The organism is Paenibacillus dendritiformis (assembly GCF_021654795.1).
In the GTDB taxonomy this organism is placed as follows: domain Bacteria; phylum Bacillota; class Bacilli; order Paenibacillales; family Paenibacillaceae; genus Paenibacillus_B.
Genome location: NZ_AP025344.1, coordinates 2,073,871 through 2,131,541, shown reverse-complemented (window position 1 = coordinate 2,131,541; position 57,671 = coordinate 2,073,871). Strand labels below are relative to the sequence as shown.

Annotated in this window: 52 protein-coding genes (2 of these 52 only partly in view); 6 read left to right on the top strand and 46 right to left on the bottom strand. The window is 57.1% G+C overall.

Features of this window, described 5'->3' with window-relative positions; genetic code table 11:
- From L6439_RS09395 to L6439_RS09335, 13 genes are all read right to left on the bottom strand, one after another.
- Nucleotides 1-897, bottom strand: the 5' end (the start) of a protein-coding gene (locus L6439_RS09395; protein ID WP_213470212.1) for an SDR family NAD(P)-dependent oxidoreductase. 8,361 nt of this gene lie to the left of the window's left edge; only the first 897 of its 9,258 coding nucleotides appear in the window; the start codon lies at nt 895-897; its stop codon lies off the left edge, out of view.
- Between the two features lie 99 nt (nt 898-996).
- A complete protein-coding gene (locus tag L6439_RS09390; protein ID WP_213470210.1) occupies nt 997-2,250 on the bottom strand; it encodes an ACP S-malonyltransferase in 1,254 nt (417 codons plus the stop codon).
- Between the two features lie 18 nt (nt 2,251-2,268).
- Nucleotides 2,269-3,342, bottom strand: coding sequence for an HAD-IIIC family phosphatase (locus tag L6439_RS09385; protein ID WP_168180861.1), 1,074 nt, complete (start codon nt 3,340-3,342; stop codon nt 2,269-2,271).
- Between the two features lie 26 nt (nt 3,343-3,368).
- Complete coding sequence (locus L6439_RS09380) at nt 3,369-4,508, bottom strand: acyl-CoA dehydrogenase family protein (RefSeq protein WP_213470208.1); 1,140 nt, start codon at nt 4,506-4,508, stop codon at nt 3,369-3,371.
- A gap of 71 nt (nt 4,509-4,579) precedes the next feature.
- On the bottom strand, nt 4,580-4,831 hold the full coding sequence (locus L6439_RS09375) for an acyl carrier protein (protein WP_168180863.1): 252 nt from the start codon (nt 4,829-4,831) through the stop codon (nt 4,580-4,582).
- 54 nt (nt 4,832-4,885) lie between these two features.
- A complete protein-coding gene (locus L6439_RS09370) occupies nt 4,886-5,734 on the bottom strand; it encodes a 3-hydroxyacyl-CoA dehydrogenase family protein (protein ID WP_213470207.1) in 849 nt (282 codons plus the stop codon).
- 54 nt (nt 5,735-5,788) lie between these two features.
- The gene (locus tag L6439_RS09365) at nt 5,789-6,043 is read right to left on the bottom strand and encodes a hypothetical protein (RefSeq protein WP_168180865.1); all 255 of its coding nucleotides are present in this window, start codon (nt 6,041-6,043) and stop codon (nt 5,789-5,791) included.
- A 337-nt stretch (nt 6,044-6,380) separates the two neighbouring features.
- Nucleotides 6,381-7,295, bottom strand: coding sequence for a BtrH N-terminal domain-containing protein (locus L6439_RS09360; RefSeq protein ID WP_213470205.1), 915 nt, complete (start codon nt 7,293-7,295; stop codon nt 6,381-6,383).
- Nucleotides 7,296-7,799: 504 nt separating this feature from the next.
- Complete coding sequence (locus L6439_RS09355) at nt 7,800-8,087, bottom strand: stage VI sporulation protein F (RefSeq protein ID WP_213470203.1); 288 nt, start codon at nt 8,085-8,087, stop codon at nt 7,800-7,802.
- Nucleotides 8,088-8,233: 146 nt separating this feature from the next.
- Nucleotides 8,234-10,282 carry an ATP-dependent DNA helicase RecG gene (gene recG / locus L6439_RS09350; protein ID WP_420540578.1) on the bottom strand — a complete coding sequence of 683 codons (2,049 nt, stop codon included), beginning with the start codon at nt 10,280-10,282 and terminating at the stop codon, nt 8,234-8,236.
- Between the two features lie 22 nt (nt 10,283-10,304).
- Complete coding sequence (locus L6439_RS09345) at nt 10,305-11,171, bottom strand: DegV family protein (protein WP_213470202.1); 867 nt, start codon at nt 11,169-11,171, stop codon at nt 10,305-10,307.
- A 16-nt stretch (nt 11,172-11,187) separates the two neighbouring features.
- Nucleotides 11,188-12,882 carry a DAK2 domain-containing protein gene (locus L6439_RS09340; RefSeq protein WP_168180878.1) on the bottom strand — a complete coding sequence of 565 codons (1,695 nt, stop codon included), beginning with the start codon at nt 12,880-12,882 and terminating at the stop codon, nt 11,188-11,190.
- Nucleotides 12,883-12,936: 54 nt separating this feature from the next.
- A complete protein-coding gene (locus L6439_RS09335) occupies nt 12,937-13,296 on the bottom strand; it encodes an Asp23/Gls24 family envelope stress response protein (protein ID WP_168180870.1) in 360 nt (119 codons plus the stop codon).
- 170 nt (nt 13,297-13,466) lie between these two features.
- Between L6439_RS09335 and rpmB the strand changes: the two genes are divergently transcribed.
- Nucleotides 13,467-13,655, top strand: coding sequence for a 50S ribosomal protein L28 (gene rpmB, locus L6439_RS09330; protein ID WP_168180871.1), 189 nt, complete (start codon nt 13,467-13,469; stop codon nt 13,653-13,655).
- 405 nt (nt 13,656-14,060) lie between these two features.
- On the opposite strand, the gene spoVM is transcribed toward rpmB, so the two are convergent.
- From spoVM to L6439_RS09240, 18 genes are all read right to left on the bottom strand, one after another.
- Entirely contained in the window at nt 14,061-14,141 is an 81-nt protein-coding gene (gene spoVM / locus L6439_RS09325) for a stage V sporulation protein SpoVM (protein ID WP_006675261.1), read from the bottom strand.
- A gap of 145 nt (nt 14,142-14,286) precedes the next feature.
- On the bottom strand, nt 14,287-14,547 hold the full coding sequence (locus L6439_RS09320) for a hypothetical protein (protein WP_213427081.1): 261 nt from the start codon (nt 14,545-14,547) through the stop codon (nt 14,287-14,289).
- Between the two features lie 35 nt (nt 14,548-14,582).
- Nucleotides 14,583-15,266 carry a ribulose-phosphate 3-epimerase gene (gene rpe / locus L6439_RS09315; RefSeq protein WP_213470200.1) on the bottom strand — a complete coding sequence of 228 codons (684 nt, stop codon included), beginning with the start codon at nt 15,264-15,266 and terminating at the stop codon, nt 14,583-14,585.
- Between the two features lies 1 nt (nt 15,267).
- Nucleotides 15,268-16,185: a ribosome small subunit-dependent GTPase A gene (gene rsgA / locus L6439_RS09310; protein WP_168180873.1), complete on the bottom strand. Its 918-nt coding sequence runs from the start codon at nt 16,183-16,185 to the stop codon at nt 15,268-15,270.
- Between the two features lie 134 nt (nt 16,186-16,319).
- Nucleotides 16,320-18,449 carry a Stk1 family PASTA domain-containing Ser/Thr kinase gene (pknB, locus tag L6439_RS09305; RefSeq protein ID WP_213470198.1) on the bottom strand — a complete coding sequence of 710 codons (2,130 nt, stop codon included), beginning with the start codon at nt 18,447-18,449 and terminating at the stop codon, nt 16,320-16,322.
- A 4-nt stretch (nt 18,450-18,453) separates the two neighbouring features.
- Entirely contained in the window at nt 18,454-19,212 is a 759-nt protein-coding gene (locus tag L6439_RS09300; protein WP_168180875.1) for a Stp1/IreP family PP2C-type Ser/Thr phosphatase, read from the bottom strand.
- Between the two features lie 6 nt (nt 19,213-19,218).
- A complete protein-coding gene (gene rlmN / locus L6439_RS09295; RefSeq protein WP_237096798.1) occupies nt 19,219-20,271 on the bottom strand; it encodes a dual-specificity RNA methyltransferase RlmN in 1,053 nt (350 codons plus the stop codon).
- A gap of 1,174 nt (nt 20,272-21,445) precedes the next feature.
- Nucleotides 21,446-22,822 (bottom strand): 16S rRNA (cytosine(967)-C(5))-methyltransferase RsmB, encoded by a 1,377-nt coding sequence (rsmB, locus tag L6439_RS09290; protein WP_213470343.1) that lies wholly within the window; start codon nt 22,820-22,822, stop codon nt 21,446-21,448.
- A gap of 32 nt (nt 22,823-22,854) precedes the next feature.
- A complete protein-coding gene (fmt, locus tag L6439_RS09285; protein WP_168182745.1) occupies nt 22,855-23,796 on the bottom strand; it encodes a methionyl-tRNA formyltransferase in 942 nt (313 codons plus the stop codon).
- The gene (def, locus tag L6439_RS09280) at nt 23,793-24,275 is read right to left on the bottom strand and encodes a peptide deformylase (protein ID WP_168182746.1); all 483 of its coding nucleotides are present in this window, start codon (nt 24,273-24,275) and stop codon (nt 23,793-23,795) included. Before def ends, fmt begins: the two co-directional genes overlap by 4 nt.
- Before the next feature lie 295 nt (nt 24,276-24,570).
- Nucleotides 24,571-27,183 (bottom strand): primosomal protein N', encoded by a 2,613-nt coding sequence (gene priA / locus L6439_RS09275; protein WP_237096797.1) that lies wholly within the window; start codon nt 27,181-27,183, stop codon nt 24,571-24,573.
- Nucleotides 27,173-28,474 (bottom strand): bifunctional phosphopantothenoylcysteine decarboxylase/phosphopantothenate--cysteine ligase CoaBC, encoded by a 1,302-nt coding sequence (coaBC, locus tag L6439_RS09270; protein WP_168182748.1) that lies wholly within the window; start codon nt 28,472-28,474, stop codon nt 27,173-27,175. The genes priA and coaBC overlap by 11 nt, the downstream gene beginning before the upstream one ends.
- Nucleotides 28,475-28,682: 208 nt before the next feature.
- Entirely contained in the window at nt 28,683-28,886 is a 204-nt protein-coding gene (rpoZ, locus tag L6439_RS09265; RefSeq protein WP_168182749.1) for a DNA-directed RNA polymerase subunit omega, read from the bottom strand.
- Between the two features lie 391 nt (nt 28,887-29,277).
- Nucleotides 29,278-29,856 carry a guanylate kinase gene (gene gmk / locus L6439_RS09260; RefSeq protein ID WP_168182750.1) on the bottom strand — a complete coding sequence of 193 codons (579 nt, stop codon included), beginning with the start codon at nt 29,854-29,856 and terminating at the stop codon, nt 29,278-29,280.
- 13 nt (nt 29,857-29,869) lie between these two features.
- A complete protein-coding gene (remA, locus tag L6439_RS09255; RefSeq protein ID WP_005548256.1) occupies nt 29,870-30,130 on the bottom strand; it encodes an extracellular matrix/biofilm regulator RemA in 261 nt (86 codons plus the stop codon).
- A gap of 37 nt (nt 30,131-30,167) precedes the next feature.
- Nucleotides 30,168-31,052, bottom strand: coding sequence for a YicC/YloC family endoribonuclease (locus L6439_RS09250; protein WP_168182754.1), 885 nt, complete (start codon nt 31,050-31,052; stop codon nt 30,168-30,170).
- Between the two features lie 32 nt (nt 31,053-31,084).
- Nucleotides 31,085-32,986, bottom strand: a complete 1,902-nt coding sequence (locus L6439_RS09245) for a bifunctional homocysteine S-methyltransferase/methylenetetrahydrofolate reductase (RefSeq protein ID WP_213470194.1) — start codon at nt 32,984-32,986, stop codon at nt 31,085-31,087.
- A gap of 222 nt (nt 32,987-33,208) precedes the next feature.
- Nucleotides 33,209-36,019 carry a calcium-translocating P-type ATPase, SERCA-type gene (locus tag L6439_RS09240; RefSeq protein ID WP_168182752.1) on the bottom strand — a complete coding sequence of 937 codons (2,811 nt, stop codon included), beginning with the start codon at nt 36,017-36,019 and terminating at the stop codon, nt 33,209-33,211.
- Nucleotides 36,020-36,239: 220 nt separating this feature from the next.
- Between L6439_RS09240 and L6439_RS09235 the strand changes: the two genes are divergently transcribed.
- Nucleotides 36,240-38,084, top strand: coding sequence for an Rqc2 family fibronectin-binding protein (locus tag L6439_RS09235; protein ID WP_213470192.1), 1,845 nt, complete (start codon nt 36,240-36,242; stop codon nt 38,082-38,084).
- Nucleotides 38,085-38,934: 850 nt separating this feature from the next.
- On the opposite strand, the gene L6439_RS09230 is transcribed toward L6439_RS09235, so the two are convergent.
- From L6439_RS09230 to L6439_RS09190, 9 genes are all read right to left on the bottom strand, one after another.
- Nucleotides 38,935-39,876 carry a PHP domain-containing protein gene (locus L6439_RS09230; protein ID WP_168182874.1) on the bottom strand — a complete coding sequence of 314 codons (942 nt, stop codon included), beginning with the start codon at nt 39,874-39,876 and terminating at the stop codon, nt 38,935-38,937.
- Nucleotides 39,873-40,787, bottom strand: a complete 915-nt coding sequence (locus L6439_RS09225) for a selenium metabolism-associated LysR family transcriptional regulator (protein WP_213470190.1) — start codon at nt 40,785-40,787, stop codon at nt 39,873-39,875. The genes L6439_RS09230 and L6439_RS09225 overlap by 4 nt, the downstream gene beginning before the upstream one ends.
- 321 nt (nt 40,788-41,108) lie before the next feature.
- A complete protein-coding gene (locus L6439_RS09220) occupies nt 41,109-41,546 on the bottom strand; it encodes a hypothetical protein (RefSeq protein WP_040734542.1) in 438 nt (145 codons plus the stop codon).
- A gap of 456 nt (nt 41,547-42,002) precedes the next feature.
- Nucleotides 42,003-42,266 carry a YlbG family protein gene (locus L6439_RS09215; RefSeq protein WP_168182947.1) on the bottom strand — a complete coding sequence of 88 codons (264 nt, stop codon included), beginning with the start codon at nt 42,264-42,266 and terminating at the stop codon, nt 42,003-42,005.
- Between the two features lie 33 nt (nt 42,267-42,299).
- A complete protein-coding gene (locus L6439_RS09210; protein ID WP_168182948.1) occupies nt 42,300-42,752 on the bottom strand; it encodes a YlbF/YmcA family competence regulator in 453 nt (150 codons plus the stop codon).
- A gap of 26 nt (nt 42,753-42,778) precedes the next feature.
- The gene (locus L6439_RS09205; RefSeq protein WP_213470188.1) at nt 42,779-44,758 is read right to left on the bottom strand and encodes a helicase-associated domain-containing protein; all 1,980 of its coding nucleotides are present in this window, start codon (nt 44,756-44,758) and stop codon (nt 42,779-42,781) included.
- Complete coding sequence (locus L6439_RS09200) at nt 44,718-46,403, bottom strand: DNA repair helicase XPB (RefSeq protein ID WP_168182862.1); 1,686 nt, start codon at nt 46,401-46,403, stop codon at nt 44,718-44,720. Before L6439_RS09200 ends, L6439_RS09205 begins: the two co-directional genes overlap by 41 nt.
- A gap of 105 nt (nt 46,404-46,508) precedes the next feature.
- A complete protein-coding gene (locus tag L6439_RS09195; RefSeq protein WP_168182863.1) occupies nt 46,509-46,937 on the bottom strand; it encodes a CBS domain-containing protein in 429 nt (142 codons plus the stop codon).
- Between the two features lie 56 nt (nt 46,938-46,993).
- Nucleotides 46,994-48,178 carry a M20 metallopeptidase family protein gene (locus tag L6439_RS09190; protein ID WP_172879202.1) on the bottom strand — a complete coding sequence of 395 codons (1,185 nt, stop codon included), beginning with the start codon at nt 48,176-48,178 and terminating at the stop codon, nt 46,994-46,996.
- A 280-nt stretch (nt 48,179-48,458) separates the two neighbouring features.
- Here L6439_RS09190 and L6439_RS09185 point away from each other — a divergent pair, with 280 nt between their 5' ends.
- Nucleotides 48,459-48,809, top strand: a complete 351-nt coding sequence (locus L6439_RS09185; RefSeq protein WP_168182825.1) for a YugN family protein — start codon at nt 48,459-48,461, stop codon at nt 48,807-48,809.
- Between the two features lie 12 nt (nt 48,810-48,821).
- Complete coding sequence (gene ftsW, locus L6439_RS09180) at nt 48,822-50,072, top strand: putative lipid II flippase FtsW (protein WP_168182824.1); 1,251 nt, start codon at nt 48,822-48,824, stop codon at nt 50,070-50,072.
- Between the two features lie 43 nt (nt 50,073-50,115).
- Here the strand turns inward: ftsW and L6439_RS09175 are convergent, their stop codons facing one another.
- Nucleotides 50,116-50,502, bottom strand: coding sequence for an Asp23/Gls24 family envelope stress response protein (locus L6439_RS09175; RefSeq protein WP_168182823.1), 387 nt, complete (start codon nt 50,500-50,502; stop codon nt 50,116-50,118).
- A gap of 166 nt (nt 50,503-50,668) precedes the next feature.
- On the opposite strand from L6439_RS09175, the gene cax reads away from it, so the two are divergent.
- Complete coding sequence (gene cax / locus L6439_RS09170) at nt 50,669-51,733, top strand: calcium/proton exchanger (protein WP_168182822.1); 1,065 nt, start codon at nt 50,669-50,671, stop codon at nt 51,731-51,733.
- A gap of 90 nt (nt 51,734-51,823) precedes the next feature.
- Here the strand turns inward: cax and L6439_RS09165 are convergent, their stop codons facing one another.
- The 5 genes from L6439_RS09165 to L6439_RS09145 all read right to left on the bottom strand — a co-directional run bounded on the left by L6439_RS09165 (nt 51,824) and on the right by L6439_RS09145 (nt 56,805).
- A complete protein-coding gene (locus L6439_RS09165; protein ID WP_087442899.1) occupies nt 51,824-52,114 on the bottom strand; it encodes an Fpa/YlaN family protein in 291 nt (96 codons plus the stop codon).
- Nucleotides 52,115-52,292: 178 nt separating this feature from the next.
- Nucleotides 52,293-52,535, bottom strand: coding sequence for an HPr family phosphocarrier protein (locus L6439_RS09160; protein ID WP_006680016.1), 243 nt, complete (start codon nt 52,533-52,535; stop codon nt 52,293-52,295).
- 119 nt (nt 52,536-52,654) lie between these two features.
- Nucleotides 52,655-53,770 carry an aminopeptidase gene (locus L6439_RS09155; protein WP_213470186.1) on the bottom strand — a complete coding sequence of 372 codons (1,116 nt, stop codon included), beginning with the start codon at nt 53,768-53,770 and terminating at the stop codon, nt 52,655-52,657.
- 131 nt (nt 53,771-53,901) lie between these two features.
- On the bottom strand, nt 53,902-54,693 hold the full coding sequence (locus tag L6439_RS09150; protein WP_213470185.1) for a hypothetical protein: 792 nt from the start codon (nt 54,691-54,693) through the stop codon (nt 53,902-53,904).
- A 153-nt stretch (nt 54,694-54,846) separates the two neighbouring features.
- On the bottom strand, nt 54,847-56,805 hold the full coding sequence (locus L6439_RS09145; RefSeq protein WP_168182819.1) for a sensor domain-containing diguanylate cyclase: 1,959 nt from the start codon (nt 56,803-56,805) through the stop codon (nt 54,847-54,849).
- A 417-nt stretch (nt 56,806-57,222) separates the two neighbouring features.
- On the opposite strand from L6439_RS09145, the gene rpsD reads away from it, so the two are divergent.
- Nucleotides 57,223-57,671 carry the 5' portion of a 30S ribosomal protein S4 gene (gene rpsD, locus L6439_RS09140; RefSeq protein WP_168182818.1) on the top strand. Its footprint extends 154 nt past the window's final position, so the window shows 449 of its 603 coding nt (coding positions 1-449); it begins with the start codon at nt 57,223-57,225; its stop codon lies beyond the right edge, outside the window.

Here is a 57,671-nt window from a genome sequence, read left to right as displayed (position 1 = left end):
GGCAGGATTGGGTGCCGTAATACTGGCGGAAGCCCCATCATTATTTATGGCCGACCCCTTGATGACCGCATAAATATGATCCTTGTCTTGCTCTGCCGCCTTCAACGGTTTTAACAAGACCACGGCCGATCCTTCTCCGATGGCCGCTCCGCTGGCGGCGTTATCGAAGGTCCTCGTTTTATTGTCATCCGTCTCGAATCCCACATTCATATCATCATATGCGATAGGAAATGAGTGGAGCCGAATGCCGCCGGCAACCGCCATCGTACAAGTTCCGTTTTTAAGGCTCACGCACGCATCATGAATGGCCACAAGCGAGGAGGAGCATGCCGAATCGATAATCATCGTCGGCCCTTTCAAGTTCAATATGTACGAAGCGCGCGAGGGCACCATGCAAGGCATATTGCCGACATTGGAGTATTTAATCAACTCCGGATTGTTATGAAAAATATTCGTGGAATAATTATCTTTCGTCGAGCCTGGCGTATAGCCAATGAAAATGCCGGTTTTTGTCCCATTCAGCATGTCCGGAGTGTATCCCGCGTCATCGAAGGCATGAAAAATCGTCTGCAGCAGAATCCGCTGAATCGGATCCATCACCTGCGCCTCGATCGGCGAGATTTTGAAAAACTCGTAATCGAATTCGTCGATCCGATCCAAATATCCGGCCTTGTTGTACGAAATGCGGCCCGTCGGGTTCGGCATCATCAGCGAATAGAGTTGAGCAAGGTCTTCCATGTCGTCCTGGCGGCCTTGAGGCAGATCCCTGATACAGTCGATATTATGTTCGAATATTCCCCAAAACTCCTCCAGGTTGTTCGTGCCGGCAATTTGGAGCCCTATGCCGATAACGGCTATATCATCGTCTTTATAAGGCGGACGATCGAGATGATTCATCGCGTGATCCCACTTTCCTCAAAGATATCGTGAACCTGAACTCGCATGCTTCCATGTACATTCTTAACGCCTCCTTGCCGTCTTCATGAACTTCGTTGTCTAGAGGGCGTTATATACATTGGCAAACCGGTAGAACGAATTGGTTTCATCCAACAAGGTTTTTACGCAATTTTTCAATTGGCTCGGTTCAAGCCTCTTTATTCGAAGCGCGGCAATTAACATTTCGAGCAGTTCCGCATGCGGGTCGCTTGTCGTTCCCGCCCGGTTCCGCTGCTGATCATTGTATTGTTCTTTAATCTTTTCATAGATTCGAATCACTTCTTTGTAATCGTTTTGGTTCTGGTTTTTATTCTCAGTCGACACGAGTATGCTCAGGCATCTTCCCGCAAAATTGGGCATATCCTTGGCGAAATTCGGATCGGCCTGAAATAACTCATCCAGCTGCTGCTTGTCATTGATTAGGCCATAGCAGTACGTTTTGATGTTCGGCTGATTTTCCTTAATAAATTCCGACAATAACAGCTTGGGACTCATTTCAATCGTCGCCGTAACGCCATATCTATGAAAGAGGGCCATGGCAGAGGTAAATAATACGGGGCTGATTAAATGGTAGGTTAATGTTTGGGCTATTTTTGCCGGATCGGAGACAGGAGCCCCCGTATAATTCGAGATCACCGGAAACCGGAATGGATAAAATTCAAAACCGTTCATAAACTCCAAATATTCCATGCAAATCTCATTCATAAGGGGAGAGTGAATGGGCGGGCTGTGAAATAGCGGCGAGACGAGGGCCCCCTTCTCCAGCAGCTGCTGCTCCACCGCTTCCAGCTTGTCGTTCCATCCGCTGATGGCATATTGAGTCTCCGAATTAAAGCATGAAATATAAACGCTATCCTGCGCCTGGGAGGCCTGGATGCAATCTTCTATCATTTGCGCGCCGGCTTGTTCAATGATTGCCATATGGCCCGTATTTTTATCGATAATCCGGCTTACCAGCTCTCCCCGCTTCATCATGATGGCTACCGCATCCGCGAAGGTCACCGCTCCCGCGCTCACCAATGCGGCATATTCTCCAATACTGTGGCCAACCGCAAATTGAGGGTACACGCCATAATCGTCCATATACGCCCTGAATATCGCAATCTCGGCCGTCAAAACGGCAAGCTGCATATTCGAAAATTCATTGATGCCGCTTACGCTTCCATGGAAGCAGAGGTTAGCCATATCCAGGCCGGAGACCTCGCTTGCTTCCTCAAAGGTCTGCCTGGCTATCGGATATTGATCATAAAATGCTTTTCCCATCTGTAAAAACTGCGTGCCCTGCCCCGGAAAAAGAAAAGCGAATTTCTCCATTTTCGCTCATGCCTCCTTCTAATATAAGGAATGTGCTTCATCCTGTACGACTAGCTGGATATAGTCCGGCAGCGGCTGTATCGCGGACAGATTATTTTCGAAGATAATGAAATCTCCTTCTTCATGAACCTCCTGAAAGCCGGCAAATTTATACGTCACATACATGGCGCGATTTTTGTCCGTGGATACAAAATCGGCGCGGAGCGTCACATTGGCTTTTTGGGCCAGGTTCATAATGTGATTCAGCATCACGGTTCCTACTCCGCGGGACATGACGCGGCAAGACATCAGGAGGAGCTTGATTGTCCACACTTCCTGCCCCAGTTCGACAAGGGCGAGCCCGATCTTTCCATAGGTTCCGTATTTATCTTCCAAATCTGAAATTAAGAGCAGCGAGGTCTCCGATTTTCTGAGCTGATCGATTTCCTCATAGGAGTAGGTGTAACCGGTGGTGTTCAATTGGTGGGTTCTTACCGTCAACTCCTCCGCGCGCTGCAGATCCCCTTCCCCTACCCTGGATATCGTGAACTTCATATTGAGCGACGCCAGGAACTCTTCATGCGTGCCTGTGAAGCTTTCCTCGGCGCGATTGCGTTTCATGTCGCATAAATACATTTTTCTTCGATTTCTGGAGTCTTCCGTAATAAAGTTCGGATTCATTTCAGGCATGCTTGGGAGTAAAGGCAAAGCGGCGGCATCGATACAGAGGACTTCAGGATGAACAAACTGGACTTCTTCCCTTTCGAAGGGTTGATCGTCAATAAATGCGATCGTGTCTAGCCCGATATTAATCGCTCTGGCAATCGCCGCGATGGAAGAGGACTTCGCGTTCCAGTTGATTTGAGGATATATGAAATATTCGGCAAGCCCGAACTCTTCCAGTTGGTCCATGGCCGCTTGATGCTCGTTTTTGCTTGCCACAGACTGCAGTATTCCCCGGCTGTCCGCCGTTTTGATGATATCAACGACTCCATCCCGAAGCGAGACCTTGCTGTCTTCGAGAAGTATCCCGTCCCATAACGTATTGTCCAGATCCCATACGATACATTTGATTTTTTGTTTTTCTTTCTGTGCGGTGATATGATGATTCATCCCTAATTCCTCCAACCCGGCTTTTCTCATGGCTGCATCTGTCTGATCGTGTGAAGCGCGATCAGCATTTCATGCATTTGCGAGGTTCCTTCAATAATCTCATTAATTCGGGCATCCCGCATATACCTCTCCACCGGATAGTCATGGCTGCATCCGTTCGCTCCATGGATTTGCACCGCATCGCTTGCGGCCTGGTTCACCATTTTGGACGCAAAATATTTGGCCGTCCAAGTCTCCATGATGGAATCCGGATCCATGACATCCTTCAAATAGCCCGCGTGGTAGCACAACAGCCTTGCTGCCTTCACATTGACCGCCATTTCCGTGATCATTTTCTGGATCAGCTGGTTCTCCCTTAACGCCTTGCCGAATTGCTTTCTTTGTCTGGAGTAGCGTACGGACTGCTCCAGGCAAGCCTGCCCCAAGCCTACGCATCCGCAGGCTACCGTATATCTGCCATAATCGAGGCAATGCAGCGCCACATGGGATAATCCCGTCCCGACGCTGCCCACCATATTTTCCTGCCGAATGATACAATCGGCCAGATGCAGTTCCGCCAGCATCGAAGCTCTGGCGCCCAGCATGCCGGTGATAGGATCTGCGGAAAAACCCGGAGTTCCCCGTTCGACCAGAAAAGCCGTTGGTTTGCCTTCGCACTTCGCAAAAATCAAATAGAGATCCGCAATCTGTCCCATCGTGATCCATTTTTTCCGCCCATTGATTACATAATTATCGTCTGAGGCGGCCGCCACGGACTGCACATTTTTGGCATCGCTGCCCACCTCCGGCTCGGTCAGCGCAAAGGCCCCAATCACTTCGCCGGCGGCCATCTTCGGCAGCCACCGGCTTCTCTGTTCCTCGCTTCCCCAGCGGAGGAGAGCCAGCGCCACCATGCCATGCACGGTCAACAAGCTTCTCAAGGAAGAGCATCCGCGTCCGATTTCTTCATTCAGGAGCCCGATCGTAACCCAATCCCAACCCATTCCGCCATACTCCTGCGGCAGCATGGAGCCAAGATATCCCCGCTCCTTCACTCGCTCGATTAATTCGGGATCGAGACGCTCTTCCCGGTCGTTCTGTGCAGCATAGGGCACGACGGCATCATCTGCGAATTCCCTGAACTCCTTTTGCCGGTTAAGTTGTTCCTTTGTCAATTCAATTTTCATAATTATACCTACTTATCTATTTTTATTCATTCATGGCCAGACCTTGGCTCCGTGAACGATGATTCGGCGGTTTATGGATGATGAACGACGCCGGCTTTTCTCTCCACAAGTTCATATATTTTTTGGATCGACCTGAAATTGTCGAGGTCCAGATCTTTATTCTCAACCCGGATATGAAACTCTTTTTCGAGGAACATGACCAATTGCATCGCGAACAAAGAGTTGACATATCCCAATGCAAATATATCATCCTCATCCTGCACTTCATGCTTTCTGAAAAACCTGCTCAGAAATTGCTTGATCTTCGCCTTTGCCTCTTCCATAACAATCTCCTTTCTTCTCCAACATCGAATTTGGCCATTCGCCTCTACCGAGCTTCATTGATATGTATAGAATCCTTGTCCCGACTTTCTGCCGCATAAGCCGGCCTCGACCATTTTACGCAGCAGGGGGCAGCAGCGAAATTTGGAGTCTTGATAGCTTTCATATAAGACATCCAATGATTGCACCACGGTGTCCAAGCCTATCAAATCGGCCGTTTCCAGAGGGCCCATCGCGTGAGAGTAGCATTTTTTGAAGATTTCATCCACTTCTTGAGGGGAAGCAATCTGGTCCTGAACGACAAAGGCCGCTTCATTCATAAATAAATGAGAAATTCGGTTGGATACGAAGCCCGGGTAATCATTCACTACGATCGTTTCTTTCCCGATGGACAAGAGCAGGTCTTTAATCTGCTCTATCGTCCATTCCGCCGTATGATACCCGCGGATAACCTCAACGGCCGGCTTCATCGGCACCGGGTTCATAAAATGCGCTCCCGCGATAAGGGATGGCCTTTTCGTTAAGGCAGCGATTTTTGTAATCGAGATGCATGAAGTATTTGCCAGGATGACACACTCATCCGCACAGATACGATCTAGCTTGTGATAAACCTCCTTCTTGCTCTCCCATTGTTCCGTTACATTCTCGACGACGTAATCCGCATCGGCCAGCAGTTCATAATCCGTAGACAACTGGATTCTGGAGAGTACGTCGTCCGGATCTCCCGCGCTTTTCCCTCCTTGGAATAGTCTCTGAAACCTGACGTTGTTATATATTTCCTCCCTCGCTTTCGACAATATATTCTCGCAAATATCGATGAGCACAACCGGGTAGCCCGATTGGGCGAAGGCCTGGGCAACGCCTTTGCCCATCACGCCAGCCCCAATAACGCCTATTTTTTTCACGCCTTATCCTCCATTTAAAGTTCCTAACCGCCTATAGCTGCGGTGTCCTGCTCGTTAATCGACTGGTGCGGATTCGGAATGGCCGATTAAAATGCCATGCTGCACCAGCTCTTCAATAAAAGCTTCGAATTCCTCAAACGGATAACCATCATGATAGATTTCATCAATAGTAACAGACCGTTCCGAGGCAGGCTGGATGATGTGATAGATTTCATCCTCCAAAAAAAAGGATTCGCGCGTCACGACATGCGTAAATAACTTTCCGTTTTTGAAAGGTTCCACAACCATCTTTGGATTAAATGTGTACAACCAAATACCACCTATCTTAAATTATTCCGTTTAGAGTGTGTACTAATGGCTTTCACGAAAAGCTAAGCTGTCAAATTATCATTAGGGGCGCGATTTGGAGTCACCCACGCTGCCGATTTTAATCACTTCCAGCTTCTTCATGTTACGCACCTCCTTGCTACCGATTCAGTATAAGGAGAGTTATGCATGCCCCTTGTAAGTACTTATTGTTTTACTTCATCAATAATCCCAAGCTTATAAACTTTAAGTTGTTTCATTCGCCTCACCTCCTTCTCAATCGACTCATTAGTACACACACAAAAAAGAACAATGAATAGTAGCCGTGAAAATCTGTCCTCTACACAACCTTGATGAGCAAATGATTCATTTCCATTTCCCGTTGATACAGATGATCGAGTTGACCGTCCAACGGAATCAGCGAATCATGGGTATAATTTTTATAGAGATCGACACAAAATCTCTCCCATAATTGAAGGCAATCGGAAATGAGATTGTGCAAATCAGACTTGTTGCCAGCCAGACTTCGCAATAAGTAATGCTTTGAGATAATGGGTCCATTCGGATGTCTCATTGACTTCAGCAGCTCAAAATATGAAAACGAGCGGTAAAAAGAATCTAAGGAATTTATATTCTCTATTTCCATTTTCAGAACATGGAATTGCTGCTCCAGAGTTGACAAAGTTCTATCCGCATTTGCCCTTATGACATCTCTAACCGAATCTTTCATCTTCTCAGGGCTGTACTCCGTTTCTATATGTAAATCAAGCAAGCAATTTTTATACTCCTTTACATTATCCATGGCGAGCTTCAAATCTTCCCTGCACAAAACAGCGTGATCATATTTGTGGTCGCTTACCGTAAACTGGTCATTTGCCGGATCATAAGCTCGTAACATGATGAAATGGGTCCCAATATTTTTCTTGTAATTTACAGCATCATAAGGCAAGAAGAAACAATTGGTGCACACCGTTTGAAGGTCGTTTTCACCCATCCTCTTCATCACAACTTTCAGCGCTTCCTCATGATTGCCAAAGAGCTTTTTCTCAATGGATAACCCGGTCAACAGACGGAAATGTTCATCATCGATCACACTGCCCTTTATGTTCAGGAGCGGGAAAGGTTCGTCCCTTTCCTTACTCACCGCCAACGTATGTCCTCCAAGCAAATGAAAGATGTCCACCTGTTCCAAAGCGGCATGGCGCAATTGGCATAACTGTGAAATGACATAATAATAACAATGCTTATTGTCCATAATTTATCCCCTAACGCGGTTTATTCCCCGATTAAACACATCAATATTCTAGGTTATTGCTTAACGTTTTTTCCGTATACTCGCAAATCCGCCGACGGATCCGGCATGATCTGAGCATCAGGCGATGAATATGGGCGTTCACCTCTCGTACATGTTTTGGGCGTAGAACAACGCGAAAAGCAAGGAAGTCTGGGTGGAAATACAAAACAGAAGCATCGTATGGGCAGAAGAGCATGAAGAAAAGCAAAATAAAGCAGATTAAAGAATGATGGGAATGAAATTGATGAGGAGAAGCAAAGTGTTTTCTATTCCCGGGAAGAGAGAGCTATTAAAGTAATATTTAATAAAGATTTTCTCTAGAACCGATTTTATAGAAATAATATTTTGCCGGAAAGGCTTTCATTTTTGGCGATGTCCAATTATAATGCGGGGCTGTTCCGCTTGCGAACATGTCAGAAGCCCGGTCCTATAGGACCGGGCTTCTGATGCGGCAGCCTCCGTGCCTTAACGGAACATCCCCCAGAGCTTCAGGAGATGGAACGTATTGTTCGGGTCAATCTTCTGCGCCAGCACGAACTGCACGATCGCTTCCTCCTGCTGGGCGCTGATGTTCTCGTTCAGCGCGCTCGCTACTTTGCGCAGCAGCCGGCGGACCGTCTGGCGGTTCTGGAGATCCGCCTTCGTCACCCCGTCCACAATCTGCTTGACCCGCTCCTTCAAAGTCGGCTGCTTCATCTTCAGTTTGATTCGTTCAACCAGCTGCGGGCTGATCCCGTGTTTCGTATAGCTCATCTTCGTCGGCACACCTCCGGAACACATGTTGGCCAGAGCTCATCCCAAGGAGCTCCGATGGCACTCTGTTCCAATATATGTCCGACCGCTTGTCTGCTATCCGCCCGAATTGCCGAAGCCGCCGGAACCATCTGCCCCGACTCCGCTCACGGCGCGGGGTTAGTCCATTCGCTCGCCCTGGAGCAGCTGCTCTCGCGCAGGCCGCCGTAATCCGGCGACGTCCAGAACGCCTCCGACCGGATTAGCGCGGCCGCATCATCGCGCGCCTGCTCCAGCACCGCGTAGTCGTTCGTCATGTCGGCCAGCTTGAACTCCGGCAATCCGCTCTGCTTCGTTCCGAAGAAATCCCCCGGACCGCGCAGCTCCAGATCGCGCTGCGACAGCTCGAAGCCGTCCTCGGTCTCGGTCATGATGCGCATCCGCTCCTGGCCGACCTCCGACTTCGGATCGGCGATAAGCACGCAATACGACTGATGCCCGCCCCGGCCGACCCGGCCCCGGAGCTGATGAAGCTGCGACAGCCCGAACCGCTCCGCATCCATCACGATCATGAGCGTCGCATTCGGCACGTCCACGCCGACCTCGATGACCGTCGTCGAGACGAGCACCTTCGTCTCTCCCGCGCTGAAGGAGCGCATCGCCTCATCTTTCTCGGCCGGGGTCATTCGCCCGTGCAGCAGCCCGACGGGCAGATCGGGGAAGGCCTGCTGCATCTGCACATGCACGTCGATGGCGTTCTGCACATCCAGCTTGTCCGATTCCTCGATCAACGGACAGATGATATAAGCCTGATGCCCGGCCTCCGCTTCCCGGCGTATAAAGCCCAGCACCCGATCCAGCATGTCATGCTTGACCCAATAGGTCTTGATCGGCTTGCGGCCCGCGGGACGTTCCCGAATCGACGACACATCCAGATCGCCGAAGACCGTAATCGCCAGCGTTCGCGGAATCGGAGTGGCCGTCATGGTCAGCACATCCGGATTCCAGCCCTTCCGGCGCAGGATGCTGCGCTGATTGACCCCGAAGCGGTGCTGCTCGTCGGTGATGACGAGACCGAGCTTCCGGTAATGGACATCCTCCTGAATGAGCGCATGCGTTCCGACGAGGATATCGATCATGCCCATCTGCAGCGCGGCAAGCACATCGCGGCGCTTCCGCTCGGTCAGACTGCCGGTCAGCAAGCCGACCTCAATGCCGTGCGGCTCGAACAGCTTCGACAGCGAGCGCATATGCTGCTCCGCCAAAATTTCCGTCGGGACCATCAGCGCCCCCTGGTACCCCGCCCGGACAGCGGCATACAAAGCGGTCGCGGCAACGACCGTCTTGCCGGATCCGACATCGCCCTGCAGCAGCCGGTTCATGGCAGACGGCTGGCGCATATCATGCAAAATTTCGGTAATCGCCTGCTTCTGCCCGTCGGTCAGCTCGAATGGCAGGCTCCGGGTAAATTGGCGCACCGTCGCATTGTCGATTGCAAACGCGACGCCGTCGGAACGCTGGCGGGTAAGGGCGCGGAAGGCATGCAGCTTCAACTGGAACAGCAGCAGCTCCTCATAGACGAGCCGCCGCCGCGCCTGCTTGCCTTCTTCGACATCATGCGGCAGATGCATCGCCCGCACCGCCTGCTTGCGCGGCAGAAGGCGATAGCGCCGGAGCATCTCCGGCGGCAGCGGCTCCGTGATCGCTTCGCCGAACTGCTGCAGGGCCTGGGCAATCGTCTTGCGCATCCACGCCTGCGTAATCTTGCCTCCGACCGAGTAGACCGGCTGCAGCGTGCCAATCCGGCTCGTCCCCTTGCCGGGGAATTCCGAAGTCGACACCGTCAGCTGCATCCGGCGCTGATCCCACTTGCCGGTCAGCACAATATCCCGCCCCTGTTCCAGCTGCTCGCGCAGATACGGGCGGTTGAACCACGTGGCCGTAATCAGCCATTCCTCCACCAGCACCCGGCAGGTCAGTCTGGACTTGCGGCCATACCGCTGCAGGACGGGTTGGCTCATAATGCGTCCTTCGACAGTAATTTTCTCGCCATCCTTCACTTCATTCAGGCGGCGGAGATGAAAGTCTTCATAGCGGAAAGGGAAATAATCGAGCAAATCGGCAACGGTAAAAATGCCAAAGGCGTGAAGCTCGGTTTGTTTCAACGCGCTCACGCCTTTGACCATGGTTACGGGACATTGACTCAATGGAATCATGGCCGGTAACGTCCGTGTCCTGTCAGGACGATGCTTCGTCCGCAGGCCACATGAACACGGCGGCGACGCCGGTCCCGACGTGGGTACCGATAACGGAGCCCACGATCGTGTAGTCCATCGAACGAACATCCAATGTATTTTGAATCGCTGCCGCCAAGTCATCCGCCGCCGACGGATCGCTCGTATATCCCATGACCGTATGCACCGGTCTTCCCTCGAATTCCTGCTTCAGCATTTCCAGGATGCGGGCCACCGCTTTCTTATGCCCGCGCACCTTTTCGACCGCATACACTTCCCCCTCATTATCGATAGAGAGAATCGGTTTAATATTGAGCAGTGTGCCGAACAAAGCCGCCGCTTTGCCGATGCGGCCGCCCTTTTGCAAATATTCCAAGGTATCCACCAAGAAAAACAGCTTGCGTTCCCGCTGATATCGTTCAATCATGGCCAAAATTTCTTCCTTTGAGCGGCCGGCCTCCGCCATCTTGGCAGCTTCCACCACAATGAGCCCGAAGCCGTAGGATGCCGACTTCGAATCGACAATCGTAATGTCGGCCTCTTCTTCCATCATGTTCTTCGCGAGCACGGCGGATTGATATGTTCCGCTGAATGCCGCCGACAGATGAATCGAAATGATCTGCGTGTCCGGCTCGGCATTCAACCGCTTGAACACCTCCAGGAACTCGATCGGAGAAGGCTGGGACGTCGTAGGCAGCCGCTTCGCTTCAACAAGTAATTGATAGAACCGCTCGGCACTGATCGTCACCGCATCCTGGTACATATCGTTCCCGAAATGCACCTTGAGCGGAATCATCTCAATGCCGTAGCGTTCGCGTAATTCCTGCGGAATATCCGCCGTGCTATCCGTGACGATACGGATAGATGCCATTAACATCCCTCCTTCGCTACTCTACAGAGATAAGATATGCATAAATAGGCTGTCCGCCCTCGTGAACTTCCACTTCCGCATCCGGATAATGCTCGTTCAGCCACTCCACCAGCGCTTCCGTATCTTCCGCCGTCGCCTCTTCACCGGTGAGCAGCGTAATCACCTCGCCGCCGTTCTCCAGCATCTTCGATAGCAATTGCTGCAGCGTGTCGCTCATCGACTCTGTCGTGACGACAATCTTGCCGTTGGCGATGCCCATATAATGGCCCGCCTTTATATCAAGCCCGTCCAGCGTCGTATCGCGAACGGCGTAGGTAACTTGTCCAGACACAATATGGCTGACCGCTTCCTGCATCGCCGCCCGGTTCACCTCCAGGTCCTCATCCTCCTGGAAGGCGAAGGCCGCCGCAATGCCTTGCGGTATCGTCTTCGTCTCGATGACCGTCACTTCGCGGTCCACGAATTCCGCAGCCTGCTTCGCCGCCATCACAATATTCGAATTGTTCGGCAGGATAAAGATGTGCTGCGCCGTAATCTTGCCGATGGCATCGATGAAATCCTGCGTGCTCGGATTCATCGTCTGTCCGCCAGACAGGACAATGTCCACCCCGAGACTCGTGAAAATGTCGTGGATGCCCTGCCCCATCGCCACGGCGATGAAGCCGTAAGCAGCAATCTCGTCCGCAGGCGGCTCCGCCGGGACGCTCTCCGTGGCGATATCCGCGCGCGGCATCTCCGCGAACAGCTCCGGCATCGCGGACACTTCCCCGTGCTCCCCTTGCAAAATATCGCGATGCTGCTCGCGCATATTTAAAATATGAATCCGGATTAATTCCCCGTACTGCATCGCCAGATCAAGCACTTCGCCCGGCTTGCGGGAATGAACATGGACCTTGATGATCTCGTCGTCGGCAATGACGATAATGGAATCCCCATTTTTTGCAAGCGCTTTCCTAAATATATCTTCATGAAACGGCATGGCCGCAGCGCGATTGCGGGTACGATCGATAAAGAATTCCATATCGTATAAAAACTCGATGTCTTCCGTCTGCAGCTTGGCTTGCGCAGGCATTGGCGCCGCAGCCGGCTTCTCGACCGGGACCGATATGACGGCTTCGGCGGTACCTTCCGCCCCTGCTTCCAGCACCGCCAGAAATCCTTCGTATATATAGACCAGACCTTGTCCGCCGGAGTCGACGACCCCGACCTGCTTCAATACGGGCAGCATCTCCGGAGTCTTGGCCAGCGCTTCCTTGGCCTTATTCGTCACTTCGCGCATGAACTCAACCAAGTCCGGCGTCCGGCGCGCAATATGGACGGCATGCTTCGCCGCTTCTCTCGCGACGGTCAGTATCGTGCCTTCCACGGGCTTGACCACAGCTTTATAGGCAGTGTCCACGCCGCCTTGCAGCGCGTGGGCGAATTGGAATGCGTTCACTTCGTCAAGGCCGGCTACGGCCCGGCTGAATCCCCGGAACAATTGGGACAGAATCACTCCCGAGTTCCCCCGGGCGCCCATAAGCAGCCCTTTCGACAGCACCTCCGCCGTTTTGGCGATAGACGTGGACGGCTTCGCTTTCATTTCGGTAATGCCCGCAGTCATCGTCAAATTCATGTTCGTCCCCGTATCTCCATCCGGGACTGGAAAGACGTTCAACGTATTGACGTGTTCGGCATGGCGATTGAGCGAATCGGCCCCGCCCAGCACCATACTGGCAAATTGTGCTCCATTTAAAGAACGCTTGTTCAACGAATATTCCCCTTCCTAGCTTAGTACGCGTACGTCCTGTACAAAGATGTTCACTTGGTCCACCGCGAGACCGATGTCGTGTTCGAGTACATACTTCACCTTGGCTTGGATGTTGTGCGCCACCTCGGAGATTTTGGTTCCGTAACTCACAATAATATATAAATCGATATGTAGACTATCGGATTGTTGGCGCACTTCGACACCGCGCGACAAATTGCCGCGTCCAAGCAATTCGGCAATGCCGTCCTTCAATTGCTTGCGCGATGCCATTCCAACGAGTCCATAACATTCCATAGCCGCGGAACCGGCAATCACCGCCACGACTTCTTCCGAAATGCTCACCTTGCCGAATTCCATATCGAGTTGGATGGCCATGGTTTATTCCACTCCTTTTTTTGAGTATTATGGACTAATCAACATTGTACTATAATAGAAAAGAGAAATAAACAAAGTTTTTGATTCGGTTGACTACAGATTTTAAAATATGATATCATATTTAGGTATTTAACGTATGAAGGGTGCTTTGGGATAAGGAGGTGTAAGGCATGGCTCGCAAATGTTATGTAACGGGGAAAAAACCAGGCTCGGGTAACACCAGATCGCACGCGAACAACAAATCTCGCCGCTCTTGGGGCGTGAACGTACAAAAGGTTCGCATCTTGGTCGATGGCAAACCGAAACGCGTATACGTGAGCACGCGTGCATTGAAGGCAGGTAAAGTGACTCGCGTCTAATCCCGGCCTCCATATAGAAAGAGCACCTGAAGCGCAATCAGGTGCTTTTTTTGATCGCCAATTCATTGGCGCTCTTTCGCCTCGAAAGACCTCGGATAGGCTTGTATCTCAACGGCCACGGCTTGCCTTGGGGATCGCGGCCCCGGCGCTGTCAATTCCAGCGCGGCACCGCCGGCGGCTGGCTAGGGATGGTTCTTGTCCGGCATGGTGTGCGGCGGATGGCACCTCGGCAATCCTCCGCCGAACGGGCATCCTCATCCAAGTGCGGCTGGGCCGCTGCCCCATGCTTGCCGGACAGCCGTCCGGAGCTCACCACCGTTATTGCCTGTTGCCCCGCTCCCGCACATGCGCTCACGGTTCTTCGGATGGATGGATACCGACTCAGCTTCAATGCCGCCTGGAACGTCAGCTTTTTTGAAACGTATTTAAAATCGCCTTGACGAAACCTCCCAAAAACTTCGGCAGCTTAAACGTATAAAACTTCATCTTCCACCCTCCTCGTCATTCTCATCCTACCCCGCTAGTCTCTTGCAACATAAAAAAGGTTACATGAGAGATCTGTGCTCATGTAACCATCATATGCCGCAGGCCATTCATCTATGCACGGGCGACAAGCCCGATTCGCGCCCAATTATGCGGCGGGCGCCGGCATCTGCTGCATGTATAAATATACGGACATCATGAAGACGAAGATAAAATAGAACAAAATCGACAATAGGATTAAGCCGATGCGCATCCCCTTTGTCGGATTCCGCTTGAAAAAGCGAATTCCGAGCAGAATCGCGCCAAGCGAGCAAATGATATTTAGCGGAAAATTCAAAAAAGCGTAAAATCCGACCAGCGTGCCGCACAAAAAGCTGTACGACGCCAGCGTCAGCGCCGTTCTCCACATAGGCATTCTCCCCTTCTCCGGCCCCTCCGTTCGAGTCATGCCCGCGCTCGCTCCGCGGCTTCCCGGATCGACCGAATGGCCGCTTCCCGGCTGGCCGCTCCAAAGACCGCGCTGCCGGCCACGAGCACGTCCGCTCCGGCCGCCGCGACCAATGGCGCCGTCTCGGCCGTAATCCCCCCGTCGACTTCGATATGAGTTTCTGCCCGGCCCAGCTCGTCCAGCCGTTGGCGAAGACGGCGAATTTTGTCCGTCATCGAAGCGATGAACTTCTGTCCCCCGAATCCCGGATTCACCGTCATGATAAGGACCAGATCCAGATCCGCCAGCACCTCTTCGATCGCCGTCAGCGACGTTCCCGGATTAATCGCCACGCCTGCCCGGGCGCCAGCCTCCTTAATCTGATGAACGACCCGATGAAGATGAGGGCATGCTTCCGCGTGCACCGTAATGACATCCGCTCCGGCGGCGGCGAACGCATCGATATACTTCTCCGGCTCGACAATCATCAAATGCACGTCCAGCGGCAGCGCCGTATGCGGGCGGATCGCTTGCACAATGTTCGGCCCGAGCGTCAGATTCGGCACGAAGCGGCCGTCCATCGCGTCCACGTGAATCCAGTCGGCTCCTCCCTGCTCCACATTCCGCACCTCTTCGCCCAGCTTGGCGAAGTCGGCCGATAAGATAGAAGGGGCGATACGAATCGTTTGCAGTGCTGTCATGTCAGTACCTCCGTCGTTTGTCTTTCATTTCGTCGAAAAATAACCGGTAATGTTCATAGCGCGAACCCGCGATCGAGCCTTCCTGAACCGCCTCCTTCACCCGGCAGCCCGGCTCGTGAATATGAGTGCAGCCCCGGAACTTGCAGTCGCCCGCATAGCTTCGGAATTCACGGAAGCACCAGCCGAGCTGATCCACCCCAAGCTCAAGGAAATCAAGCTGGCTGAATCCGGGCGTATCGGCAATATATCCTCCCTGCGGAAGCGGCAGCAGCTCGACGTGGCGCGTCGTATGCTTGCCCCGGCCCAGCCTCTGGCTAATCTGGTTCGTCTCCAGTGACACTCCAGGGAGCATCGCGTTCAAGAGAGAGGACTTACCAACCCCGGACTGGCCGGCGAAGACGCTGATCTGATCGGCTAACCGGTCCGCCACGCCTTGATAGCCGAAGCCGCCCTTGGCGCTCGTGGCGATGACCTCGTATCCAATCTGCCGGTACAAGGCGATCAACTCATCCATCCGCCGGCGCAGACGGGCCGACTCCTCCCCCGGCAGCCGATCGAGCAGATCCCACTTCGTCAGCAGGATGACCGCCTCCACCTCCGCATGCTCGATATGGACGAGGAACTTGTCCAGCAGCTGCATGTTCAGCTCCGGCTCCGTCACCGAGAACACGAGCGCCGCCAGCGAGACATTGGCGATGGGCGGCCGAATCAGCTCGCTCTCCCGCGGCTCGATCTCGTCCACGACGCCCTCGCCGTTCTCGGTGAAGGAGTAGACGACGCGGTCGCCGACCAACGGGGACACGCCTTTCTTCTTAAAAATGCCCCGTGCCCGGCACTGCACGGTCTCACCGCCGCGCTGCCCCTCTTCCTCCACGTAATAATATCCGCTCAACGCCTTGACGATAAGGCCTTTAGGCATGCTTATCTACCACGAACATATCGATTCCCTCCATGTAATTCGAAGTTATAGGGGCCCCTCCACCGGCACATCCCGATCTCAGACGCGCGATGGAAGGGCGGCCAATCTCATCTTGGAAAAAAGAGTGCGGACACTTACTCGCCCGGATCTATTCCTCCCCCATCTTCTTGCCCTTCCCCTTCTCCTTCGCTCTGTCCCTGAATTTCTCCTTCAACTTCTTGCCCTTGCCTGGCCGAGGGGTCGTCTATCCCCGGTATCTGCACCGTGCCCTGCTTGGCATCGGTATAGCTCACCGTGTACGTATCCAGGAAGTCACCGTCCCGATACAATAGTACGACCCCGTCTTTGTTCGGAGCGAGCACGAGCTCTACGTTGAAGATTTGACTTGATGTGATTTTCTGTGTACCCCACTCTTTATTCTCTCCGGTTGCGTCCGTATAGACGATGCGGATCGTGCTTGTCTTGCCGTGCTCCGCGGGACTCACGGGCAGCGGGAACGTATAGCGCAGCGCCTCCGGCGGGTAGCCCGAGCTGACATAGATGCGGACCTCCGAGCCCTTGGCGACCGGATCGTTAGGCTCGAACGGCTGCTGCTTGAATACGCGGCCAGCCGGCTGCTCATAACTCGGCTCCTCGATAACGCCGTCCTTGGCCAGCTTCAACCCGCTCGCTTCAATCTTGGCGATGGCCTCTTCCTTCGTCGCGCCGACGAGATTCGGCATGCCGAACGTCTCCTTGCCTTTGCTGACCAGCAGCTTCACGGAAGCGTTGCGCGGATCAACCTTCTCCCCGGCAGCCGGCGTCGTGCCGACCACCGTGCCCGGCTCGGCTTCATCGTCAAAGACCGGCTCCTTCGTAATCCGGGAGCTGTCGAAGCCGATTTCGATCAACTGCTGAATGACCAGTTCCGAAGGCTTGCCGGCGTAGTCCTCCATCTTAATATACGGCGTTCCCTCGCTGACATACAGCCGGACGCTCGAGCCTTCCTTGACCTTCGTGCCCTCCGGCTTGCTCTGATCGAAGACCACGCCCTTCTCGAAGCCTTCCTTCGGCTCGCGGACAATCGGATCTTCCACCTCGATTTTCAGCGCGGCCAACGTGTTCAGCGCCTCCTGCTCCGTCATTTTGATGAGGTTCGGCATGACCACATCATTGACGACAAGCAGACTTTTCACATAGATAACCACGCCAACCAGGATACCGAGGAACAACAGCGTTCCCCCGATCCAGACCGCCGGCTTCACCCACCCCTTCTGAGCCGGCTTGGCCGGCTCCCTGCCGGCTGCCGCCGGGGGCGCCGCAGGCGCGGGAGCTGCTCCGGGATACGTATCCGCAGGCGGGCGCTCCTCCCGCTCCTGCGCCCGAATGGCGGGCATGACGCGGGTTTCTTCCGGGTCCTCGTACACTTTGCGCTGGGCGAACATCACCTTCGCTTCATGCGCGCGCTCCGGAGACAGGCTGGTCTCCAGGTCGCGCAGCATTTCCGCGGCGGATTGGTACCGCTCCGCCGGGTTTTTGCGCATCGACTTCAAAATAATATTTTCCACGCTTTGCGGAATATGCGGATTCACCTTCCGCGGCTCCTCGAACGGCTCCTGCAAATGCTTGAGCGCGACGCTGATCGGACTTTCGCCCAAAAACGGCAGTCTGCCGGTCAGCATTTGATAGAGCACGATGCCGAGAGAATACAAATCGGACTTTTCCCCCGCCGAGATTCCTTTGGCGTGCTCCGGCGAGAAGTAATGCACCGATCCGACGACCGATCCCGTCTGGGTAATGGTCGACGACGTGACGGCCCGGGCGATGCCGAAGTCCGTTACTTTAACCCGGCCATTGCGGCCGATCAGTATATTATGAGGCTTAATATCTCTATGAATAATCCGGTTCTGGTGGGCATGGTCGAGCGCATCGCATATTTGGGACGCGATCCGCACCGCTTCCTCGACCTGCAGCGGGGCACGCTGCTGTATAATCTCGTTCAGATTATGCCCTTCCACATATTCCATAACAATATAATGCGTGTCGTCCTCTTGACCGACATCGTAAATGCTGACCACGTTCGGGTGGCTCAGCGAAGCGGCGGACTGGGCCTCTCGCCGAAAGCGCTGGATAAACTCCTCGTCATGCACGAACTGCTGGCGCAGCACCTTGACCGCGACATAACGGTTCAACAGATTATCCAATGCCTTATAGACGAGAGCCATGCCGCCCCCGCCGATTCGGGCGGTAATCTCATACCTTCCGGCAAGTGTTGTTCCTATCACTTACTCACTCCTCCTTCCCGGCGTCAGGGTGCTCCAACAGGACGACCGTAACGTTATCGTCTCCGCCGGCCTCCAGCGCCTGGCTAAGCAGCCGGTCTGCCCGGGCCGATAACGGAAGCGACGGATCGATGACCGTGCTCCAGATATGATCCTCATCCACCATGCTGGTCAACCCGTCGCTGCACAGCAGCAGCGTATCATCTTCGCCGTACTCCACCGGGATAATATCCACCTTCACCTGTTCATCGGTGCCGAGCGCCCGCACCAGCACATTGCGCCGCGGATGGCGCTCCGCCTCTTCCGGGCCGATCTGGCCGCTCTTGACTAGTTCATTGACGAGCGTATGGTCCTCCGTCAACTGAACGATCCCCCGCCGGCCGATTCGATAGGCTCGGCTGTCGCCGATGTGGCCTATGTATCCGCTCGTCTGCCCAGACGGAAACAGCACCGCCACAATGGTTGTTCCCATGTGGTGGTACTTTTCATCCTGGGATGCAATATGGAAGATCGTGTGGTTGGCGCGAAGAATCGCGTCCTCCAACGCTCCCGCCAACTGCTGCTGCTCCAGCTGCCGGGGAAGAGCCGCCAGCTCGGAGACCACGGTCTCTACCGCCAGGCGGCTCGCGATATCGCCCGCCTGATGTCCGCCCATGCCATCCGCGACGACGGCCAGATCATAGCCGTTCGCCAGCTCGGACACATAGGCCCGATCTTCGTTGACTGCGCGCACGCGTCCAACATCGGAACGATGCACAGCTCTCATTCTTCTTCACCTCGCATTGGACTCCAAATGCTTGGCACGCAGCTGGCCGCAAGCGGCGGCAATATCATGCCCCTGCTCCCGCCGGATGGTCGAGTTAATGCCCCGATCCAGCAGCGTGCGATGGAACTTGAAAATATCGTTGCGCGGAGTGCGGATATAATTCCGCTCCGGCACATAGTTGACCGGAATCAGATTGACGTGGGCCAGCATCTCCATCCGCTTGAGCATGTCCGCCAGCTCCTCCGCATGCTCCACTTTGTCATTCACGCCCCCGATGAGAGCGTACTCGAACGTAATTCTGCGCCCGGTCTTCACCTGATAGTGCTTCAGGGCCTCCATCACCTCGATGAACGGATAGCGGCGGTTCACCGGCATAAGCTTCGAGCGCAGCGCATCATTCGGCGCATGGATCGAGATCGCGAGATTGATCTGCGTGTTCTCGTCCGCGAACCGGTAAATACTCGGCACAATGCCGCTCGTCGACACCGTAATATGGCGCTGCCCGATATTCAGCCCTCGCTCATGAATCATCGTCCGGAGAAACGCCATCGTCGCGTCGTAGTTCTCGAACGGCTCGCCTGTTCCCATAATGACGATACTGCTGATGCGCTCGTTCGTCTCATCAAGCATCTTCTGCGCCGTGACGACTTGAGCCACGATCTCGCCCGCCGTCAGGTTGCGCTTCAGCCCGCCAAGCGTCGAGGCGCAGAACGTACAGCCAACGCGGCACCCGACCTGGGTCGTCACGCAAATGCTGTTCCCATAATTATGCTTCATGATGACCGTCTCGATCGCATGGTCGTCATGCAGCCCGAACAAAAACTTGACCGTGCCGTCCTGCGACTTCATATGCGTAATCACCTTCAGGTTCACGAAATCGAAGCTCTCATCCAGCTTGCCGCGAAGCCCCTTGGACAGATTCGTCATCTCCTCGAAGCGGGTCACCCGCTTCACATAGAGCCAGTCGAAAATTTGCCCCGCCCGAAAAGCAGGCTCCCCCTGCTCCTTCAGCCATTGCTCAAGCTGCTCAAACGTATAGTCGTATATAAATGGTTTCATGTATGGTTCAACCTTTCGCTTCATCACTTGTCATGCAGTCGATCTATTTTACCACAAATGGCGCCCTTGCCAAAAGCCAAGCCAAATTCGCATCCTCCGTCCTAGGCCTGCCCGCGTACGCAAGCGCCCTTCCTCCCGGCCTCCGGCATGCCCCTTGCTTCCAAAGCCTCTCAAAACACCTCACCGTCAACAGCCTCTACTCCGAGTATACAACCAACCCGCCCTCATCTATGCGCATGTCCTCCTGAACCGTACAAGTTTTCTTTCCTCGGCTCTTCTCTTCCCTCGGCTCCCTCTAAAGGCAGCACTGTTCAGGCAGCTCTCTTATGGAGCTTTTGCGCGCTATCCCGACGAGTCAGATACCTCTTCGGACGGTGCTTTTGCTCGTTATCCCGACTGGCCAGATGCCTCTTTCCCAGTTCTTTTGCTCATTATCCCGACTGGTCAGGTACCTCTTCGGCCGGTGCTTTTGCTCGTTATCCCCACTGGTCAGATGCCTCTTTCCCAGTTCTTTTGCTCATTATCCCAACTCTTCAGATACCTCTTTCGCAGTTCTTTTGCTCATTATCCCAGCACTCAGCCTCTGCCTCACCCCGTCAAGCTGAGAAAATTAAGGCTCTCACTTTCTCCATCGTCCAAGAGCCCATTCTATTGAGAATGAATATAACAACTCCTCACGCACAAGTACATCTTTTGTAGGAGAAAAGACGGCATACAACTTGCCTGACCATATGAGTTATTTTCTAAAAAGGAAGCTGCACACCTCCTCTTTCCTGGCCGCTTGGGATATTGCCCAAAAGGTGCTGGAGACTCTTCCTCTGCCCTGACCGCTTGGGATATTGCCCAAAAGGTGCTGGAGACTCTTCCTCTGCCCTGACCGCTTGGGATATTGCCCAAAAGGTGCCGGCGACTCTTCCTCTGCCCTGACCGCTTGGGATATTGCCCAAAAGGTGCCGGCGACTCTTCCTCTGCCCTGACCGTTTGGGATATTGCCCAAAAGGTGCCGGCGACTCTTCCTCTGCCCTGACCGCTTGGGATATTGCTCAAAAGGTGCCGGCGACTCTTCCTCTGCCCTGACCGCTCGGAGATTAATGGTGCTATTGAAACGACAATAGCCGCATCGTCCAGACGGGCAACCGTTTGGTCGATGCGGCTATATTTCCGCTCTATTGCCTCAGTTTCCTTCCGCCGACGCTTCATCCGTACGCTGAAGACAGGCAATGAAGAAGCCGTCAGACCCGGCATCCTGCGGCAGCACCTGCAGCATGCCCGCGGGGCTCCTGCGCAAGGCTGCGTCCAGCGGGTCCTGCGGCAAATCGCGGGTCCACGATGCATCCAGCGCCCAGCCGGGCGTTCGTTCCAGGAAGCGGCGGACGGCGTCCCCATTCTCCTCCGGCTCGACCGTGCAGGTCGAGTAGACGAGCCGGCCGCCGGGGCGCACCATTCGTGCCGCTTCCATCAGCAGCCGCTCCTGAAGCGCGGCGATCGCCGCGACATCTTCCTCGCGCTTCGCCCATTTGATGTCCGGCTTGCGGCGAATGACGCCGAAGCCGGTGCATGGCGCGTCCAAGAGCACGGCGTCGAACGATGCAGGCGGCAAGGCTTGTCCCAGTTCCGCCGCATCGACGTTCATTACGCGGAGCGACGTCAAGCCAAGCCGGGCGGACTGCTCCTCGATTAGCGCCACCTTATGGGCGTGGACGTCGTTCGCCGTCACTTCGCCCATATCGCCCATCCGTTCGGCGATATGGGTCGATTTGCCGCCTGGCGCGGCGCAGCAGTCCAGGACGCGCATGCCCGGTTCCGGCCGCAGCGCCTCGACGACGAGCATGGAGCTCTCGTCCTGTACCGACAGGCGGCCGTCGCGATACCAGGCGCTGTGCGCCAGATTGCCGGCGCCGGCGGCTACGATGCCGTCGGGCGAGAGCGCGGACGCCTCGGCCCGGTAGCCGTCCGTTCGCATCTCGGCCAGCAGCGCCTCCCGCGTGCCGCGCAGCCGGTTCACCCGCGCGCTGCCATGCGGCGGCCGGTTGTTCGCCGCGCACATGGCGGCCGTCTCGGCTTCGCCGTAAGCGGCGATCCAGCGGGCGACGAGCCACTCCGGATGCGAATGCTCCCAGGCGATGCGGCTGATGGCGCCTTCGGCAGGCGGTGCGTCCCACAGCTCCGGTTCGCGCATGATGGCGCGCAGAACTCCGTTCACGAAGCCGCCCATCGCCTGCTGACCGCGCCGCTTCGCAATCGCGACCGCTTCGTTCACCGCCGCATGCGGAGGCACGCGGTCAAGATAGCGAAGCTGGTAGACCGTCATGCGGAGCAGATTGCGGACCCAGGGCTTCAGCTTCGCCAAGCCGCGCTGCACCTTCCTCGCCAGCACGCCGTCAATCGTGTTGAGGCGCTGAATCGTGCCGTACACCAGCTCCGTCGCCAGCCCGGCGTCCGCCCGTTCCAACTGCGCTTCCTTCAGCGCCCGGTTCAGCTCCAGATTGCTGTAGGAGCCTTCCTTCTCTACCCGGACAAGCACCTCCAGCGCGACATCGCGTGCCGTCATCCGTCTGCGGGGCGGACGGCGTTCTCCTCCGTTCACGACAGCACCGTCCCTTGCTCCATTTTGCCGCCGCGAAGGAACTCGGAGGCCGGCATGGCCTTCTTGCCGGCGGGCTGCACTTCTAGCAGGTTAAGAACCCCTTGTCCGGTCTGGACGCGAAGGCCGTCCGCACCGGCCGTCAGAACAGTCCCCGGGACAGCCTCGGCCTCTCCGGCCGCAGCGGGCTCCGCCCGGCAGGCCCACACCTTGAATACTTCGCCGTTCCAGGTGGTGAAGGCCCCGGAAAACGGAACGAGACCCCGCACCTGATTGGCGATCTGCTCCGACGGGCGTGTCCAATCGATTCGCTCATCCTCGCGCTTCAGATTCGGCGCGTAGGTCGCCTCGTCATGAGGCTGCGGCACCGCTTCGACCCGGCCGGCAATAATATCAGGCAGCGTGCGCCGGAGCAGATCCGCCCCGGCCTCGCTCAGCTTCGCGAACATCGTGCCCGCATTGTCGTCGGGGCCAATCGGCACCTCGACCCGGCTGATCATGTCGCCCGTATCCATGCCTTCCGCCATATACATAATGGTGACGCCCGTCACCGTCTCTCCGTTCATGATCGAACGCTGAATCGGAGCGCCGCCCCGGTACTTCGGAAGCAGCGATCCATGCACGTTGATGCAGCCGAGCCGGGGAATATCAAGCACCGCCTTCGGCAAGATCTGCCCGTACGCCGCCGTTACGATCAGATCGGGCTGGAGGGCGCGAATATCTTCCACCGTATCCGAAGTGCGAAGCTTTTCCGGCTGCCATACCGTCAATCCGTGCTGCAGCGCTTCCGCCTTCACCGGCGTCGGTGTCAACACCCGCTTGCGGCCGACGGGACGATCCGGCTGCGTCACCACAGCCGCGATGTCATACCCTTCCTGGATCAGCATGCGGAGGGAAGCGACGGCAAAATCCGGCGTCCCCATAAATACGATTTTCGTCATTCCGACTTCCTGCCTTCGCGCGGAACTTCATACACGCTCTCCGCAATCTCGGTGAACAAAATCCCGTTCAAATGGTCAATCTCATGCTGGAAAGCGCGTGCCAGGAAATCCGACGCTTCCACCGTGAACGTGTTGCCATGGCGGTCAAGGCCTTGAACCGTAATATGCTGATGGCGGCGCACATCGCCGTTCAGCCCCGGAATGCTAAGGCATCCCTCCGGCCCAAGCTGTTCCCCTTCCGCCTTCAGAATGACCGGGTTAATCATCTCGATCAAGCCATGCTCGTCTCCGACATCGACGACGATCACTCGCTTCAAAATCCCGATCTGAGGCGCGGCCAGGCCCACGCCCTCCGCGTGGTACATCGTGTCCGCCATATCATTCAGCAGCTTGTGGATATTCGGTGTCACCTTCGTGACCTCTTTCGCTACCTGATGAAGAACCGGATCCGGTTCATGTACAATAATCCGCAACGCCATAGGGCACACCATCCTTTATTTGTCTTAGTCGGCATCGTTCTGACGGAAGCCGTGCTTCCCGTTTGATTTCAATGCTCGATATGAAGCGGGACCGTCTCTGTCTAACAAAAAAATTCAGCCCGCATAATATGCTTTCATCTATAGTAACAAGCCGTTCAGCGCCGTCTCAGCCCGGCTGCCCGCATGCGGGCAGAATCATCGGCGCCAGCCCCAACGCGCAGCCGGCTTCAATCAAGGCGTGCCCTGCAACAGCAAGCGGTCCACTATTCCGGCCCCTTCATGCCACTGAGCCGGGCTACATCATCATCTGCGGGTCGATATCGACGCTGAACCGGACGTCCTGTTCCTTGGCGATTGAATCGAACTCGCGCATCGCTTCCGCCAGCAGACCCGACAAATTCACGTCTCCCCTGCATTTGATAATGCACTGGAACCGATAGCGGTTCTTGATGCGCGGAATCGGAGAAGCGACCGGACCGAGAATCTCTATCGCGTCCGTATGCTCATGCAGCGGAAGCAGCCAGCCCTGACGCTCAGCCAGCTCCTTGAGCCGCTGAGCTGCGTTCTCGGCCACGCGCACGAGCAGCGGCAGCTGTTCATGCGACATCGACAGCAGCGCCAGACGGCAGAAGGGCGGCACCATCAGGTTGCGGCGGTGCCGCAGCTCTTCGGAGGCGAAGCCGCGATAATCATGTCCCGACGCATGGATAATGGAGTAATGCTCCGGGGCATAGGTCTGCACGATGACTTCCCCCGGCAGATCATGGCGTCCTGCCCGGCCGGCGACCTGTGTCAGCAGGTGGAATGTCTTCTCGGCCGCGCGGAAGTCCGGCATATGCAGCGCCGAATCGGCGGCAATAACGCCAACCAGCGTGACATGCGGAAAGTCTAGCCCCTTCGCCACCATCTGCGTGCCTAACAGCACGTCGGCCTTCCGTTCGCGGAACTGCTGCAGCAGCCGCTCATGCGATCCTTTCTCCGAGGTCGTGTCCACGTCCATTCGGATGACGCGAATGCCGGGAAAGCGCCGGGCGAGCTGTTCCTCTACCCGCTGGGTGCCTGTGCCGAAATAACGGATATGCTCGCTCTCGCAGGACGGGCATACTTCCGGCGCCCGCTCCGCATGACCGCAGTAATGGCAGCGCATATGCCCCGTCTTCATATGATACGTCAATGAAATATCGCATTCCGGACACTGAGCGACATAGCCGCAGCTGCGGCACATGACGAACGTCGAGTAGCCCCTGCGGTTCAACAGCAGCACGGTCTGCTCCTGCCGCTCCAGCCGCTGCTCCAGCGCCGCTTCCAACGGCGCGCTGAACATCGAACGGTTGCCGAGCTTCAGCTGCTCCCGCATATCGACGATCGTGACCGGAGGAAGCGGCCTTCCTCCGACTCGAGAAGGCATTGCCAGGGGAGCCAGCTCCCAGGGGGGCGGCTCCAGCCCAGCGGGGAGCTGCTCGTAGCCGTTCAGACGGGAGGCGTAATACGTCTCCATCGCAGGCGTTGCCGAACCGAGGACGACGACGGCTCCCTGCCGGCGCGCCCGTTCGATCGCGACATCGCGGGCGTGATATTTCGGCGTCTCTTCCTGCTTGTAGGATGACTCATGCTCTTCATCCATAATAATAAGGCCAATCCGGGGAAAAGGGGCAAACACCGCCGAGCGGGCCCCGATCGCCACCTGAACGCGGCCTTCCCGGATTTTGCGCCACTCGTCGTAACGTTCGCCTTGGGAGAGTCGGCTATGCATGACCGCTACCCGGGAACCGAATCTCCCCTTGAAGCGCTCGACCATCTGCGGAGTCAGCGAGATCTCCGGCACGAGCACGATCGCTTCGCGCCCGGAAGCGAGACACCGCTCGATCGCCTGCAGATAGACCTCTGTCTTGCCGCTCCCGGTTACTCCGTGCAGCAAAAACGTCTGATGCTCCTGTTCGTCCACCGCCCGCGCGATTGCTTCGAAGACACGCGACTGCTCTTCTGTCAGCGGCAGCGGCTTCGATGGCCGGAAACGGCGTTGAGCGTACGGATCGCGCATCACCTCGACTTCGTCGACGGCCACATAGCCTTTGGCCTCAAGCGCCTTGACCGCGGAGGCGTTCAAGCTTTTGAGCGGCAGTTCACCGCCATACTCCTGCAGAAGGCGCAGCGTTTCCTGCTGTCTTCCGGCCCGGCTCCCCAGCTTGCCAACCGCCTCGCCGACATCATCGACCGTTAGCGTTACCCGCTTCAACCGCTTGACGCCGATGCGATCCTTAATCCGCTCCGTCTCCTGAAGCCAGCCATGCTGGAGCGCTTCCTTAATGAGGCGCGCTGCCTGGGGAAAGGCCTGCAGCAGCTTCGGCGCCGGCAGCGGCTCGTGCCGCTGCACATAAGCAAGCAGGCTGCGGGTCTGCGGGTCGTCCAGCAGACGATCCGGATGCAAGGCCAATTCATCCGTTCCGCCGTCGGCGCCTTGAAGGAACAGGCGGGCATCGTCGCCCAGCGAGAGCGCCTTTTCCCGCTTGCCCTTGATAGCTCCCGGAATCATCGCTTGCAGAGCGGCCGTTAAGGTGCATACATAGCGATCGCTCATCCACATTCCGAGATCGACGAGATCGGCCGGGAGGGGCGGTACGACATCCAGGAGTTGCTGTATCGGCTTCAGCCGGGAGAGCGGCACATCCGTCCGATCGGAGAATCCGATGACGAAGCCCTGCACCGTCCGCCCCCCGAACGGGACGCCGACCCGGCTGCCCTTTTCGATCCACTCCGCCATGGACGGAGGAACCGCGTAGTCGAACGGCCGATCCGTGTCTTTCACCGACACATCGACAATAACGCGCGCAATCGGCGACCCGGGATGAGATCCGAGTGCCTCCGCATGCGCTTCGTCCCGAATCCGCCCCGCTCCATTATGGCTCAAGCGAATGCACCTCGTCAGGCATGGATGGCGGTTCGCCTCCCGCAGAGATCCTCTGAGCGGCAATCTTCAGCAGCCTGCGGGCTACCTCGCTCTTGGCCGTAAGCGGGATGCGTTCGACGAGTCCTTTTTTACTATATATATGCACTTCATTGCGATCGGAGCCGAAGCCCGCGTCCGGGCGAGAGACATCGTTCGCAACGATAAAATCGAGATTTTTGCGCGCCAGCTTGTCCAGGGCATACTGCTCAAGTTGCTCTGTCTCGGCGGCAAACCCGATTAACAGTTGATTTTTCTTCTTCTCGCCCAGCTCCTGCAAAATATCCGGATTCCGCTCCAGCTCGATGACGAGCCGCTCGCCTGTCTTCTTCAGCTTGTGGGCGGCCCGGTGCACCGGCCGGTAATCAGCGACGGCCGCGGCCTTTACGACAATGTCCGCATCTTCGTACCGCGCGATGACGGCATCCCGCATATCCAACGCCGTCTCGACGCGGATCAGCTCGACGCCCTCCGGAGGAACCGACTGGGTCTGCCCGGCGATGACCGTCACGCAGGCCCCCATGTCGCGGGCGGCTTCCGCGACCGCGAAGCCCATTTTCCCGGACGAATCGTTCGTAATGTAGCGGACCGGATCGATGCGCTCGACCGTGCCGCCTGCCGTAATCAACACCCGCTTGCCCTGAAGGAGTCCGGGCCGTTCCCTTCCTTGGCTGGCTGCGCCGGCTGGCCGCAAAGCAGACTCTTTCCCGCCTTCCCGGAACCAGCGCTTTACATATTCCACGATATGCTCCGGCTCGGCCAGCCTTCCCTTGCCGGTGTAGCCGCAAGCGAGAAGGCCTTCTTCCGGCTCGATGAACCGGACGCCCCGCGACCGCAATATCTCCATATTGTGCACGACGGCCGGGTGGGCGTACATATGTACATTCATGGCCGGAGCTACCATGACCGGCGCCGTCGTGGCGAGCAATGTCGTCGACAGCATGTCATCCGCCAGTCCATGCGCCATCTTGGCGATCACGTTCGCCGTAGCCGGCGCCACCAGCACCAGATCCGCATGATCCGCCAGATCGATATGGGAGACGACCGAAGGGTCCCGTTCGTCGAACGTATCCGTATACACCGGCTGGCGCGACAAGGTCTGGAACGTCAGCTCCGAAATAAACTGAGTCGCCGATGCCGTCATAATGACGCGCACCTCGGCTCCCTCCTGCTTCAACTTGCTGCACAGCGCTGCAGCCTTGTAAGCCGCAATGCCGCCCGTGACGCCGAGCAATATCGATTTTCCTTGCAGCATACGCCCCCGCCTTTCCGCTCCTCTATCGCGCAAGCCTCCATCCCGGCGGCGGCCTGCCCTCCCGGATAGGGAGCATTCTCGTCATTTGAAAAAAATAACAACCTGACGGTTGTTATTTGCTTCCTGCTCAATTAATGGGCGGCGGTCCTTCAGCCCATTCGGCTGTCCCGCTCACCGTCTATGCACCGATTCCGCAGCCGGATCGGCGTTACACCGCATTGCCCTGCTCGACCGTTATATGATCGCCGTAAATTTCTTCCAGCGCCACGCCGACCTGCTTGTATGATTTGGGATTCTGCAATTCGGTCCGCTCTCCGTCGCGCAGTTGGCGCGCCCGGCGGGCCGCCGCCACGACCAGCGAGTATTTGCTGTCGACTTTTTTCATCAATTCGTCAATGGATGGATATAGCATAGTTCCGCACTCCTTCTCCTGCTTGTCCCGATGCCCCTTGCCACCGGGACCGCTTCTTACTCAACCTCGAATCCTTCGCGGCGCATGACGAGGCACACTTCATAGAGGATGTTCAAAAAGTCTGCTTTCGATCACGAAGGGATTCAGGAAGCAACCCGGCCTCGAATCTTGCATTCGCTCTTGCAGATCATATGCTTCCGAAGCATGTTTCCTCTGGGAAACATTTTAGCTGCTCATGCAGTCCCTCCTGCACTCCGTTGCTCCTTACAAGTTTTGCGATGCAAAACTCCCATCGGAAGCATACGCTTCGAGTTCTTGGACCCTTCACGGTGCCGAAAACGGCCTTTTTGAACACGTGCTCTATGGAAAGTGCGCCCCGCTGACGGCCGTCTTACCGGTTCGGCCTGATTTTACAATGTTCGGCTATAATAATGCTCTCTATACGTTTGCACGCCAAGTCGATCTCATCGTTCACGACGGCATAATCGTAATTCGCCATCATGGCCATTTCCTCGACCGCCGCCGTCATGCGGTGATCGATGACGGTATCGTTCTCGGTGCCCCGGCCGCGTATCCGATCCTCCAGCTCGTCCAGCGACGGAGGCAGCAGGAAGATGAAGATCCCGTTCGGGAACTTCTCCTTCACCTTCAACGCCCCCTGCACCTCGATCTCCAGAATGATGTCCTGCCCTTCGTTCAGCGTCCGCTCCACGAAGTCGCGCGGGGTGCCGTAGTAATTGCCCACATATTCGGCATGCTCCAGCAGCTTGTCATTCTCGATCATATCCAGGAACTCTTCCCGCGACTTGAAGAAATAGTTCACTCCATCGACTTCCCCTTGCCGGGGCTGGCGCGTTGTGGCGGACACCGAGTAGATTAGATCAGGCAGCCGCTTCAATAAAGATTTGCATACCGTGCCTTTGCCGACGCCGGAAGGGCCGGATAGCACAATCAAAAATCCTTTCTTCATGTTCATCTCCATCTTATTCGTCGTTGTCGTCATCCTTCGTGGATAAGCGGTGCGCTACCGTCTCCGGCTGGACCGCGGACAAAATGACATGGTCGCTGTCCGTAATGATAACCGCACGGGTGCGCCGGCCGTACGTCGCGTCAATCAGCATGTGACGATCGCGCGCTTCCTGGATGATTCTTTTGATAGGAGCCGATTCCGGGCTCACGATTGAGATGATACGGTTGGCAGATACGATGTTACCAAAACCGATATTAATCAGTTTAATGGCCATTACAGGTCCTCCCTCTACTTTCGAAAACGCTCCATATTTATTCCATGTTCGCGGCTTGTTCGCGAATCTTTTCCAACTCTGCCTTCATGTCGACGACATGGTTGATAATCTCCAGATGGTTCGCCTTGGAACCGATGGTGTTCGCTTCCCGGTTCATCTCCTGGATGAGAAAATCGAGCTTCCTTCCGATCGGTTCCGTGCTGTCCAGCAGCTGTCTGAACTGGTTGAAATGACTCTGCAGCCGCGTCAATTCTTCATCGATATTGGAGCGATCCGCAAACAGAGCTACCTCCATGCCGAACTTATACTCGTCCAAGGAAGACTCGGCATCCAGCAGTTGCTCTATCCGCTGTTGCAGCTTGGCGCGATACTCGGCAACGACGAGCGGAGCCCGTGTGGAAATGTCCGCATGCAACGACTCCAGGCGGTTCAGTCGTTCCTTCATATCCTGGGCGAGGTGGTTGCCTTCCATGACCCGCATCCGACATAAACCATCCATCGCCTCCGCCAAGCCCGATTCAAGCTCGCGAAGCAGCTCTTCCCCGGACAGCGGTTGCTCTTCCTGGATGGTAAATACATCTGGCAAGCGAAGCCAGTCATTGACGGTCATCTCTCCGGAGACGCCGTATTGGTCGCGAAGCAGCCGGCCGGCCTCCATATAGGCCTTCACGGTCTGCTCATTGATGGCTACCGCCGTCTTCGCTTCCCCTTCACGCTCTCTGTTAATAAACACGTCTACCCGCCCGCGCTTGACGGACCGCTGAACGAGACGGCGCAAAGGCTCCTCGCAGCTTGTCCATTCACGCGGCATGCGCAGCATGATCTCGCAATAACGATGGTTAACGGACTTCGCTTCAATCGTAATCTTGTCTCCGCCGACGGTTCGGACGGATTGGCCGTAACCGGTCATGCTGTATACCATGGGTACCACATCCATTATCCTATTTTAATTCATTACGTATGCCGATACAAGGGGGCGGTCGGGCGTTCCGCTTTTTGCCACACATGCTCCGTCAGCTCGACGGTCATCTCGTAGAACATGAACGGGGTCATGAAGTAGATTCCGTTGAAATGCTTCATCGCCACATCCAGCAGCTCCTTGGCGATGGCTACGCCCTCTTGGCGCCCGCTCTCGCCCTCAAGCCCCTTCATTCGTTCCCGCACCTCGTCCGAGAGATGAATGCCCGGCACTTCGTTATGAAGATATTCCGCATTCCGCCCGCTGGCCAGCGGCATGATGCCGAGGAAGACCGGCACATTCAAATGCTTCGTCCCCTCCGCAATCCGTTCGATCAAGGTGGCGTCATATACCGGCTGCGTCATAATATAATCCGCCCCGGCTTCAATCTTGCGCTCCAGGCGCTCGATCGCCTTGTTCAGATGCTTCACGTTCGGGTTGAACGCCGCCCCGACGACGAAATTCGCGCGCTGCTTCAGCGCCTTGCCCGAGAAAGCAAGCCCCGCATTCAACTGCTTAATCATGCGGATAATCTCGAAAGAGGTCAGATCATAGACCGAGCTCGAGTCCGGCAAATCGCCGAAGCGGGCCGGATCCCCCGTGACCGCGAGCACATGATCGATGCCGAGCGCATCCAGGCCCATCATATGGGACTGCGTACCGATCAGGTTGCGATCCCGGCAGGCGATATGGATGAGCGGCCGGATGCCGACCTTGTCGAGCGCCAAATAACCGAGCGCCATGTTGCTCATTCGGGTGACGGCAAGCGAGTTGTCCGCCAGCGTCAGGGCATCGGCCCCCGCATCCTTCAACGCCTGCGCGCCCAGCATGAACTTCGCGATGTCCAGATCGCGCGGCGGATCCAGTTCCACGATGACGGTATGGCGTTCACGGACCATATCGACAAGCGACGGCCCGCGTTCCGCCGTCCCCTGCCCGGATACCGGCCCGGCGCCGCGCTCTCCGATCTCGAGCGGCGGGGCGGCCTGGGCCTGCGCCTCCTCCTCGGCAAGCGTAGGAAGGGCCGGAGCCTTCACGCCCGCCAGGGCTTGCGCTATCGCCCGGATATGCTCCGGCGTCGTCCCGCAGCAGCCTCCGATCATGCGCGCGCCCAATTCGGCGAAGCGCACGGCGCTCTCTGCCATATAGTCGGCCGTGGCCACGAAGTTGTATCTTCCGTCCACATAATCCGGCAGACCGGCGTTCGGGAAAGCCGACATCGGCAGCGCCAGCCGGCCGGTGACCTCTTCCATCGCCCTCATCAGGCCGTTCGGCCCCATGCGGCAGTTCAACCCGACGACGTCAGCGCCCTCCTCGCGCAGCAGGCGGAACGCATCCAGGAGGCGAAGTCCGTCCTTCGTCCGGTTCGATTCCTCGACCGCGAATTGGCAGATGATCGGAATGCGGTCGTCCAGGGCGCGCACAATTTGAAGCGCAAGCTTCATTTCCTCCATATCATAGAACGTCTCGAACATAATCCCGTCGACGCCCTCTTCCAGCAAGGCTGACAGCTGCTCGGTATAGCCGCGCTTGACCTGCTCGGTCTCGATATTTTCCCGCTTGCCGGCCCGGATCGAGCCCAGCGCCCCGACCACATAGGCCTGGCCTGCCGCGGCCTCGCGCGCCAGCCGGGCGGCGGCGCGGTTAATCTCCTTCACCTGCTTCTCCAGCCCATGCTTCGACAGCTTCTCGCGATTCGCCGTAAATGTATTCGTCTCCAGGAGCCGGGCGCCTGCGCTCACGTATTCCCGGTGTATGTCCCGGATCCGTTCCGGTTCGCTGATGTTGAGCGATTCATAGGAGATCCCAACCGGGTAGCCCAATTGATATAAATAGGTGCCCATGGCCCCGTCACCGACAATAATTTCCCCTTGCAGCACTTGTCGCAAGTCCTTCATCCCGTCTCCACCCTTCTCCCAATCTTCTCTGTCTGCGTCATCTACCCCATTTTATCAAGAAACGGCTCTTCTTGAAATAAAAGACGCTCCGACGGGAGCGTCTTCAGTGCATCGGTGCAGTTTACAGCTTATGCGCCCGGACCAGATGCCGGCACGGCGGCCGCGGGGCGCCTCCGGTCAATTTCCTACCATCATACCGCAAATTGAATAAAAATACTACGTTTATGCCGCATGACGCTTCGGATAAGCGGGTCTGCCGCCGGAAGGCTTCTTCTTCTGGCCGCTCATCACCGAGCCGATGCCGAGCAGGAAGGTCGGTATCCCGGCCATGACGAAGGTAATCGCCCAATCCCGGAAGCCGAGCGGAACCGTCTTGAATATCGGCTGAAGCGGTTCGATGTACAGCACCCCGAGCAGCAGAATCAAGGAAGAGATCACCGCAAGCACCAGATATTTATTTTGGAACAGGTTGCGATGGAAAATCGACCGCGAGCTACGGCAATCGAAGACGTGAATCAACTGGGCGAGCACCAAGGTGGAGAAGGCGACCGTCTGCGCCTTCGTCAGCTGCTCGGCGCTGCCGGGATCGACCTGCAGCGTCAGCCAGAACGCGATCAGCGTGCAGACGCCGATGAGAATCCCGCGGCTTACGATTTTCCAGCCCAGACGGCGAGCGAAGATGTTCTCCTTCGCGGAGCGCGGCCGATGCTCCATCAGATCCTTCTCCGGCTGATCGACGCCGAGCGCCATCGCCGGGAGCCCGTCGGTCACGAGATTGACCCACAGAATCTGAATCGGCACGAGCGGCAGCGGCAGCCCCATCATCATCGCCAGGAACATGACCAGAATCTCGCCTACATTGGAAGCGAGCAGGTAGCGGATGAACTTGCGGATGTTCTCATAAATGCCGCGCCCTTCCTCGATGGCGGCGACGATGGTGGCGAAATTGTCATCGCTCAGAATAAGGGATGAAGCTTCCTTCGACACATCCGTGCCCGCCACGCCCATCGCGATGCCGATATCCGCGGCCTTGATCGCCGGCGCGTCGTTCACTCCGTCGCCGGTCATCGCGACCACATGGCCTTGGCGCTGCAATGATTTGACGATGCGCAGCTTATGCTCCGGCGACACGCGGGCATAGACATAGACATTATCGACGACTTTGTCCAGCGCTTCGTCATCCATCCCGGCGAGTTGAGCCCCGTTCACGCTCATGCCGCCCCGGGGAATGATCCCGAGCTGATTCGCGATCGCTTCGGCCGTCGTCTGATGATCCCCCGTAATCATCACGGTCTTGATGCCGGCGCGGCGGCACAGACTGATCGCTTCGCGGACTTCGCGGCGCGGCGGATCGATCATGCCGGCCAGTCCGACAAACACGAGCTGCGACTCCGCTTCCGCTTCATCATGTACCGTCTCATGCGGCTTCAGCTCCCGGTACGCCAAGCCGAGCACGCGCAAGGCTTGCTTCGCCATCCCTTCGTTCTCCGCCAGCACCTTCTGCTTCAGCGTGCCCGTGAACGGCACCACCTTGCCGTCCCACAGCATATATTTGCAGCGATCCAGGAGCACATCCGGCGCGCCCTTGGTCAAGATATGGCGTCCTCCCTGATGCGTGACGACGACCGACATCCGCTTGCGCTCGGAATCGAACGGGTACTCCTGCGTCCGTTCGTACATGCCTTGCAGCGCTCTCGGCGTCATGCCCAGCTTGGCCGCGAGGACGAGCAGCGCTCCTTCCGTCGGATCGCCCGTCACGTCCCAGACGGCCTTCAGGTCTTGCGGCTCGGCCGCTTTGTCTCCCTTGCGCCCCCCTCTCGCCGCTCGCATCTCCTCCGGGTAAGTTTCCGTCAAGCTTGCATTGTTGCAGAGCGCGCTGATCTGGAGGAAGCGGCGCAGTTCCTGATCATGCTTGAGCTCGATCGGCTTCCCCTGCTCGCACACTTGGCCGTGCGGCTCGAAGCCTTCTCCGGTCACCTCCAGCAGCCGTCCGCCAAGCCACATCCGGGTCACCGTCATTTTGTTCTGCGTCAGCGTCCCGGTCTTGTCCGAGCATATGACGGAGGCGCAGCCCAGCGTCTCCACCGAAGGCAGCTTGCGCACGATCGCTTTGCGCTTGATCATGCGCTGGACCCCCAGCGACAGCGCAATCGTCACGATGGCCGGCAGTCCTTCCGGAATGGCGGCAACCGCCAGACTGACCCCGGCCAGGAACATGGCAAGGGCGGGCTGACCGTGCATGATGCCCGCGACGACGACCATGACGGTGAGGATGAGCGCGACGACGATGAGCATCTTGCCAAGCTGCTCCAGCCGATGCTGCAGCGGCGTATCCATCGTTTCTGTATTTTCGATCAGATGAGCGATCTTGCCCATCTCGGTATCCATTCCCGTGCGAATGACGACGCCTCTCGCGGTCCCCCGCGTAACCATCGTGCCCATGAAGCCGATATTTTTCTGATCTCCGAGGGGCAGCTCCGCTTCCGGGATCCGGTGATGATGCTTGCTGACCGGAACCGATTCGCCCGTCAGGGTCGATTCCTCGACATAGCAGCTGTTCGTCTCCACCCAGCGAATATCGGCCGGAACGCGATCACCGCTCTCCACCAGAACGATATCGCCGGGAACGAGCTGATTGGCAGGAATGTGGCTTACGGTGCCGGAGCGCATCACTTTCGCCGTCGGCGCGGAGAGCTGTTTCAAGGCCGACAGCGAACGCTCCGCCCGGAACTCCTGAATGAATCCGAGCACGCCGTTCAGCAAAATAATCGCGATAATCGTAATCGAGTCCAAATATTCGCCCAGCATGCCCGAGACGAGAGTCGCCCCCGCCAAAATGAGTACCATGAAGTCTTTGAATTGATTCAAAAATAACGTTATCGGCGAAACGCGCCGCCCTGCCGACAGCTCGTTGGATCCGTATCGCTCCCTTCTCGCTGCCGCTTCTTCCTCAGTCAAGCCTTGATCGGCGTGGACCCCCAACGTGTTCAGCAAGTCTTCGGCCGTTGACTGGTGCCACTTTAATTGATCCATTGGTACGTTCCCCTTTCCTCCCGTATGATGGCCCTCTTTGGCGGGACAATCCGACTCGTCCAAAGAAACGGTCTTCAGGGTAACTTTATTCGGACGAGTCGGAAAATATCCCAATGTGCACACGGAACTCTTAAGTTTTGTCCAAAAGTATGGCATCATAGGGAGATAAGGCAAATGAGCGGGAGACCGGCCCCGGACCCGCAGAATAGGAGCAATCAATATGGCATTGGATGGAATCGTTACCCGCGCCCTCGCGCATGAATTGCAGCAGACCATCGGCGCGCGCATTCATAAAATTTATCAGCCGACCGAGCATGACATCGTGCTCCATATCCGGACAGCGGGACGGAACCGCAAGCTGCTGCTGTCCGCGAACCCGACCTACCCGCGGGTGCATTTTACCGAAGAGAGCTTCACCAATCCGCCGGAACCGCCTATGTTCTGCATGCTTATGCGAAAATATTGCGAGAGCGGCATAATCGAACAGGTGGAGCAGATCGGCAGCGAGCGGATTCTGCACTTCCGCGTCCGCCAACGGGACGAACTGGGGGATGAGGCGATCAAAACGATCGTCGTGGAATTGACGGGACGCCACAGCAATCTCATTTTGCTTGATCCGGCGACCGGCGCCATCGTAGACGGAATTCACCATGTGACCCCGTCCATCAGCAGCTACCGCATCGTCATGCCTGGCTTCGCCTATACGGCTCCGCCGGAGCAGCATAAGGCCGATCCGCTCGGCACGGACGCGGAGCAGTTCCTCACATGGTGGGAGGAAGCCGCTGCGGAGGGCACCGCCGCAGAGCGCACCGCCGCAGATCAAGCCCCCGCGCCCTTGGACAAATCCGGGGCGAGCCGCGGTCTCCCGGCCAAGCAGGCGGCCAAGTGGCTCGTAAGCCGCTTCTCCGGGCTCAGCCCCCGGCTCGCGGAGGAGATGGCCTACCGCGCGGGCGCGAGCCAGGCGGAAGCGAACGCGGATGGGCTTCTTGACGGTCCGGCGCTGTGGGAGACCTTCTCCCGCATGATGGAACAGGTGCGGGTTCATCGCTATGAGCCGACGCTCGTCGAGGATGAAGCCGGCAAATCGTATTTTTCGGCGCTGCCGATTACGCATATTGAGGGTGCACGCACTCAATATGAGACTATGAGCGGCTGCATGGAGGCCTTCTATGGCGACAAGGCCGAACGGGACATGATCAAGCAGCGCGTGGGCGACTTGGCCCGCTTCCTCCAGCAGGAGCACGGCAAGAACGCGAAAAAACTGGAGAAACTGCAAGCGACATTGGAGGAAGCGAAGGATGCGGACCGCTACCGGGTGATGGGCGAGCTGCTGTTCGCCTCTCTCCATATGCTTCGCAAGGGAGACGCTTCGGTCGAGCTTCCGAATTACTATGATGAGGATGGAGGCATGATCACGATCCCGCTTGACCCGCTGCTCTCGCCTTCCGATAACGCCCAGCGCTATTTTAAGAAATACAACAAGGCGAAGAATAGCATTGCCGTCGTGCAGGAGCAGATGAGCGCGGCCGAGGAAGAGAACCGGTACTTCGAGATGCTGCTGCATCAGCTTGCGGGAGCCAACCTGCAGGACGCGCAGGAGATTCGGGAGGAGCTTGTCCAGGAAGGCTATTTGCGCGATCGGGAACGGAAGGGCAAGCGGAAGAAAAAAGACGGGCGGCCGACGGTGTACTGCTACACCTCCTCCGAGGGCATACCGATCTATGTGGGCAAGAACAACTTGCAAAATGAGTATGTCACCAACAGGCTGGCCCAGCCGAACGACACGTGGCTCCACACGAAGGACATTCCCGGCTCGCATGTCGTCATCCGGAGCGAGCGCTTCGGGGACGCCACTCTGGAGGAAGCGGCCCAGTTGGCGGCCTATTTCAGCCAGGGCAAGCATTCCAGCCTCGTCCCCGTCGACTATACGCTGATCCGTCATGTCCGGAAGCCGAACGGGGCGAAGCCGGGCTTCGTCATCTACGAGCGGCAGAAGACGCTGTTCATTACGCCGGACGCGGACCGGGTCGGACAGCTTCCGGTCACCGTCAAGACGAGCGGCTAAGCGACACAGCAAGACGCCTGGAGGACGGAACCGTTCGGTTCCTTCATTCCAGGCGTTTTGTTTGTTCCCGTTCATGTCTGCTTGCGGCTCCGTAGCCGTTCCCGTTCATCCCTGTGTTGCGGCTCCGTAGCCGTTCCCGTTCATCTCTATGTTGCAGCCCCGCATCTGTCCCGTTTTCGGAAGAAAACGCCCCCCTCCGGGACGATGATACTGTCAATCCCGAGCATGTCTGGATCAAGTCTGACGCAAGTGTGGAGCATGTCCGGAGCATGGTTGGAGCATGTCCGGAGCGTGGTTGGGGCATGTCCGGAGGCATGGTTGGAGCATGTCCGGAGCGTGGTTGGAGCATGTCCGGAGTACGGTTGGAGCATGTCCGGAGTACGGTTGAGCATGTCCGGAGTACGGTTGAGCATGTCCGGAGTACGGTTGGAGCATGTCCGGAACAGTGTGCGCGATCGGTACAGATGCGGAAGGTGTCTCTCCGGGGGCGCGTCCAGCCCAGGTAGGGAATGTATGCTCCCGGAACTCGTCCAGTTCAGAGGCGGCACATTATATTTCCGAGGGAGTCTCGTTAATAGAAGCGGCGGCGGAAGTAGAAATCCTGCAAAATTACATCATTTCAGAACACTGCACATGCACGGCGAACGATTCCTGCAAAACTGCATCTTTTTCCCCTCTCAACCACGCGTTCCGTGCTCATTAGCCGCAGGTTCCTGCACTTTTGCAGGATTTTTCGCTAAATGGGCCGTTCCCCTTGAAAAATACTGCACTTTTGCAGGATTGCCCCCTCCCCCGGGGCCGACCGCCTCGTATGCCCGCTCTCCAGGGGAGAACGGGCATCTGCCGCGGGTCAATCCCGCCCGCTTCGCTCCCGCAAGCGCCGGACGGTGTCCAGCCCGACGCGCCGGCCGCCCAGCGCGCCGTGGAACACCTTCCCCTGCCGCGAACCATGGAAGTCCGAGCCGGCGGTCGCGAGCAGGCCGTGCCGCTCCGCCAACTGCGCATACCGCTCCGCATCCGCAGCCGAATGATCCGAATGCCATGCTTCAACCCCGTCCCATGGCGATTCATCAAGCAGACGCGCGACCAGCTTGTCATTGCCGTAAATCCCCGGATGGGCGAGCACCGCGGCGCCTCCCGCTTCCTTAATCCAGCGCACGGCCTCCCCAGGCCGGATGCGGGGCGGATTGACGTATGCCGCCCCGCCGGCGCCGATGTAACGCTCGAACGCCTCCTGCATATCGCGCACCGCGCCGCGGCGGACGAGGGCGTCCGCGATATGCGGGCGGCCCACCGTCTCGCCCGGCGACAGCGGACGGCGGAGACCGGACAGAACCTCCTCCATCGTCAGCGGAATGCCCAGCTCATTCAGCTTGGCGATCAGCATCTCGTTCCGTCGGTCCCGGACCGCGCGAAGCTCGCTTAACCGCTGCAGGAACCGCTCGTCCTCGACCCGCACGAAATAGCCGAGCACATGAATATCGATGCCCTCCTCAACCGTGCTGATCTCGACCCCGGGCACAATCTCGATGCCCCAGCGCCGGCCGGCGGCAAGCGCCTCTCCGATGCCGGCCACCGTGTCATGATCGGTAATGGCCAGCGCTTCCAGCCCGGCCTCCTTCGCCAAGCGGACATTCTCTTCCGGCCGGGTCATTCCGTCGGAAGCTTCCGTATGGGTGTGCAGATCCGCTCCCCCGGTCCGGACCGGAGAACCGCCGGCGCCTTCCAGCACAGCCAGTCTCGGCTGCTCCGGATCCGCCGAAGCGGAGGTAACATGTTGTGTATCGGTCATGGCAACCACTCCTTTTCTTGTCGGGTACGCAAATAGGTCATAAAAGTCGTGGCCGGCAGCGACAGCAGCCCGGCTTGGGCATGCACCGCATAGAACTGCCGCTTGATGCGAAGCGACTCGATGCGGAGCACATGGACAAGGCCCAGCGCCTGTTCGTGGCGGACGACGGACGGCGATAGCATCGTAATGCCGATGCCCGCCTCCACGGCCGATTTGACCGCGCCGGTGCTGCCCAGCTCCATGACGACCCGCAGCTTGGCGGGATCGGCACCGCACGCGCGAAGCGCCTCCTCCATCACGATCCGGGTTCCCGAGCCGGTCTCGCGCAGCACGAACGGATACTGCATCAGATCCTCCAGCCGAACCTTCTCCGCCTTCGTAAGCGGATGATCGCGCGGGGTAATGAGCATAAGCTCGTCTTCCATCACCGCCTCGACATGGATATCCGTCTCCGTCACCGGAGCCTCGACGAGACCGAGATGCAGCTGCTGCGAACGGACGCCGGCCACAATCTGGGACGTATTCATTATTTGAAGCTGGATATCCAGCTGCGGGTGCTGCTTCGCGAACGTCCCAAGCAGATGAGGCAGCGCATATTCCCCAATCGTCAGACTGGCGGCCAGCTTCAACCTGCCCTGCAGATCAAGCGTATAGTTGGACATCATCTCTTCCGTCTCGCGGACGAGATCGAGACAACGCTTCGCATAGGGCAGCAGCTTCTGCCCGGCCTCGGACAGATTGAGCTTCTTCGTCGAGCGGTGCAGCAGCTTCGTGCCGAAATATTCCTCAAGCGCCTGAATCTGCATCGTCACCGCAGGCTGGGTCATATGCAGCGTCTGGGCTGCCGCGGAGAAGCTCCCTCTCGTGGCGACCGTATAGAAAATATGAAGCTGATGGAAACTCAACCCCATGCATCCTTCATCCTCTCCCATGAACTCTCACCCTCATTATACTCCAACGGGAGCGAACATTAGAAAGGCTGCCCGCGAAGACCGCTCCGGGGCGGGCGACAGCCCGGAGAGGCCTGGGACAAGCGGGGCGGGGCAGGCGGCTGCCCCGCGGAGGGGGCGGCTGCCCAGCAGGAGCGGCTTGAGCCGAAGCGGTGCCGACCGTCGTTCCCGCCCACACCGTACCGCAACAATAAAATGACCGTCCCCGGCAGGGACGGCCTCCTATGGAATGGCGTATGTTATACAGAGCTGCCTGTGCGGCGCGCTTCGGAAGCGCTCCCGCTACTTGCGCTTGCGGCTGTTCTTCACGAGCGTCATGCGGCGGGAATGACGGAGCCAGGAGTAGTACGTCTTCAAATCCCGCAGTTCCATCGTCTCCGACATTTTGCCTAGAAACGTAACGACAATCATCTTCATCATCGGCTCTCCCGCCAGATCGAAATCCCGATCGGAAGGAGTAAATTCCGCCACCACGACCAGGTCCCCGTCAATCAGAAACACATCCTGCTCGTTGCGATAGTAAGGAGCGATCCGTTCCTGCTTCAGACAATCCCACATAAACGCGGCGATCGATTCGGTATCGGCATCTGTCTTGGCAATCCGATCTACCCAGCGGGATCTGGCATGATGGGTGATGACGATATCAGCCACCTTGTTATCCCCTAACAAGACATAAAAAGGTTCGTACGTGCTCCATCGTTCCATGACTTTATCTCTCACTGGTACCACTCTCCACCACGTTAGGTCTTTTTGTCTATGTATATTTACCCAATATATTACATCAAGCGGAACCCGTTCTCAAGTTCACCACGGGCTTTCCAGGCCGGTTTTAACACAACATTAACAAAGTGTTCCAAAAAAGACACATTCTCCAACCTTTTCAAGGACCGTTTCCACTTTTATTCTGCGAATCAGCCCTTCCCGGACGAGTCTGGCGAGCGATCTTGACCGGATGAAGCGCCTGCCGCAACAGACCGGCTGCTGACCAAGAGCTGACCAAGAGCAGTCCGGCAACAGACCGGCTGCAATCCGACCCCAGTCCAGCAGCAGTCCGGCAACAGACCGGCCGCAGACGGACACCCTCCCGAACGGAGTCCGGAGCGGCGCGGTACGTTCGGTAACAAAAAGACCTATTCCGATAGTAGGAATAGGTCGGTGTAGTCGGTATGCAAGCTCTCACATTCCGAAATATTGGGTCTTGTCTTGGGTCTCCCCGCTATATTCCGTCTTGATTTCGTTCCGGTACGAGCGTTCGATTTTTTTGACGTAATTCAAGCGGCGAATGTTCTTCATCGTATCCTCCGCCCGATCCGCGTTGACATACAGGACGGCATAGTGCATTTTGCGCGAAATATAATGGAGCGTTCCGTATTTGTCCAAATTCCGGGCCGCCTTCACATCGGTGACCCATATAATATATCCCGTTCGTTCAGGAAACATAATTCTCCTCGCTTTCCCCCGAATGAAGGCTGGCTAAGAGCAGCTGCTGCAGCCGCCACTGCATCCTCCGCTTCCGCAGCCTTTTGACGGCAGCGGGTCGTTGCCGGGTACTTTGATGGTATCGGAGACCGCATGGGCAATCACCTCTGACAGTCCATGAAGCAGCTCGTCCAGCGCTTGCTCCGCCTGCTTGAAGCGGGCCACCTCGTCAATCGCGTCCAGTTGCGCCTGCACGGCCATCACTTCATCCTTCGCCCGGTGATAATCCGGATGGAAATGTCCGAAGCGCTCCGTCTCCTCGAACAGCTCCTTCTTGCGAGCGAATTCGCGGACGAGGCGCTTGACCTCCGCGTTCTGCTCCATACGTTCTTTCCAATATAGATATTCGGCTACTTCCGCCGACTGGTTAATCATATCGCCCAATTGGTAAGCGTTCGTGAGCAGAACGGCCATGTCGACAACGGATTCATACTGTCCTACTGACATGTTATCACGCTCAATTCTATCTAAAATTACCGGCTTGATCCAGGGCAACCTGAGGGAAGCACCAGCCGCTGCCGTTCCCAATCGGCCGGGGACCATGTCTTCAGCTCTGCCGCGTCTCCCTCGCCGGCATCATAAGCCTCCAACAGCCACGCTTCCTTCTCTCCGTCCCGGATACGAACGGGAATCAGCGTGGCGCACTGCCCCGCCTGCTCCACCTCGATGGGGGTCGAGAGCCGAATGGCCGTCGACACCAAATCCTTCTGTGTGGACGCGTGATAGGAACGCAGCGATCTTGTCCATTGGCCGGGCACCTCCCGATAAGGCGCCGCCATTTCTTCACCAAGCAGCGGTTCGGTTTCCATTTCATAATACTGCAACGGAGAAGGACTGTAAACCATTGCTTTCTCCGCCTCCTCCGAAGACACGCCCAAATCGGCGGAAGCCTCCTCCCACACCGAGATCATGGAACCCGACTCCTCCTGCCCGCCCCATTGGCGGAGAGGCGCGATTCCCGCCTTGTCCAGCGTCTTCCCTAGATCGCGGGCACGCTCCCGATCGACGATGAAGTCCCGGTCCCCGATCGGCTCGATTCCGGCCATGCCGGAAGGTTCCCGGAGCAGAGCTTCCTTCACTTCCGCCGCGGCGGCGCCGTCCTCGCAGCGAAGAAGCATCACTTCGGCGAAGCGGACGCGGCCGTATTGCATGCTCCACAGCTCCATTGCGTCCTGAATATTTTCGGGCACGCCCGTCCAGGCATGCGCCTCCATGAAGCGCAAGACGGACGCCATCGTCCGGCCATGCTCCACCCCTTGCTCAAAAGAGGCTTTAGTCAACCGGTACACATCCATCTGATCGGTGCGGACGCATTCCGCAATCGCTTCCAGCTCCCATCGGAGATAGAACGGGGCCGCGGCGGGAAGCAAGATTTCGAAGTCCGGTTGAATGAAAAATCCCGCCCCCTCCGCCGCATCCTGTTCCGCGAGCCGGTAAGCCAACTCCCCTTCCCCCTGCTCCGGCAGAGCCAGATGACAGAAGCCGAGCGCGTGGAAGGTCCGCAGCCAGCCGCGCAGCTGGCGCTCCGCCCGGTCCATCTCGCCTAGCAGGCCGAGGCGGCTCAGCCGCGCAATGATCTCCCGCTCGCCATGCCATGCTCCGTCCGCTCCGAGCAGGCGCACCGCCAGCACGAGATGGCGCAGCTGCGCATCCGCAGGCAAATAATGCTCCTCCACCACGGACATCACCGCCTCGCTCCAGACAGACGGAGGAAGCCGCAGCCACCTGGCCAGCACCGGCTCGTTGACCGCATACCGGTTCGCCTCCTTCTTCAGCAGCCCGAAGCGCAGCGCGATATCGATGACCAGGGCTAGCGGGAGCGGCAGCGCCTCGGCGAACGGATACTGCGCTCCCATATCATTCGGAAGCTCCGCGGCCGCCCACGGGTTGAGCGCCGACAACCGGGTGACGGCCCGCTTGTGGAGCGTTCCCTTCGCTGTCAGCGGCAGCCCTTCCTTCGCCGCGAAGGCAAGCAGGGAGAACAGGCCGAAGACGATGCCGCGTCCGGCCTCGGAGAGATAGCCTTCCGGTTCCGGCCCCGCGTTCCCTTCCTCGGGCTTCCGCCGTTCAGAGCGGCTGCCTTCCTGATGAAGCTGTTCGTCCAGCAGGCATCCCAGCAGTTGAACGTATATATCCGACGGCAGGAAGAGCAGGCGCTCGCCCCACGCCCGCTTGACGCTGGCCACGAAGCCGAGTTCGGCGAGCGGGTCGCAAGCGGCCAGCAGCGCCGCTCCGGCTGCCTGCGGCCCATGCCAGCTCAGCAGCTTGTCTACCGTGAACGGGAGAGGGCCGGACTGCTTCAACATGACCGCCAGCGGAACCCGCAGCGTCGGCGCAAGCGACCCGAATTCCTCCCGAATCGCTTCCGGCCGCTGCGCATAACGCTCCCAGCAGCGGCGGGGAGCCGAGGCTTCATCCGGTTCCGTCCGCTTCAACAGCTGATTCGTGTTCAAGGTTCTCTTCTCCCTCCTCGATAAGATAGCGGTAGCCCTGCTCCACCAGGAACAGCTGCCGCTTGAGCGCGTAATCCCGCTCCTTGGTGGCTTCGCTGACCACCGTATAGAAGTAAGCCATCCGGCCGTCCTTCTTCGGCCGCAGCAGCCTGCCGAGCCGCTGCGCTTCTTCCTGCCGGGAGCCGTAGCTGCCGGATACTTGAATCGCTACGGTCGCGTCCGGCAGATCGACGGCGAAGTTCGCCACCTTCGATACGATAAGCACCGGCAGATCGCCCCGCTTGAACGCCTCATACAGCCGCTGCCGCTCGGCCTGAGGCGTCTGCCCGGTCAGGACCGGCGCCTGCAAGGCCGCGGCCAATGTGTCAAGCTGGGACAAGTACTGCCCGATCACCAGCGTCGGCACGCCCGGGTGGCGCGCGATGAGCTGCCGGACGACCGGAACTTTGGCCCCGTTCTCCGCCGCAATGCGCGCCCGTTCCCGCAATCCGGACTGCTGATAAGCGATGCGGGTCGCCGCCGGAAGCGGAACCCTTACCTCCGTGCAGGTCACCTGGGCAATCCAGCCGGCCTCCTCGAGCTGTCTCCATGGCAGCTCGAACCGCTTCGGCCCGATGAGAGAGAACACGTCCCGTTCGCAGCCGTCCTCGCGGATGAGCGTCGCGGTCAGGCCGAGGCGCCGCGTCGCCTGCAGATCCGCGGTCGTGCGGAACACCGGCGCCGGCAGCAGATGGACCTCGTCGTAAATGATGAGGCCCCAATCGCGCTCATGGAACAGACGCATATGGCTCCATTCGCCCTCCTTATGCTGGCGGTAGGTCATCATCTGATAGGTGGAGATCGTCACGGGTCGCACCTGCTTGTCGGCCCCCGTATACTCGCCCACATGCTCTCTCTTCAAGGTGGTCCGCTTCAGCAGTTCTTCCTTCCACTGCTTGACCGACGTCGCATTCGAGGTGAGAATGAGCGTCTCGCTCTGCAGCGCCGTCATCGCCGCCAGGCCGACGATCGTCTTGCCCGCCCCGCAGGGCAGCACGATGACGCCATCGCCGGCCGCCCGCGTCCCCGACCCGATGAACGCGGCGACCGCCTCTTGCTGGTAGGGGCGAAGGGCGAAGGCGGGACTCTCTTCCAGACGGAATGAGAGCGGCTCTCCATCGCGGAAGCCCAACTGGTCGATAACAGGATAGCCCGCTCGCGCTAGGGCCCGCTTCAGCCGTCCGCGGTGGCGGGCATGGACAAGCACCCGGCCCTGCTGCGGCCGGCCTGAGAACAGCGTGCCGACTTCCGCATCGTGCATGAATCGTTCGAGCGTCTTTTCATCCTCGGAGCGAAGGGTGAAGTGCGTCTCTTTCTCCTCCCCTTCCAGAATGAACAGGCCGTACCTTCCCATCCACATCTCGATTTCCTGCTTCACCTTGATGGGCGTCGGATAGGTCGCGTACCGATCCAGCGTCTCCGCGACCGACTGGGCCGTGGCGCCATTCGCGGCCGCGTTCCACAGTGTGATCGGCGTCATCCGGAACGTATGGATGCCTGCCGGGTTCTTGATCAATTCGGCGAACCGCTGCACGGCCGCCCGAATCTCCGGATAGTCCGGGCTCCGCTCGTTCACCAGCACCGTGCAATCCTGTTGTACCACCATTTGAAAAGCTGCCTGAGCCAATCCTCTATCCCCTTTCCTGTCCTGCAACGCAAAAAAGTTCATCCGTCTCGGAAGAGAGGATGAACTTGCGCCGCCCAGCCTTGCCTAATGCGTATACGGCGATTGTTCGGAAATCTCGCTTAACGCCTCTCCCGCTTCATCCGCGAAATGCACGTGTACGGCAAGATCCCCGAGCGATACGATACCGACCAGTTTGCCGTCCTGCACGACCGGCAGACGACGCACTTGGTGGTCGGCCATCAATTCCGCCGTCTCATCGATGGTAGCCTCCGGACCCACGGATATCACTTCTTCCGTCATCACATCACGGACGGAAGTGGAGCCAGGGTGCTTCTCGGCCATCGCGCGAATGACGAGATCCCGGTCGGTAACGACACCGATGAGGCGTTCGCCGTCTACGATCGGAATGAATCCGGTGTCATGCTGCTTCATCTTGACTGCGGCTTCATAAATATTATCCTGCGCCGTGCAGGTGACGATGGAATCCGTCATAATGTTCTCGATGTTTGGCATAATCATCCTCCTGTTCAACCATTAGGATAACCGTTATGCCTCTGAATTATGCCGATTTACGGATTCCTGAGCGCGTCGCAGGCCAGCCCCGCCAACAGCTCGCCAGCCGTCAGCATCGCCGGCTCGTCGATGTCGAAGCGCGGATGATGATGCGGATAGCTGGACGCCTCTCCATTGCCGGCCCCGACCAGCACGAAGCAGCCCGGAACTTCCTTCATATAGTAGGCGAAGTCCTCGGCCGGCATCAGCATATCCGCCTCCTGCACGCGCTCCGCCCCGAAGCAGCCTGCCGCGACGCGGCGCACCCGCTCCGCCTCGCTCTCATGATTGACCAGCGCCGGATAACCGACGCGGTATTCCAGTTCATATTCCGCGCCATGCATCGCGCACGTATGCTGAAGGATCGTCTCGAACCGATCGCGAAGCAGCTTCCGGACCGCCGGATCGAAAGAGCGTATCGTGCCTTTCAATACCGCGCGGTCGGCGATGACATTTTGGGTCGAACCGGCCTGCAGCGCCCCGACGGACACGACGGCCGGCTGCAGCGGCGACACGGTCCGGCTGACGATCGTCTGCCATTGCTGTACGAGCTGGGCGCCGATGACGACCGCATCCGTGCACAGATGCGGCATGCCGCCGTGGCCGCCCCGGCCGTATACCGTCAGGAAGAAGTCATCCACCGCCGCCATCATCGGCCCCGGCCGCACCGCCACGATGCCGGAAGGGATGGGGGTCCACAGGTGGACGCCATACATCCGATCGACGCCCTGCAGCGCCCCTTCCTTAATCATCGCTTGGGCACCGCCGGGACTGACCTCCTCCGCCGGCTGAAATATAAACCGCACTTCCCCGCTCCAGCCTTCGCGGTGCTCCGCCAACGCCCGGGCGACGGACAGCAGCGTCGCCGTATGCGCGTCATGGCCGCACGCATGCATGACGCCCGGCACGGTCGACGCGTATTCGCATATCTTCTCGTCCTGGATCGGCAAGGCGTCCATGTCGGCGCGCAAGGCGACAACCGGACCGGCGCCGTTCCTCAGACGGCCGACCACGCCATGTCCGCCCACGCCGGCCGCTACCTCCAGGCCGAACGATTCGAGCTTCTCCTTGACGAACAGAGCTGTCCGCCTTTCCTCATAAGACACTTCGGGATGCCGGTGCAAATGCCGCCGCCAAGCGACAGTCTCCTCAAAGCGGGAGGCCAATGCGGCCTTCCACACCGGTGCGGTCGTATTGATCATAAGCCATTCCCCTTATCACTCATGATAGGATTCCGATTTCCTTCTCCATTGTGAACGTTTTCTATATTGTACCATAAAAGCGGGGACTACGAGGCCTCTTTTGCTCCGATTCAAGCCTTCCGGATCATCCGTTGCCCCCTTTGCCTCAATTTTGAACAATCCGCTCCTTCGCGGCAAGCGATGTCTTGCGCAAGCCTGGGAAACATACTATCATGAGAAAGAGGTAACCGATTGCACATAATGAAGATGAATAGGAACGATATGAAGGAGGAATAGATGCATGATTATTGAGAACAGCGGCCTCATCGGCCTCGAATCGGATCTGGCCTACCTGGATGAGGTAACGGAGAATCTCGGTTTTATCCGCTGGCAGTGGGAATATTACCGGGCTACATACGATTTGAAAATTGAAGATAAAAAGAACGGCGAAGACTATTTTCTGCGCATCAATACCCGCGTGAAGGAAGGGAAACTGGAGAAGCCCGATACAATCCTCGCCATCGAGGCGGTATATATGGGGCGCGCTTCCTTCCCGCATGGACTGGATTACGACTCAGCGATTCCGCAGCCGATCGTGAACAATGCCACCCAGAAGCTGAATGAGCTGAAGCAAGCGCTTCTTAGCGCCTAAAGGTACGTTCCCTTGAACAGACCGCACAGACCCAATCAATCGAAGAACCCGCCAAACACGGGCAAGGGATCGCCTGATTTTATTTTGCTGGTGCTGACCCTGCTGCTTGTCGGGTTCGGCGTCGTGATGGTATTCAGTTCAAGCTCAAGTCTGGCTGCCGTATCCTCGAGGTATGATTATGATTCTTTCTACTTCGCCAAGCGGCAGCTGATGTGGGCTGGGTTAGGCTTCGTGGCTATGCTCTTCGCCATGAACATCCGTTATACGGCCTACAAAATACTGTTCATTCCGTTATTCATAGTCACTGTCCTCATGCTTCTTATCGTCCCGTTCACGGCGGAGGATGTGAACGGAGCGCGAAGCTGGTTCTATATCGGGGGCCTCGGCATTCAGCCTACCGAATTGGCGAAGATCGCGGTCGTGCTGTATTTGTCGGCCTTGATCGCCAAGAAGGGGGAGAAATTCCGCGACTTCCGCACCGGGCTGTTCCCGGTCATGATCATTGTCGGGTTCGTCGTCGGCCTGATTATGCTCCAGCCCGATATGGGCGGCGCGATGATACTGACGGCGTGCGCCGGGGTTATCGTCATTGCCGGAGGAGCGAACCTGAAGCATATTATGAATTGCCTGCTCGTCGGCATCGTCGGCGTGCTCGTCGTGCTCGGATTGAGCATGCTGTTCATGCCGGACAAGCTGTCGGGCGGCTACAAGATGGCCCGGGTGCAGTCCTGGCTCGATCCGTTCCACGATTCGCAGGCGGCCAGCTACAACCTGCTTCATTCCTTGAAGGCGATCGCGCATGGCGGCTGGACGGGAGCGGGCTTCGGGCAGAGCATTCAGAAGCTGTTGTACCTGCCATATCCGTACAATGACTTTATCTTCGCGATCATCGCGGAGGAATTGGGCTTTATCGGAACCGTCATCTTTTTGCTCGTCTATATTTGCTTCATCTGGCGCGGTATCCTGATCGCGCTGCGCTGCCCGGATATTTACGGAACGCTCGTAAGCATAGGCATTGTCGGCATCATCGCCGTCCAGGCCTTCATCAATATCGGCGGCGTCACGCGGACGATTCCGATTACGGGAGTCACCCTGCCGTTCATTAGTTACGGAGGGTCTTCCCTGTTCATTACGATGGTCAGCGTCGGAATACTCCTCAGCGTCTCGCGGGAATACAACCGCGTGCAGCAGAAGAAGGAGACCGGTCAATCGCTCCCCCGCCGTTCCAACAAAAAAGACTACCGGCCGCTTCGGTCCGTGTAGTCTTTTTTGTTCCCATGCATGGATGCCCATACATTCCTAATGACTATTTGATGCGCGGCATTTCGTCCAATTCCTCATCCTTGAATGCGACGCCTTCCACTTTGACGTTGACTTCTACCACATTCAAGCCCGTCATGTTCTGCACCGCTTCCCGCACATTCATCTGCAGCTGGCGGCATACTTCCTGTATCGGCATTCCGTACATAATGATAACTCTCAAATCTATGGCCGCTTCCACTTGGCCCACTTCCACGGAGACACCCTTTTGCACGTTGCGGCCGCTCAAGCGCTTCGCCCATCCTTCGGACAGCCCTCCGGACATAGCGGCAACACCTGGAGTTTCCAGCGCAGCGAGACCTGCGATTGTGGCGACGACATCGTCCGATATGCGAATATTCCCTTCATGGGTATTCAGTTGCTCCTCTGCCATCGTCATCCTCCTTTCTCTCTTATCTTTATTGTACCGATCCCCAATCTTGAAAGCAAACACCTGATGACAAGCAACGACAGTAATTTTTGTTTACGATCTCGATGCGGTTGGTTATATTAAATATCGGATGATTTCACGTCATTATGAATTTTCTAGGGGTGATGTTTTGGGAAAACGGTTGTTCTTCATTATCCTCTGGCTGACCTTCCTCTTAAGTGCAGCCGGACATTACTTATCCTGGAACATGACGCTTCAATTCGCCCTGTCCGCCGTGGCGATCGTGTTCGTGGCCGGATTCCTTGGACGATCGACAGAGGCCGTCTCGCATTATGCGGGCCAGCGCCTGGGCGGGTTCCTGAATGCGACCTTCGGCAATGCGGCTGAACTCATCATCGCGATTTTCCTCGTGCGTGAAGGGCTGTTCGACATGGTCAAGGCGAGCCTGACCGGCGCCATCATCGGCAACCTCCTGCTTGTGCTCGGATTGAGCGTCCTTGTCGGAGGCATCAAGTATAAGGTGCAGACATTCAATGCGAACCTGGCCGGAATGAACGGCTCGCTGATGATACTGGCCGTGATCGCGCTGTTCGTGCCCGCCGCCTTCTTCACCACCCATTCCCTTAGCGAGAAGGGTACCGTTATCCTGAGCCTGGTCGTGGCCGGCATTCTCATCGCCGCTTATTTGCTCTGGCTTCTGTTCTCGATGGTCACGCATAAGGATCTGTTGACCGAAGAATCGGAGCGGTCGGAGGAACAGGCGGAAGAGGAGCCCCAATGGTCCAAAGGGAAGTCCGTGCTCTACCTCGTCATCTCCACGGTCATGGTTGCTTTTGTCAGCGAATGGCTTGTTGGGACGCTCGATACGTTCACGGCGCAATTCGGCCTGTCGGAGCTGTTCGTCGGAGCCTTCGTGATCGCCATTGTCGGCAATGCCGCAGAGCACAGCGCCGCCGTCATGATGGCCATGAAGAACAAGATCGGAGCCGCCGTGGAGATCGCGATCGGCAGCAGTCTGCAAATTGCGCTCTTTGTCGCTCCCGTGCTCGTCTTCGTGAGCGCGCTGTTCGGGCAGACGATGGACATCGTGTTCACGACGCTGGAGATGATCGCGATCGGGGTAGCGGTCTTCATCGCCAAATCTATCTCCCAGGACGGACGAACGAACTGGTATGAAGGCCTGCTGCTGCTCGCCGTCTACGTCATTCTGGGGGTATCCTTCTACCTTGTCTAAGCTGGGCAGCGGCGCCTGCACTCAAAAGGCCCGGGATACAACATCCCGGGCCTTCCCGTGTTCGCGGATACCGCCGTTCCGCGATAGGATTTATTGAGTAGCCTTATTCAACGCCTCATACAAGGTAGCCAGATTGCGTTCCAGCTTGCTGACGAGCTGCTTCCCAACGCTTTCCTCCACCAGTCCGGCTCGAACGGCGAAGTCAACCTGCCGAGAAAAACCGTACATCTGCGTATCCAATACTTCCTCATAGAGAGGGCAGTAACGCGTCGCCAAGTTCTCCATCTGGACCTGGATGAGTTTCTCTATTTGATGCGCATCCGCTTCTAGCAGAGTGAGCGCCCTGTCACTTAGCTGTTGCAACACATTCGACGAAGACATGCCTGGTTTCCCCCCTATGACTCGAAGTCACGATTGTTCTAACTCTAATATTAGACGATCATGCCGGGTAACACAAGATGCATGACGAACTTCTCTCATCCCGTAGCAGCCTGCGCAAGCGGCTGTATGTCAGGATAGATATAGAAAGAGCCGGAACATTCTGCTCCGGCTCTCGCTGCTATTCCGCTACAACGGATACGTCCAATCCATGCTTCTTGAATACTTCCGCCATCGCTGCCTTCGCCTCATCCGCATCCGGCCCGTGAACGTGAAGCTCGTACTTCTGGTTGCCCACCAAGGTCGTGAACAGGCCCAGAATGCTCTTAACATCAATGTATTTGTTGTCAGCTTGCAAGACTATCGAAGATCTGAACTTGTTCGCTGCTTGTGAGATTTCCACAATTGCCGTGTTATTGGACATCGAAATCCCTCCGTCATCAATTAGTTCGGTCGGTCTCCTTACGTTTCCATCATACCGTGAATGAGACGCTGGACGCAATAATAAATCCGCAAAAACATGCGGCAAATCAACGATTCCCCTTATTTGAGATGCTCCGGATTCAAGCACTCCAGCTCAGGGATGACAAATAGGCCGTCTTTGCGCACGAGAACATCGTCGAAGTACATTTCTCCTCCGCCGTATTCCGGACGCTGGATCAGCACCAGGTCCCAGTGTATCGAGGAACGGTTGCCGTTGTCCGCCGTCTCATAAGCTTGCCCCGGCGTAAAGTGAATGCTGCCCGCAATCTTCTCATCGAACAGCGTATCCTTCATCGGATGCAAAATGTACGGGTTGACGCCAATGGCGAACTCCCCGATGTGGCGCGCGCCTTCGTCCGAATTGAGAATATGGTTGATCCGGGCCGTATCATTGCTCGTCGCTTCCACAATTTTGCCGTTCTCGAACCGGAACGAGATATTCTCAAATGTGAAGCCGTTATAAATCGATGGCGTGTTGTAGGTCAACGTGCCATTGACGGAATCGCGGACCGGCGCGGTATAGACCTCGCCATCCGGAATATTGTTCTGTCCCGAGCATTTGACGGATCCGATGCCCCGAATCGAGAACGCCAGGTCTGTTCCCGGGCCGGTAAGGCGGACCTTGTCCGTGCGGTCCATCAGCGCCTTCAGCGACTCCATCGCCTTGTCCATCTTGGAGTAATCGAGATTGCATACATCGAAATAAAAATCTTCGAACGCTTCCGTCGACGTGTTCGCCAACTGGGCCATCGATGCGTTCGGATAACGAAGCACGACCCACTTCGTGCGCTTGACGCGCTCTTCCATATGTACCGGATGCGAATAAATAGCGTCATACAGCTTCATTTTGTCTTCCGGAACATCGGACATTTCGTTCGCGTTCTCCCCGGCGCGAATTCCGATATATCCCTGCATGTTCTGCATCCGGAGCAGATCATACTCCCGCCACGTCTTCATCTGTTCCTCAGACGCGTTCTTGATCAGCGAGCGCAGCACTTTCCGGTCCGTCAGCTGAACGAACGGGCGGCCGCCCCGCGCGGCGACTTCATCTACCAGCATCGTCACCAGCTCGCGCTCGGAGCCAATCATCTCAATCAGCACATTTTCACCTGGTTGCACGTTGATGGAATATCCAACCAAGTTCTGGGCCAGCTTCTGCAATCTTGGGTCTTTCATGTCACGTTCCTCCTCGGTCGGCCGATAAAATGATGAAACCTTACCCATTGTAACATGAGCGCTTATCGAAGTCAGCGCCGACTCTCGGTTGGCAGCCAGCGGATCGGCCGGAAGCCCTGAGACGCTCCGGATCACTTGTAAGAGAACCGCGTCTTCGTATGAACGGTCTCGCGGCGTTCCTTGCCGTTGTCATTGTAGCCGGCCGTGAACCAGCCTTCCAGGATGACAGGCAAGGAATGGCGCCGCTCCACCCAGACGACGTAACGTCCTGCGATGCTGGCGTCCTTCAGCTTCTGATCCAGGTCGGTCCGGCTGCGATCCACGATCGACTTCAGCTCCGCATCCAATTTGTTCCGTTCCTGCTCGCTCAGCGAACGGCGTATTTTCTGGTACGGCTCCGAAGGGATAATGATCCGCTTGTAGTCCTCCTCCAACTGGCTGATATAGATTCGCTTCGCATCCTCGTCGGACAATGTGACTTCCAGCGGAACGAGGTCTTTCCCTTCTTGCTCCGCTGTGTTCTCCTGACCGTTGCCCTTCGCCTTGACTTTCGTCTCCTGCTGAGGAAGAAAGGAGACCCGCTTGCGGGCGATTCGCTGCAATTGATCCATCTGCGCGACCGGATTCCATCGCTTGGCGGTCGTCCGCTGATCCATATCGGCGCCCAGCTTCATATGGACGCCCTTGTGCTGCTTCACCTCGCCTTCATACCGGAACTGCTTGGTCAGCAGCATGTCCTCGCCGACGCGGATCTCGGCCAAGCCTTCGAACCGCACTTGATCCTGGCCCCCGACTCCGCTCAGGGCGCGGTTCAGCATGTCATCGGGATTGGCGCTTACTCCGCACCCTTGCAGCAGAATGGCGAATCCGGCCACTGCGGACATCAAGGCGCGTCTTCGCCCCCGGCCTATCGTCCCGCCCATATCGATCCTCCCCTTCTTGTCGCAAGAAAATTTGCAAATGCCCCTAAAAAAAAGGAGGCGATTTACCGAAATAGAAAGAGATGGGCATGGATGGCCCATCTCTTCTATCGTCTCACGCTTGAATTGGGATTATTCATCGGGCAGCACCGTATGCTAGGTGCTGATGCGGATCTGATTGCGGCCGCTGTCCTTCGCTTCATAGAGCGCCATATCGGCTCGGTAGAACAGCGATTCGACACTGACCAAATCGTCCTGCCAGCTCCAGTCGGCAATGCCGCAGGAGACGGTGACCTGCGGTTCCGTCTCGTTGGCCACCCGGGTTCGAATCCGTTCCGCTATCCGGATCGTCTGGCTGATGCTGAGCTGCGGAAAATAGACCGCCAGCTCCTCGCCGCCCCAACGAGCCGCGATATCGGATTCGCGAATCGAACTCCGTATAATTTGACTGACCTGATTCAATATTTTATCGCCCACCTGATGGCCGTAGCGGTCATTGATTTGCTTGAAATAATCGATGTCCACGACGATAAGCGAACCGCAGAAGTCATTCTTCTGCTGGCGGTGAATCTGCTTGTCCAGGTAGTGGCGCGCATACAGCCCGGTCAGCTGATCTTTGTTGGCGAGATGCTTGACCCTGCTGTGGAGCGCCGCATTCGCAATCGCCAATCCGATGTGGGTCGCCAGCATCTGAAGCAGCTTGAAATTGTCGTACGTGAAGAATTGCTTGCGCCGATCGGCAAGCACGACGATGCCCACCATCTCCCCGCTGCCGAACAAAGGCGCGGCGATGACGGAATGATAATTCAGCTTCTCGAAAAACTGCATGGACGCGGGTACGTCCACCGCAATATCGGATACGATGACCGGCTCCTTTTCCAAATACATATGACCGAATAATCCTTCCTCGAAGGAAAGATACGCATCATCGAATTCGTCCATGTTGCAGGACACCACTTCATAGCACTGCCGCTCCTCGTTCAATTGAAGCAGCATGCAGAAGTCGGCCCGAAACACGCGCAGCAGCTCGTGGGTCGCGTCATGGAACACATCGCGCAGCCGCAAGCTCTGATTGATGCGCTTCGTCAAGTCATTGATGAACCGCAGCTCCTGTATGACCTCATTGGCCTGCTCGTGAAGACGGGCGTTCTCGAAGGCCGTACCGGCCGTCTCCACAATAAGCTGAATCAGCTGCACATCGGAAGGATCCGGCGCGATCCCGGGGAAGCTGACCTTAATCACACCATAGGCTCCCTGCTTGCCGCACAGCGCAAACCCTACTTCCGTATCGCTGTCCGCACCGTCACGTTCATAACATACTTCTCCCTTCATGAAGGCTTGACGCACGACACCGTCGCTTCCCGGCTGGAACTGCAAAGGCTTCACCTTCGGATTCGAGCTGGTATGATCCTGCGACAAATAGACCTCGATCCGCGCCTCTGGAACCAGCTGCTCGACACTGGACATAATCTGCGACAATACGGCATCGACGTTGATGCGGTCATGCATATGCCGGATAGCCCCATGCAGCACGTCGCGGCGCTTCAGTTCCCGTTCCGCCGTTCTCAGCGTTCGCGCCAGCTCGTCCACAAACACCAGCTCGAATTGCCGGTAAAAATGCGTTCGAAGTCCATAAACCCATGCATCCATGCCTGCGGAGAACGATTCATCCGGGTCCCCGTCCAATCGGCACACGACCGCCGCGAAGCTCTCATCCCGCTTGTTCAGCAGCGGGCAGGCGGCATAGAAGAAGCCGTATCCCGCCTGAACGGCCAGCTTGCGTTCCTGGAGAGCGGCTGCGCCTGCGCGATTGCTTGCCGCGTCGCCCGCCAGGCCGGAGTCGCCCGCCATCCACTTGCCCCCATAGTCAAATAACGCCATGCGGCCTCGCAGGACACAGGCGCGGGCCGGCAGCTCATCCGTCCATGCCTTGTAGGCGGCTTGCAGGAGAGGCTGCAGATAAGGGAAGTCGTTAACGTTCACATCCCGCTGCAGCACCCAGCTGTCCCGTGATAGAGGCTGCGGATCCCAGGTTCCGTCCGGAACTGGACCGTTCGTCCCTGCAACCTTCTTGTCCGATTCGATTGGCTGGTGATGGACTAGACGTTCCGTCATGCTCTTCTCCTTCTATATAAAGGGTGGTCTCCTACTATCATACAATATTTCTCTGCTAAAATGTACTACTTCCACACAACCTTTAAAAGTTTTTTAGGTCATAAGAACTATGTCGAAAGATCTACGGTTTTGTAAGCCGCATCTTGTCGAATGGTTGCCGCTTTTCTATGATTAGCGAGAAACATTGAAAAGCGCGAGATTTGCCGTTGATCATCTTGACATTCGGCCCGGTGATCTTATAGAATTGTTAGATGTATAAGGGGAGAACTGTTGTGTCACCCTCACGTATTTCCATCGCCGGACGGGCAGCGGCTGAAACCCCGGGCCGGAGCTGATCCATATATCAGCATGAGGATGGGAATCGGCGCAAAGCGACCCATTATCTAACATTTCGTTTGAGAAGGAGTCAACTTTCATATGGCACGTTACACAGGTCCTAAGTTCAAATTGAGCCGCCGCCTTGGTATCTCTCTGAGCGGCACAGGCAAAGAATTGAAAAACCGCGCTTACCCTCCAGGACAACATGGTCCGGGCATGCGCAAGAAATTGAGCGGCTACGCTGTTCAATTGCAAGAGAAGCAAAAGCTTCGCCACATGTACGGCTTGGGCGAGAAGCAATTCCGCACCTTGTTCGATCGCGCAACGAAAATGCAAGGCATCGCCGGTGAGAACTTCATGTTCCTGCTGGAGAGCCGCCTGGACAACCTGGTATACCGCCTCGGGTTCTCGAATTCCCGTGCAGGCGCGCGCCAATTGGTTGCTCACGGCCACGTTACGGTGAATGGCAAGAAAGTCGATATCCCATCCTACATTGTTACTCCAGGCGACGTTATCGGTCTTCGCGAGAGAAGCCGCGGCCTGAAAGT

Bases quoted from the DNA above. Each gene is read 5' to 3' on its own strand.
- L6439_RS09390 (WP_213470210.1), bottom strand. From the start codon at position 2,250: ATGGAGAAATTCGCTTTTCTTTTTCCGGGGCAGGGCACGCAGTTTTTA.
- L6439_RS09385 (WP_168180861.1), bottom strand. From the start codon at position 3,342: ATGAATCATCATATCACCGCACAGAAAGAAAAACAAAAAATCAAATGT.
- L6439_RS09380 (WP_213470208.1), bottom strand. From the start codon at position 4,508: ATGAAAATTGAATTGACAAAGGAACAACTTAACCGGCAAAAGGAGTTC.
- L6439_RS09375 (WP_168180863.1), bottom strand. From the start codon at position 4,831: ATGGAAGAGGCAAAGGCGAAGATCAAGCAATTTCTGAGCAGGTTTTTC.
- L6439_RS09360 (WP_213470205.1), bottom strand. From the start codon at position 7,295: ATGGACAATAAGCATTGTTATTATTATGTCATTTCACAGTTATGCCAA.
- L6439_RS09355 (WP_213470203.1), bottom strand. From the start codon at position 8,087: ATGAGCTATACGAAACACGGGATCAGCCCGCAGCTGGTTGAACGAATC.
- recG (WP_420540578.1), bottom strand. From the start codon at position 10,282: ATGATTCCATTGAGTCAATGTCCCGTAACCATGGTCAAAGGCGTGAGC.
- L6439_RS09345 (WP_213470202.1), bottom strand. From the start codon at position 11,171: ATGGCATCTATCCGTATCGTCACGGATAGCACGGCGGATATTCCGCAG.
- L6439_RS09340 (WP_168180878.1), bottom strand. From the start codon at position 12,882: ATGGTGCTGGGCGGGGCCGATTCGCTCAATCGCCATGCCGAACACGTC.
- L6439_RS09335 (WP_168180870.1), bottom strand. From the start codon at position 13,296: ATGGCCATCCAACTCGATATGGAATTCGGCAAGGTGAGCATTTCGGAA.
- rpmB (WP_168180871.1), top strand. From the start codon at position 13,467: ATGGCTCGCAAATGTTATGTAACGGGGAAAAAACCAGGCTCGGGTAAC.
- spoVM (WP_006675261.1), bottom strand. From the start codon at position 14,141: ATGAAGTTTTATACGTTTAAGCTGCCGAAGTTTTTGGGAGGTTTCGTC.
- L6439_RS09320 (WP_213427081.1), bottom strand. From the start codon at position 14,547: ATGTGGAGAACGGCGCTGACGCTGGCGTCGTACAGCTTTTTGTGCGGC.
- rpe (WP_213470200.1), bottom strand. From the start codon at position 15,266: ATGACAGCACTGCAAACGATTCGTATCGCCCCTTCTATCTTATCGGCC.
- rsgA (WP_168180873.1), bottom strand. From the start codon at position 16,185: ATGCCTAAAGGCCTTATCGTCAAGGCGTTGAGCGGATATTATTACGTG.
- L6439_RS09300 (WP_168180875.1), bottom strand. From the start codon at position 19,212: ATGAGAGCTGTGCATCGTTCCGATGTTGGACGCGTGCGCGCAGTCAAC.
- rlmN (WP_237096798.1), bottom strand. From the start codon at position 20,271: ATGAAACCATTTATATACGACTATACGTTTGAGCAGCTTGAGCAATGG.
- rsmB (WP_213470343.1), bottom strand. From the start codon at position 22,822: ATGACGGCACGCGATGTCGCGCTGGAGGTGCTTGTCCGGGTAGAGAAG.
- fmt (WP_168182745.1), bottom strand. From the start codon at position 23,796: ATGACGAAAATCGTATTTATGGGGACGCCGGATTTTGCCGTCGCTTCC.
- def (WP_168182746.1), bottom strand. From the start codon at position 24,275: ATGGCGTTGCGGATTATTGTACATGAACCGGATCCGGTTCTTCATCAG.
- coaBC (WP_168182748.1), bottom strand. From the start codon at position 28,474: ATGCTGCAAGGAAAATCGATATTGCTCGGCGTCACGGGCGGCATTGCG.
- rpoZ (WP_168182749.1), bottom strand. From the start codon at position 28,886: ATGCTATATCCATCCATTGACGAATTGATGAAAAAAGTCGACAGCAAA.
- gmk (WP_168182750.1), bottom strand. From the start codon at position 29,856: ATGAAGAAAGGATTTTTGATTGTGCTATCCGGCCCTTCCGGCGTCGGC.
- remA (WP_005548256.1), bottom strand. From the start codon at position 30,130: ATGGCCATTAAACTGATTAATATCGGTTTTGGTAACATCGTATCTGCC.
- L6439_RS09250 (WP_168182754.1), bottom strand. From the start codon at position 31,052: ATGGTATACAGCATGACCGGTTACGGCCAATCCGTCCGAACCGTCGGC.
- L6439_RS09245 (WP_213470194.1), bottom strand. From the start codon at position 32,986: ATGAAGGACTTGCGACAAGTGCTGCAAGGGGAAATTATTGTCGGTGAC.
- L6439_RS09240 (WP_168182752.1), bottom strand. From the start codon at position 36,019: ATGGATCAATTAAAGTGGCACCAGTCAACGGCCGAAGACTTGCTGAAC.
- L6439_RS09235 (WP_213470192.1), top strand. From the start codon at position 36,240: ATGGCATTGGATGGAATCGTTACCCGCGCCCTCGCGCATGAATTGCAG.
- L6439_RS09230 (WP_168182874.1), bottom strand. From the start codon at position 39,876: ATGACCGATACACAACATGTTACCTCCGCTTCGGCGGATCCGGAGCAG.
- L6439_RS09225 (WP_213470190.1), bottom strand. From the start codon at position 40,787: ATGGGGTTGAGTTTCCATCAGCTTCATATTTTCTATACGGTCGCCACG.
- L6439_RS09215 (WP_168182947.1), bottom strand. From the start codon at position 42,266: ATGTTTCCTGAACGAACGGGATATATTATATGGGTCACCGATGTGAAG.
- L6439_RS09210 (WP_168182948.1), bottom strand. From the start codon at position 42,752: ATGTCAGTAGGACAGTATGAATCCGTTGTCGACATGGCCGTTCTGCTC.
- L6439_RS09200 (WP_168182862.1), bottom strand. From the start codon at position 46,403: ATGGTGGTACAACAGGATTGCACGGTGCTGGTGAACGAGCGGAGCCCG.
- L6439_RS09195 (WP_168182863.1), bottom strand. From the start codon at position 46,937: ATGCCAAACATCGAGAACATTATGACGGATTCCATCGTCACCTGCACG.
- L6439_RS09190 (WP_172879202.1), bottom strand. From the start codon at position 48,178: ATGATCAATACGACCGCACCGGTGTGGAAGGCCGCATTGGCCTCCCGC.
- L6439_RS09185 (WP_168182825.1), top strand. From the start codon at position 48,459: ATGATTATTGAGAACAGCGGCCTCATCGGCCTCGAATCGGATCTGGCC.
- L6439_RS09175 (WP_168182823.1), bottom strand. From the start codon at position 50,502: ATGGCAGAGGAGCAACTGAATACCCATGAAGGGAATATTCGCATATCG.
- L6439_RS09165 (WP_087442899.1), bottom strand. From the start codon at position 52,114: ATGTCTTCGTCGAATGTGTTGCAACAGCTAAGTGACAGGGCGCTCACT.
- L6439_RS09160 (WP_006680016.1), bottom strand. From the start codon at position 52,535: ATGTCCAATAACACGGCAATTGTGGAAATCTCACAAGCAGCGAACAAG.
- L6439_RS09155 (WP_213470186.1), bottom strand. From the start codon at position 53,770: ATGAAAGACCCAAGATTGCAGAAGCTGGCCCAGAACTTGGTTGGATAT.
- L6439_RS09150 (WP_213470185.1), bottom strand. From the start codon at position 54,693: ATGGGCGGGACGATAGGCCGGGGGCGAAGACGCGCCTTGATGTCCGCA.
- L6439_RS09145 (WP_168182819.1), bottom strand. From the start codon at position 56,805: ATGACGGAACGTCTAGTCCATCACCAGCCAATCGAATCGGACAAGAAG.